Consider the following 55,984-nt stretch of genomic DNA (forward strand, 5'->3'; position numbering starts at 1 on the left):
GCAACCTGGGCAAGTCCTACGACGAGGGGCCGGAGTCGGTGCAGGTGTTGTCGGGCCTGAACCTGGAGCTGCACGCCGGTGAGCGGGTGGCCATCGTCGGCAGTTCGGGCTCGGGCAAGAGTACCTTGCTCAACCTGCTGGGCGGCCTCGACCGGCCGACCCAGGGCAGTGTCTGGCTGGCCGGCGAAGAACTGTCGGCCCTGGGCGAGCGCGCCCGCGGCCTGCTGCGCAACCGCGAGCTGGGGTTCGTCTACCAGTTCCACCACCTGCTGCCTGAGTTCACCGCCATGGAGAACGTGTGCATGCCGCTGCTGATCGGCCGCACCGCCATCCCCGAAGCCCGTGAGCGCGCCGAGGCGCTGCTCAAGCGCGTGGGCCTGGGCCACCGCCTGCACCACAAGCCGGCCGAACTGTCCGGCGGCGAGCGCCAGCGTGTGGCGATCGCCCGCGCGCTGGTCAATCGCCCGGGCCTGGTGATGCTCGACGAGCCGACCGGCAACCTCGACCACCACACCGCCCAAGGCATCCAGGAGCTGATGCAGGAGCTGTCCAGTTCCTCGCGCACGGCGTTCCTGGTGGTGACCCACGACCTCAACCTGGCGCGCCAGATGGACCGTGTGCTGAAGCTCGACGACGGCCACCTGGTCGCGATCTGAGCCAGGCCGCCCCACCTTATTTCATTGGGTATTTTCGTACATGTTCAGACCCTTGCCCTTGTTCATCGGTGCTCGCTACACCCGTGCCAAGCGCCGCAACCATTTCATCTCGTTCATCTCGATGACCTCGATGATCGGCCTGTCCCTGGGCGTGCTGGCGATGATCGTGGTGCTGTCGGTGATGAACGGCTTCCAGCGCGAGATGAGTTCGCGCATTCTCGGCCTGGTGCCGCATGCCGCGATTCTTGGCGTGCAGCCGCTGGATGACTGGCGCGCGACCGCTGATGCGGCGTTGAAGAACCCGGCCGTGATGGCGGCGGCGCCGATCACCGAAATGGAGGGCATGCTCTCCTACAAGGGGGCGATGCAGCCGATCCAGGTCAGCGGCATCGACCCGGCCGAAGAAGGCAAGGTGTCGATCGTCGGCCAGCATATCGTCCAGGGCCGCCTGCAGGACCTGCAGCCGGGTGAATACGGCGTGGTGATCGGCGAGCTGACCGCACGGCGCTTTCGCCTCAATACCGGCGACAAGCTGACCCTGATCGTGCCGGAAATCAGCAAGGAGCCGGGGGGTATCACCCCGCGCATGCAGCGCCTGACCGTGGTTGGCATCTTCAAGGTCGGCGCTGAGCTGGATGGCTCCCAGGCCTACATGCACGTCGCCGATGCCGGCGAAATGCAGCGCTGGGCACCAGGCCAGGTGCAGGGCGTGCGCCTGAAGCTGCACGACCTGTACGCCGCGCCGCAGGTGTCCAAGGCGATTGTCGCGGGGCTGGGCGACGCCTACCGCGCTGACGACTGGTCGCACACCCAGGGCAGCCTGTTCAGTGCCATGAAGATGGAAAAGACCATGATCGGCCTGCTGCTGATGATGATCATCGCCGTGGCCGCCTTCAACATCATCGCCACCCTGGTGATGGTGGTGAACGACAAGGGGCCGGACATCGCCATCCTGCGCACCCTGGGCGCCACGCCGGCTCAGATCATGGGCACGTTCATGGTCCAGGGCAGCCTGATCGGCATCGTCGGCACGCTGATCGGTGGGGTGCTCGGGGTGATCGCCGCGTTCAATGTCAGCCAGATCGTCGGTTGGCTGGAGCGGGTGAGTGGGCAGCACATCTTTACCTCGGATGTGTACTTCATCAGCAGCTTGCCGTCCGAGTTGCAGTGGGGGGATGTGGCGATGATCTGCGTGGCGGGGTTGGTGATGAGCTTCCTGGCGACCATTTACCCGGCGTATCGGGCGTCGCAGGTGCAGCCGGCGATCGGCTTGGCGGTCTGATTCAGGCTTGAGGGCCCTATCGCCGGCAAGCCGGCTCCCACAGGTTATGTGGGAGCCGGCTTGCCGGCGATGGGCTGCAAGGCAGCCCTAACGGGTTGCCCCGAATTCGATCACGAACCGCGTCCACCCACCCTCACACTCCGCGCGAATCTGCCCGCCATGGGCCTGCACGATCGAGCGGGTAATCGCCAGCCCCAACCCCGCATGCTCGCTGCTGCCTTCCCGCCGCGCCGGGTCCACGCGATAGAACCGATCGAACAGCCGAGGCAATGCAGCGTTGTCGATTGGCGCCCCGGTATTGGCCACGCAAATCCGTGAGCCGGGCGAAAGCGACACGCGAATCTGCCCGCCGGCTGGGGTAAAGCGCAAGGCATTGTCGAGCAAGTTGGACAAGGCCCGGCGCAGCATGTGCCGGTCACCGCTAAGCATCGCTTCACCCTCGCGCACCAGCGCCACTTCGCCGTCCTCGGCCAGCGGTGCGTAGTACTCCAGCAGCGCGTCCACTTCCTCATGCAGCGCCAGCGGCGCCTGCCCCGGCACCAGCAGGCCGTGGTCGGCCTTGGCCAGGAACAGCATGTCGTTGATCATCTGCGCCATCCACTGCAGCTCTTCCAGGTTGCCGTGCAGCGCTTCGCGGTATTCCTCGAGGCTGCGCGGGCGGGTGAGGGTGACCTGGGTGTGGGTCAGCAGGTTGGACAGCGGCGTGCGCAGCTCATGGGCGATGTCGGCGGAAAACGCCGAGAGGCGCTGGAAGGCGTCGTCCAGGCGTTGCAGCATGGCATTCACGGTGCTGGCCAGTGCCGCCAGCTCCTCGGGCATCTGTTCCACGGGCAGGCGGGTGGTCAGCGAACGCGCCGAGACGCTATCGGCCACCTGGCCCATCTGGCGCAGCGGCCGCAGCCCGCGGCGTGCGGCCCAGGCGCCGAGCAGCGCAGTGGCCAGTGCCGACAGGCCCACGGTCAGCCAGATCAGGCGCTGCATGCCCTGCAGGAAGTGCTGGTGGTGGGTGATGTCGAGGAACAGGGTCAGCCGGGCGTTTTCGTTCAAGGGCACGGCCAGGCTGCGGTAGTCGATGCCGTCGGCGTGCACGGTCGCCAGGTCCGTGGTGGAGGGCGCTTCGGGCAAGGCGGCGCGGCTGGCGTACCAGGGGGCGCCATCGCGGCCGGTGATGCGCAAGGCCAGGTCGGCCTGGTGGCTGAGCTCCTCGCGCAGGGCTGGAAGGCGGCTTTGCAGGTCGGCCGGGTTGGCCAGGCCGGCGAGCTGGGTGCGAAACAGCGACAGGCGCGATTCGAGCAATTGCTGGTCCAGTTCGATGAAGTGCTGCTGGCTGGCGTGGTTGAACAGCAGGCCCGCGCCCAGCGACACGGCGGCGGTACAGGCTGCGAACAACAGGGCCAGGCGGGTGCCGAGGGAAAGCCTGCGCATCAGTCGGGGCGCTCTTCGAGCACATAGCCCATGCCGCGCACGGTGTGGATCAGCTTGGTCGGGTGCGGGTCGTCGAGTTTCAGGCGCAGGCGGCGGATGGCCACTTCGATGACGTTGGTATCACTGTCGAAATTCATGTCCCATACCTGCGAGGCGATCAGCGACTTGGGCAGCACTTCGCCCTGGCGACGCAGCAGCAACTCGAGCAGGGCGAACTCCTTGGCGGTCAGGTCGATGCGCTGGCCGGCGCGTTCGGCGCGGCGGCGCAGCAGGTCCAGGCGCAGGTCGGCCAGGCTCAGGGTGGTCTCCTGGCTGGGGCTGGCGCCGCGGCGCAGCAGGCTGCGCACCCGGGCCAGCAGTTCGGAGAAGGCGAAGGGCTTGACCAGGTAATCGTCGGCGCCCAGTTCCAGGCCGTGCACGCGGTCTTCCACGGCGTCGCGGGCGGTCAGGAACAGCACCGGGGTATCCAGGCCTGCCTGGCGCACCGCCTGGAGAATCTGCCAGCCGTCGCGCCCGGGCAGCATCACGTCGAGGATCAGCAGGTCGTGGTCGCCGGTCAGTGCCAGGAACTGGCCGGTCTCGCCATCGGCCGCAAGCTCAGTGGCGAAGCCGGCTTCGTTGAGGCCCTGGCTCAGGTACTGGCCGGTGCGGGCCTGGTCTTCGACGATCAGCAGTTTCATGCAGTGTCCGCAGTCTGGGTGATGGCTGAAATGATACGTGACTCTGCCCGGCGTCGCCCAAGCTGACAAAGTTGTAATCTCGCTGTCAGGTCGCTGCCAGTCAGCCCTTTTTAAAGTGGCCTTATCTCGTTGAACGTTCTGGAGTCATCATGAAGCACCTGTTCATCGCCGCCACGCTTGCCTTGGCAAGCCTGCCTGTCTTCGCTGGCGAAGCGAACACCTTCGCCTTCGGTGAGCCGGCCCCGGCGGCCAAGGCCACCCGCACCGTCGAGGTGGTGCTCAAGGATATTGCCTTCGAACCCAAGAGCTTGCAGGTAAAGGCCGGCGAAACCGTGCGCTTCGTGCTGATCAACCAGGGCCAGCTGCCCCATGAGTTCAACCTGGGCGACAAGGCCATGCACGCCGAGCACCAGAAAGAAATGCTCGCCATGCAAGGCAAGCTCTTTACCGCAGGCATGAACCACGAAGGCATGGACCACGGCCAGATGAACCATGGCGCCCATGGCCATGACACCGGCAACACCGTGCTGGTGCAGCCTGGCCAGCGCGCCGAGCTGACCTGGACCTTCCGCAAGTCCGCCCCCATCGAGTTTGCCTGCAACGTGCCGGGGCATTACCAGGCCGGCATGGTCGGGCCATTGACCATCGAGTGACTTGCGCTCCAAGGCGGAGGGTAAAACCGGTAAACTAGGTGCATTTCCGAACCTTCAGGTCAGTTTCCATGCACCCTGCTGCCGAACACTCTCCGCTGGGCAAGTCCAGCGAATACATCGCCACCTACACCCCTTCGCTGCTGTTTCCGATCCCGCGCACGGCCAAGTGGGCCGAACTGGGCGTGACTGCCCAGACCCTGCCGTGGCAGGGCGTGGACTTCTGGAACTGCTTCGAGCTGTCCTGGCTGCTGCCGTCGGGCAAGCCGGTGGTGGCGATTGGCGAATTCGCCATCCCGGCCGACTCGCCGAACATCATCGAATCGAAGTCGTTCAAGCTCTACCTCAACTCGCTGAACCAGACCGTGTTCGCCTCGATCGCCGAGCTGCGCGCGTGCCTGGAAAAGGACCTGTCGGCAGCCGCGGGCAAGCCCGTGGGCGTGCAGGTGCACACCCTGGCCGAGGTCGAGGCGCAAGGCGTGACGGCGCTGCCGGGCCTGTGCATCGATGCGCTGGACGTGGCCATCAGCAATTATGAGCAGCCGCAGCCCGAGTTGCTGCAGTGCAGCCCGGATCGGCAGGTGGAAGAAACCGTGCACAGCCACCTGCTCAAGTCCAACTGCCCGGTGACCGGCCAGCCGGACTGGGGCAGTGTGGTGGTGGAATACAAGGGCAGGGCGCTGGACCATGCCAGCCTGCTGACCTACCTGATCAGCTTCCGCCAGCACGCCGACTTCCACGAGCAATGCGTGGAGCGGATTTACCTGGACCTGAAGAACCTGCTGCAGCCGGAGCACCTGACGGTGTACGCGCGTTATGTGCGCAGGGGTGGGCTGGATATCAACCCGTACCGCAGCACCGGGGCGATCAGCCCGAAGAATCTGCGCCTGGTTCGTCAGTAACGTTCAATGGCAGGGGCCACTTTGTGGCCCATTCGCGGGGCAAGCCCGCTCCCACAAGTTCGGTGGGGGCGGGCTTGCCCCGCGAATGGGCCGCAAAGCGGCCCCTGGTTGTTTCAGATACCCATGCTGTGCAGCGAGTTGGCAATGCTGCGCAGGGTGGCGGTGAGGTCGGGGTGTTCGGCCTCGAAGCGCTCGATCGCCAGGTTCACGCCATCGACCAGGTTGTTGTCCGGGGTGGCTTCCTCGATTTTCAGCTGCGCCTCTATCTGCCTGGCCTCCTCGTGCAGCGCGGCCAGTTCTTCATCGGTAAGCGGTACGTTTCTATCCAGTTGCTCGCGCAAGCTGTTCAGGCGCTCTTGCAATTCGCGGGCAGGCATTGGCTGTTCTCCATCAATGGCTTGGCAAGGCATGGACCTCAGCGAAGCGGCAAAGGTTCGCACCTGTCTCCAAGCGTAATCCACTCGCCGTCGCTTTGCATGATCCGCATCAACGGCCTGGATCAGGGTTTTTCACCCTTGCGCCGGCGCTGGGCGATGTCCACCAGGCAGGTGTCCAGCGCTTCGAGGTGGTCGATCACCGAATGCACGCCCAGGCCGAACAGCTCGAGGGTGGCCTTGCCGCGGGCCAGCTCCTGTTCTTGCGCGCTCATGGCCTGCCAGTGCTGTGAGCCCAGGTCGCAGGAAGGGCTGCAGGCGGCCAGGCCGATGGTCCACAGCCCGGCATTGAGGCCCGACTGCAGCAGGCGCGGTTCGCCGCTGACCAGCACGCAGCCGTCCAGGCGTTGGCTGTCTAGGGTCATCAGGGCCTGCCAGCAGGCATTGGGCGCCGGCCACTGCACGCCATTGACCCGCTGGCCCGGCAGCCAGTCCGGCAAAACGCTGGCAAGGCGCTGGCTCTGGGTGTTGCTCAGGTCATCCAGCCAGATGCACGGCACTTGCTGGCGGCGCAGGCTGGCCAGGGCCTCGAGGGCGCCGGGGGCGGGCAGGGGGCTGCCGCTGGCAGCCTGGACCAGGCAACCGCGCAGGCCGAACAGCACAGCGGTGAAGGCGGATGCATCGTGCATGGCAACGTCCCTGAAATAGTCCGCAGGCTAGGCGCTGATTGTTACGTTGCTGTGACGGCAACAGATGTTCACAAAATATTGAGCAAAAATGTGTAAAGCTGTTTATCAGCCCGCAAGCCTCTATACTGCCGCCTTACCAGCTGCGCGACCCGTTGCGCTTGCGGCCAAGAATTTCGATGGAGAATCATCTATGCGTAGGATCGGTGCCGGTGTGATCGAGCGAGTCACCCAGGCCTGTGTCTGTGCCAGCTTGCTGCTGGCACCCGTGGCGGCCACCCAGGCAGCCACCGAGGAGGATCCCTGGGAGGCGGTCAACCGACCGATCTTCCGCTTCAACGATACCCTCGACACGTATGCCCTCAAGCCATTGGCCAAAGGCTACCAGGCGGTCACCCCGCAGTTCCTCGAGGACGGCATTCACAACATCTTCCGCAACCTGGGCGATGTCACCAACCTGGCCAACAACCTGCTGCAGTTCAAGCCGCATGCCGCGGGCGTGGACACCGCGCGGTTGATCGTCAACACCACCTTCGGCCTGGGCGGTTTCTTCGACGTCGGCACCAAGATGGGCCTGACCCGCAGCGACGAAGACTTCGGCCAGACCTTGGGCTACTGGGGCGTGCCGAGCGGCCCCTACGTGGTGATCCCGCTGCTGGGCCCGAGCACCGTGCGTGACGGCCTGGCCAAGTACCCGGACACCTACACCGAACCCTACCGCTACATCGACCACGTGCCGACCCGCAACTCGATCTTCGCGCTGGACGTGGTCGACACCCGTGCCAGCCTGCTGTCGGCGGAGAAGCTGATCCAGGGCGACAAGTACATCTTCATTCGCAACGCCTACCTGCAGAACCGCGAGTTCAAGGTCAAGGACGGCGAAGTCGAAGACGATTTCTGATTCATGCCCTGACTAAAAAGGCGACCTTCGGGTCGCCTTTTTAGTCACTGTGCTGGCCTTTCTTATAACTGCCGGGAATTTGCCGTTCAAACTGCAGGCGACTCGACCCTCGTATGCTTGAAACCCCTGGCGGATGGGAGTACCGTCTGCGCCTTACGAGGTACCTCTGCCGGTTGCCTGGCCTGCGTAATTGGCCTACAACTCAAGTAGAGCGTTACTACCAAGAATTCCAGCAGTCGGATGTCAGCCTTGCAGACGCCCCTGCATCACCCCAAATCGGCGCCGTTCGCCCACATGCAGAAAATCAGTGCAACGCTGCTGATCATCGATGATGACGACGTGGTCCGTGCGAGCCTCGCCGCCTATCTGGAAGACAGTGGCTTCAGCGTCCTTCAGGCCAGTAACGGCCAGCAGGGGCTCCAGGTCTTCGAAGAACACCAGCCTGACCTTGTGATCTGCGATTTGCGCATGCCGCAGATGGGCGGGCTCGAACTGATCCGCCAGATCAGCGAGCGAGCGCCGCAGTTGCCGGTGATCGTGGTCTCGGGTGCCGGGGTGATGAGCGACGCGGTCGAGGCCTTGCGCCTGGGCGCCGCCGACTACCTGATCAAGCCACTGGAAGACCTGGCCGTGCTCGAGCATTCGGTGCGCCGGGCATTGGACCGTTCGCGCCTGGTGCTGGAAAACCAGCGCTACCGCGACAAGCTCGAAGCGGCCAACCGCGAGCTGGAGGCCAGCCTGCACCTGTTGCAGGAGGACCAGACCGCCGGTCGCCAGGTGCAGATGAACATGCTGCCGGAGAGCCCGCGGTCGCTGGGCGAGTTTGCCTTCGAGCACCAGATCATCCCGTCGCTGTACCTGTCGGGCGATTTTACCGACTACTTCCGCGTGGATGATCGGCGCATTGCCTTCTACCTGGCCGATGTGTCGGGGCATGGCGCATCGTCGGCCTTCGTCACGGTGCTGCTGAAGTTCATGACCACGCGCCTGCTGTTCGAATTCAAGCGCAACAGCAAGCTGCGCGAATTCAAGCCCTCGGAAGTGCTTAGCCACATCAACCGCGGGCTGATCAACTGCAAGCTGGGCAAGCATGTGACCATGGTCGGCGGGGTGATCGACGAAGAGACCGGCCTGCTGACCTACGCCGTGGGTGGCCACTTGCCGCTGCCGGTGCTGTATACCCCGGGCCAGGCGCGCTACCTTGAAGGCCGTGGCCTGCCGGTGGGGTTGTTCGAAGAGGCGACCTACCAGGACCTGGTGATCGAGTTGCCGCCGCAGTTCAGCCTGAGCCTGATGTCCGATGGCATTCTGGACCTTTTGCCGGGTGACACGCTCAAAGATAAAGAGGCCGCCTTGCCGGATATCGTCAAGGCAGCGGGTGGCAGCCTGGATGGGCTGCGCCAACGTTTCGGATTGGCTACGCTTGGGGAGATGCCGGATGATATCGCCCTATTGGTGTTGAGCAGGAACCTTCAATGAGTACCGGTAGAATTCAGTTCGCCGAGCAGAGCGGTACCTTTGTACTGAAATTCGTCGGTGAGGTGCGCCTGACCCTGTGTTCGGCGCTGGATGCGACGATCGAGAAGATCTTCACCGCGCTGAACTTCTCGGCCATCGTCATCGACCTGACCGAGACTGAGAGCATCGACAGCACCACCCTGGGCCTGCTGGCCAAGCTGTCGATCCTGTCGCGGCAGAAGGTGGGGCTGCTGCCCACCGTGGTCACCACCAACCCGGACATTTCGCGCCTGCTGCAGTCCATGGGCTTCGATCAGGTGTTCAACATCGTCGATCGCCCGGTACCGTGCCCGGAATGCCTGACCGACCTGCCGTCCCAGGACCAGAACGAGGATGTGGTGCGTTCCAAGGTGCTGGAGGCGCACAAGATCCTCATGGGCCTGAACGACTCCAACCGTGAAGCCTTCCATGACCTGGTGAACGCCCTGGAGCGCACCTGATCTTCAGCCTGCTGCGGCCTCATCGCCGGCAAGCCGGCTCCCACAGGTAAATGACCAGCCTGCTGGCAGTGCGGATCTTCTGTGGGAGCCGGCTTGCCGGCGATGAGGCCAGCGCAGCCACCCCCGTCACTCCCGCCGAATGAATTCGGTCGCCTCGCCACCCTCGGCACTGAGCTGAAACACCCGCACTGGCCGCCCCTGTTCATCGAAGAACACCTGCCCCAACCCCGCCCCATTGCATAACCGTTCCCCGGCCTTGCTGTGGCTGGGCGTGCGCGGCACCACCTCCATCTCCCGCCGCTTGGTAAACCAGTTGAGCGGCGAGCGCGGCGAATAGAGCCAGCGGTTGAGCCGGTCCAGCACATCCAGCAGGCGCCGGGGAAATTCGTTCTTGATGCCGCTGCTGGTCACCTGCCACAGGTGCGGGCTGCGCTGGCGATGGCGGATCAGCACCTCGTAGACGAACGAATAGTGCACATCGCCCGACAGGATCACGTAATGCCCGGGCGTGCGCGAATGGCGGAAGATGTTCAGCACCACCTGCGCAGCCCCGCGGTGGGCCATCCAGTTCTCGGCATCCACCAGCAGCGGGTAACCCAGCCAGCTGAATACCCGTTGCACCGTCTCGATCAACTTCACGCCGAAGATCGGCGCTGGCGAGACGATGATCGCCGAAGGGTGATCCAGCAGGGCTTGCTGGAGCTCGCACAGCGCTTCCCAGTCGAGCAGGCCGGAAGGCTTGGCCAGGTCGCTTTCACTGCGCCAGCGCCGTGTGCGGGTGTCCAGCACCAGCAGCGGCGGCTCGCTGGGCAGGCTGTACTGCCAGCCCTGGAAGCGCAGCAACTCGTCGATCAGCGCATCCCGGGGCTGGCTGCCCAGCTGCTGGCATTGCCCGACCAGCGCCTGGCAGCCGTCCGGGTCGTTGCCCCAGGCCTGGCACAGCAGGTAGCCGAGCAAGGCATTGCCGATGATGCGGCGCGAGAAGGGGTGGCCGTAGGCGGTTTCTTCCCATTGCGCCGAGAGGTTCCAGTCATCGGTGATGTCGTGGTCGTCGAAGATCATCAGGCAGGGCAGGTGGGCCATCACCCGCGCGACCTGGCCGAGGTTGGCGGCGAACGCCTCGATCAGCGACAGCTCCTGGCTGTAGCGCGCCTGGTGCGGCTCGGCGAGGCCTGCGGGCATGCCCAGGCTGACCAGTTGCCAGGGCACGGGCGACCAGACCAGCAGGTACATGGCCAGCACCTCGGCGAAGGTCACCAGGTGGTTGTCGGCGTTGCTGGAAGAGAAGATCGGCTTGCGCTTGCCGCCGAAGAAGCGCTCGCGCAGGCTTTCGTTGCGCGCCTGGGCGGGCAGCAGGTCGGCGCGGTGGTAGTAGCTGGCCGGGTGGCGATAGAGCGCCTGGCTGCCTGCGACCACCGCGCCTTGCAGCGCTTCGTCGTACAGGCCCAGGCGTTCGATCAGCGAATGGATGGCCCGCAGCATCGGCCCGGCGACGTCGTCGGCATACACCTGGTCGCCGGTCATCAGCAGCACGGCGGGGCGCTGCTGCGGGTCTTGGCAGGCCAACAGCAAGCGGTCGGCGCACAGCAGGCCATCGCTGGCCGGGTGGTGTGGCTTGCGGCAGGAGCCGTGCAACAGCTGGTCGAGGCGGCCGCGCAGCACCAGGTTGGGGCGTTGCTGGCCGGGGTAGAGCAGGTGCGGCGCCCAACTGGCGATGCCGAGGCCGTCGATGAGCAGGTCGTACTCGAGGGCGATGTCGCAGGGCAGGGGCTGGCTGAAGTGGATGTCCAGCAGGTGGATGAAGACGTGCTGGCCTACGGGGATGACTTGGCAATTCACCTTGGCCGCAGCATCCATGATGAGTTCGGGTTGCAAGGGTTGCGTGCCGACCAGCCAGATGGCCAGGCGCTGGGGTTCCAGGCGGCGCAGTATCGGGCCAACGAGCACTTTGGGCAGTGGGGCGCAGGAGGTCATCGACAGCTCGGGGGGCTATGCGGGCCTCTTCGCGGGGCAAGCCCGCTCCCACAGGTACTGTTTTGCACTTGTGGGAGCGGGCTTGCCCGCGAAGAGGCCCTGGAATTCTAATCAAACCAGATGAAACAAAAACGGGCGGAAAATGCTGAACATTTCCCGCCCGCCTGGCAAACCCGAGATGTATCAGGCTTTGTCAGCCATCAACTTCTCCAGCTTCTCCTGGTCCCGCGCGAACTGGCGAATGCCTTCGGCCAGCTTTTCGGTGCCCATGGCATCTTCGTTCATCGCCCAGCGGAACTGGCTTTCGTTCAGCACCTGCTTGGCCTCGCCGGCATTGCCCGGCTTGAGCATGCGTGGCAGCTCGCCCTGGTCGTCGCTGAGCTGTTGCAGCAGCTCCGGGCTGATGGTCAGGCGATCGCAGCCGGCCAGTTGCTCGATCTGGCCGATATTGCGGAAGCTGGCGCCCATGACCACGGTGTCGTAGCCATTGGCCTTGTAGTAGTTGTAGATGCGCGTGACCGACTGCACGCCCGGGTCATCGGCGCCCACGTACTCCTGGCCGGTGCTTTTCTTGTACCAGTCGTAGATACGGCCCACGAACGGCGAAATCAGGAACACCCCGGCATCGGCACAGGCCTGGGCCTGGGCGAAGGAGAACAGCAGGGTCAGGTTGGTCTGGATGCCTTCCTTCTCCAGCTTCTCGGCAGCGCGGATGCCTTCCCAGGTGGAGGCCAGCTTGATCAGCACGCGGTCCTTGGATACGCCAGCGGCGTCGTACAGGGCGATCAGCTGGCGGGCCTTGTTCAGCAGCGCCGGCTCATCGAACGACAGGCGGGCATCCACTTCGGTGGAGATACGCCCCGGGATGGCCTTGAGGATGCCCGAACCCACGGCCACCGCGAACTTGTCGCAGGCCAGGTCGACATTGCCCTTGGCATCGGCCTTGACCTGCTTGAGCAGGTCGGCGTAGCCAGGGATGGCGGCAGCCTTGAGCAGCAGCGACGGGTTGGTGGTGGCATCGACCGGCTTGAGGCGGGTGATGGCGTCCAGGTCCCCGGTGTCGGCGACCACGGTGGTGAACTGCTTGAGTTGTTCCAGCTTGGAAGTCATGGCGTGCTCTGTCCTGTGCGATTGCTCGACATTACCCGAGCCCCGACGGCCGCTCAAGGGGCCTGTGGGGCGGGGGTGAAATGGCGAAGGTGATGATTCGAGTCACCCGCCCGCACGAGGTTCCCCACGCCTGGCAACAGCCTGTAGCGCTGGGGCTGCCATGAGCGCACTTTGTGTTGTGGGAGCCGGCAAGCCGGCTCCCACAAAAAGCAGGGCAAACCTCAACGACCCTGCAGCAGCTGCGCCGCCTGATCAAACACCACCAACGGCTCCGGCGCCTTGTGAATATCCGCCGACAACAACTGCCGGAACCGCCGCGCCCCCTTGAACCCCTGCCCAAGCCCAAGAATATGCCGGGTGATGTGATGCATCGCCCCACCGCTCTGCATATGCGCAACCACGTAAGGCCGCAACTGCGCCATCGCCTCACTGCGGCTGACCACTGCAGCCTCGCTGCCGAACAGCCGCTGATCCACCTCGGCCAGCAGATAAGGGTTGTGGTACGCCTCGCGCCCCAGCATCACGCCATCGAACGTCTCCAGGTGCGCCTGGCACTCGTCCAAGGTCTTGATGCCACCGTTGAGCACGATCTCCAGGTCCGGGAAGTCCGCCTTCAGCTGCGCCGCCACGTCATAGCGCAATGGCGGAATCTCGCGGTTCTCCTTGGGCGACAACCCTTCCAGAATCGCGATCCGCGCGTGCACGGTAAAACTGCGGCAACCCGCTTCACGCACCTGCCCGACGAAGTCGCACAGTTCGGCATAGCTGTCGCGGCCATTGATGCCGATGCGGTGCTTGACCGTCACCGGCGTCGACACCGCATCGCGCATGGCCTTCACGCAATCGGCCACCAGCGCCGGATGCGCCATCAGGCACGCGCCGATCATGTTGTTCTGCACCCGGTCGCTCGGGCAGCCGACGTTGAGGTTGACCTCGTCGTAACCCGCTTCTTCGGCCAGGCGCGCGCACGCAGCCAGGTCGGCCGGCACGCTGCCGCCCAGTTGCAGGGCCAGCGGGTGCTCGGACACGTCGTGGCGTAGGAAACGGTGGGCGTCGTTGTGCAGCAGGGCGCCGGTGGTGACCATTTCGGTGTAGAGCAGGGTGTGCTTGGACAGCAGGCGCAGGAAGAACCGGCAGTGGCGGTCGGTCCAGTCCATCATCGGTGCAACGCTGAAGCGGCGTGACGGCTCAGGCCTTGGGGGGATTGGATTCGAAGGTTGTTCTAAGGGCATTGAGGTCTGGGGCAGCGATCGGAACAAGGAAAAAGGCCGATCGCGGGGTCAGAGACCTCGCTGGATCGGCCTTCGAAGGGTGAACCAGTCTACCAAGAGTAGAAGGGGCTTGCCTGCTTACCACCTGAATAATTCTTGAAGGCCGACGATATGCTTGGGTGCAGCCTCGGCCAGACAGAATTCGTGCAGTCAAGCACGTTGCACCAAGCGCAGCAGAAGGCTTCCTTAAAGCCGCAGCTGCGGTAGAGTTCGCCCTGCCCAGTAAATTGGTCGACTTCAAGGTTTCATCAGGAATTTGTCGGCGATTAAGGTCCGGCTCCCGCTGGCGGATTTCTGAACGATTCCATTTTTTTCCAGCTTGTTGAAGGCGTCGTTAACATGGCCTTGCCATGAAGAGAATGAGAGTTTTGATATGCTTTCATTCCAGGAATGCGTTTTTTTTGCGACATCGTTGATCTTGAAGGATTCAACGTTGCTCCGGCGGCCCGTCGTAAGTACTCGTAAGGTAAGCGCCATGGCCGTTCTGCCAAAGACGCTGAGCTGGCTGAAGGCGGAGATAAAGTTCTCTTGATCTGTCTGGTACTTCGCCAGCTGCAAAACGCCGATTGCGAAGATCTGGTGTGGCAGCTTTTTCTTATGTTCAGTGCTGTAGTTTTGCCTGTTTGCTAAGACGTCTGCAACAAGCAGGCACTGCTTCTCAAAGGCGAGATCTCGTGAGTGCTCGTTTAGGGTGCATAGGTGGCAGCGTTCTTCTCTTCGAGGGTTTGTATTGTGCGGCGTTAGAATGCCGCAGGTCTTGCAAGTGCGTAAAGTGTGGAGTTCGCGGTGCCCATCGGAGGCGGAGGGTAAGAGGTGCACTGTGTTTCTGCTGGAAGGGGACCACGTGAAAATGTTCGGAGATTCTGTGTCGAGAAAATACGACTCCAGTAACAGCCGTGTGCCCTCGCAGTGTTGGACTGGCAGTACATAGCTTTTCCAGCTTTCGCACCAAGCGATATGAGTTCCCTGTGTTGGCGGGGTGACGCTTTCAATTTGCAGGTGTGCCAGGGTTGCTTGGGTTAACGATTTAGAGGCTTCCGAGCGAATGAAATCTGACTGTGTTTCCTGGAGCGATTTGCCAAGGCTTTCATAGCTTGAATTTTTTAGATCATAGGCGTCCAGAATCACGAAGCAACGGCTCGTGGCTCTTGAGTAGGCGCAAAAAAATTCAGCATTCGTAATTTTGCTAGAAGCCATGATAATGACAATAGGGCTCTCCAGCCCTCTGAATTTGCCGATGGATTCAACGGTTACACCCTGAGGGACCAGGCCGAGGGGGAGAGGCGCATTGGGCGTAGTCAAGACAACTATGTGGGTGTCGGGTATCCCCTCTGTGACTAATTGAGCGGCGAGCTTCTTGAGTGCCTGCTCTTGATTGCTGGTAATGATTTCGATCAGAGCGTCTTCATCTGAGTGCCGTGGGTTGTGAACGGCATAAGAAGGCTCTTGAAATATTTTGAGTCTTTCACAGACTCGCTTCGGCATCCGCAAGCTCTCTGTGAGAAGGAATGCCTTCGTATCAAGGATGTTTTCCAGCTTTTCAAGAGAGACAGGTTGCTCGTAGGGAAGGGCCTGTGCCGCGTCACACATGACGATGATTCGGCGTTTGCCGAAGATCTCCGTGAGTGCTTCCCAGAACGCTTCCCGTATGACTTGCCCCTCATCCACGATCAGGGTTGAGTACTCATCAAGGAAGCCGTTGCTGCACGCTTTTTTTAGGCTGGACCATGCATGCCTATCAAACCAATCGTTTGAGGGAATGGCTTTGTCGCCATTGTGCGCGGCAGCCTGCGTGCAGAGTGCATGTAACGTGAGAGTTTTACTGCCTGGGTGAGCCTTGAGTTCACGTGCAATTTTTTTTGCGAGCAACTTATTGAATGTCAGGAAAATCGTTTTTTGACCCTGGGCTGCCAAGCGGCGCGCTGTTTCGACAGCGACGAGGGTTTTTCCCGTACCTGGCCAGCCACTGATGAGGGTCTTGGTGTTGTGCGTGGCGCGTGTTATGCATTCATTCTGTTGGTCGGTTAGCTTCAGCCAAGTTTTATTGTCCTGGTTGATTCTCGAGTGCCAGCACGGCTCGTAGTGTTTGCTTGGGACAAGCTTTTCTATGATCGATTCTATGGTGTGCGGACTAAGTGATTTGACATTCAACAGGTCTTTGAAGTGAAGCATGATGCCGCTAATGCGATCACTTATCTGCCCAATGTCATTGATGTCCAACACCAGCTTTACCACGCTGTGATCGGTATGGTCAATGACAGCAGGGGGCAAGTCACAGATGTTCGCTTCGGAGGCAGGGAAGCAGTAAGCACGGCCTATTTGAATTTTTATTCCGCTTTTCTCTAACCATTTTTGGATCGCAAATATGCCGCGGTTAAGCTGGGTGACTGGATCGAATGGGGTGTTGCTATAGTAGAAACCGGATTCATTGTGGCCGACGATCCCGCCTTTTACTTCAAGTGCCAAGATGCCGAGGACAGGATGCAATATCAGAAAATCAATTTCGCCAATGGGGCTTTGATTTCCTTGTAGTTCATGCACAAACGAGGATAGCCAAGGAATGCTATGGATAACGCTGAATTCATCGCAAAGCTGGTCTTTTAGCAGGCGATAAACAAGCGGCTCGGCGATCTGGCTGTCGTTTGACTTGGGGCCGTGGGGCGGGAACATTAATGCCATGCAGAATTCCGTTTCGTTTTTCTGGTTCGTCAAGTGCTCACGAGTGGCTGATTATACAGATTGGCTGCCTGTAGTGGTGTGTGTGGGCCGTTGCCGTAAAAGCAAAAAGGGGCGGCCTTGCATCGTGGAGAACCATTGCGCAGCGTGGCGGCGGCCCGTAGGCATCCATGTCGAGAAACCTGTCCAGGCTCGCCTTCGCCGAACTCTTCTTTCAAATCACCTGTTCAGATCGCCCGCTGATTCACCCGCGACGAAAGCGCTTCGGCACTCTCCTTACGCTCCGAATACCGATCCACCAAGTAATCCTGCCGATCACGCAGCAACAGCGTGAACTTCACCAACTCCTCCATCACATCCACCACCCGGTCGTAATACGCCGAAGGCTTCATCCGCCCAGCCTCATCGAACTCCAGGTAAGCCTTGGGCACCGACGACTGGTTGGGAATGGTGAACATGCGCATCCAACGCCCGAGCACGCGCAGTTGGTTGACTACATTGAACGACTGCGACCCCCCGCACACCTGCATCACCGCCAAGGTCTTGCCCTGGGTGGGCCGCAGCGCGCCAAGCGCCAGGGGTATCCAGTCGATCTGCACCTTGAATACCGCCGACAGCGCGCCATGGCGCTCCGGCGAGCACCAGACCTGGCCTTCGGACCACTGCACCAGCTCGCGCAGCTCCTGCACCTTGGGGTGCTCGACAGGCACATCGTCAGGCAGGGGCAGGCCGGAGGGGTTGAAAATGCGGGTTTCGGCGCCGAAATGCTTGAGCAGGCGCGCGGCTTCTTCCACCAGCAGGCGGCTGAAGGAGCGCTCGCGGGTCGATCCGTAGAGCAGCAGGATGCGCGGCTTGTGCTCGCTGATGCGCGCCTTGGCGGGAGGAGCATCGAACAGGGAAATGTCGAGGTTGGGCAGTTCTTCTGACATGGGGTCCTCCTGCTCAGAGCGCGCCGATCCGGGCCAGCTCGTGCTTGAGCTGGTCACGGTCGAGGGCGTCGAAAGGCAGTGCAAAGAAGGCTTGGAAGCGTTTTTCGATATGGGCGAGGGTCGCGCCGAACGCGGCGCTTATGGCGGCTTCGTTGCCTGTGACGTCGGACGGGTCCGCCAGCCCCCAGTGGGCTTTCAGCGCCGGGCCGAAATACACCGGGCAGGCTTCGCCGGCGGCCTTGTCGCACACGGTGATGACGATATCGGGCGGGTTGCCTTCGAAGGCATCGTTACCTTTGCTGCTGAGGCCTTTGATGGAGATGCCGGCTTGCTGCAGGGTGCTGAGGCTGCGCGGCAGCACCTGGCCCTTGGGGAAGCTGCCGGAGCTGATCGCCTCGAACCCGGCGGGGGCCATGTGGTTGAACAAGGCTTCGGACAGGATGCTGCGGCAGCTGTTTGCCGTGCACATGAAAAGGACTCGCATGAAAGGCTCCTCGGTTCAGGTCGTGTTTCAGTAGCTCAGGCGCAGGGCCAGGGCGCTAAGGGTGATCAGCAGAACGGGCAGGGTCAGGACAATGCCGACCTTGAAGTAGTACGCCCAGGTGATGCGTACCCCCTTGCGTTCCAGCACATGCAGCCAGAGCAGCGTGGCGAGGCTGCCGATGGGGGTGATCTTGGGCCCCAGGTCGCAGCCGATGACGTTGGCGTAGATCATCGCCTCGCGCACCACCCCGTCCGCGCCGCTCGCCTGGATCGACAGCGCGCCGATCAACACGCTAGGCATGTTGTTCATGACCGACGACAACAGCGCTGAAAGCAGGCCAGTCCCCAGGGCGGCGCCCCACACGCCGTGCTCGGCCAGGCGGTCGAGCAGCTGCGTGAGCAAATCGGTGAGGCCGGCATTTTTCAAGCCGTACACCACCAGGTACATGCCCAGGGAAAAGACCACGACTTGCCAGGGCGCCTCACGCAGCACGCGGCGGGTGGAGATCTTGTGGCCGCGCGCGGCGACCGCGAACAGTAGCGCTGCGCACATGCCAGCCACCGCGCTGATCGGGATACCCAGCGGTTCCAGTGCGAACAGGCCGACCAGCAACAACAGCAGGGTCCACCCGCCCACCACGAATGTGGCGCGGTCGCGGATGACTGCGCTGGGCTGTTGCAGCGCTTCAAGGGCGTAGTGCCTTGGCAGGTCGCGTCGGAAGAACACGAACAGCACCAGCAAGGTCGCGGCCACGCTGGCCAGGTTCACCGGTGCCATCACCGAGGCATACTCGGCGAAGCCGAGCTTGAAGTAGTCGGCCGAGACGATGTTCACCAGGTTGGAGACCACCAGCGGCAGGCTCGCCGTGTCGGCAATGAAGCCCGCGGCCATGACGAATGCCAGCGTCGCCGCCGGCGAAAAGCGCAAAGCGACCAGCATCGACATGACGATGGGCGTAAGAATCAGCGCCGCACCATCGTTGGCGAACAGTGCCGACACCGCAGCGCCCAGCAGCACGCAAAAGGCGAACAAGCGGTAGCCACTGCCTTTTGCCCAGCGCGCCACGTGCAGGGCGGCCCACTCGAAAAAGCCTGCCTCATCCAGCAACAGGCTGATGATGATGACGGCGATGAAGGTGGCCGTGGCATTCCAGACAATGGCCCAGACGGTGGGGATGTCTTGCAGCGAAACCGCGCCGGCAGCCAGTGCGATGAGCGCGCCCAGCGCCGCGCTCCAGCCGACGCCAAGGCCTCTGGGTTGCCAGATGACCAGAACCAGGGTGAAGACGAAGACAGCTACTGCAATCAGCATGGCAGGCTCGCTCGAAGGTCAGCAGCAGGCGGCGTCACGAACGGGCCGGCCGTCCATGTTCTGCAGGCGCGAGGCGTTGTCCTGCAGCCATTGGGCATTGGCCTGCAAGGTCAGCTGCAGCATCTGGTGCACCCAGGCGGGCAGTTCGGGGTTGAGGCGGTAATACACCCACTGGCCCTGGCGGCGGTCGAGCAGCAAGCCGCTGCTGCGCAGTTGCGCCAGGTGGCGGCTGATCTTCGGCTGGCTGTCGTCCAGGGCGCACATCAGCTCGCAGACGCACAGCTCGCCCAGGCGGGTGATGAGCAGCGTGGCACGCACGCGGGTCTCGTCGGACAAGCTTTTGAAGACCTCGGGAGGAGTGAGCATGGCAGGGCCCTTAACATATGGATAATCGAATATACGTATTTCCATATGTAAAAAGCAAGTCGCCTGCGATGAGCGCTGGGGGAGGCATGCTAACCTCAAGCCATTTCACCCTCAGGCACGAATGCCCATGTCCATTGCCGACAACCTGCTTGCCTTCACCTTCGCTGCCACCTTGCTGACCCTGACCCCGGGCCTGGATACCGCGCTGATCCTGCGCACCGCCACCGTGGAGGGCCGCCAGCAAGGGCTGCGTGCCGCGCTGGGCATCAATGCCGGTTGCCTGCTGTGGGGGGCTGCGGTTGCCTTTGGCTTGGGCGCACTGCTTGCGGTGTCGGCGCTGGCCTACGACATCCTCAAGTACTGCGGCGCCGCCTACCTGGCGTGGCTGGGGGTGAACATGCTGGTGCGGCCCAGGCAGTCGCTGGGGGCCGTTGCAGGGGAGGGGCGCGGGCAAGCCAATTGGTTCCTCAAAGGCATGCTGGGCAACCTGCTGAACCCGAAGGTGGGGATTTTCTACGTGTCCTTCCTGCCGCAGTTCATCCCGCAGGGCCAGCCGCTGGTGGCCTGGACATTCGGCCTGGTGGGCATCCACGTGGCCCTGGGGTTGCTCTGGTCGATGGCCCTGATCGGCGCAACACAGTCACTGGCGGGTGTGTTGCGCCGGGGCAGGGTCATCCAGTGGATGGACCGTGCGACAGGCCTGGTCTTCGTCCTGTTTGCCGCACGGCTGGCACTGGGCAGGCGCTAAGGGCTCAGTGCCTGGCGGGTTGTTCCTGGCTGATGTCGGCCGTTTTCTGCACCTGTTCGGCCTTGTCCTGGGGCAGCTTGTCGAACTCGTGCAGGCCGTCCTTGCGGTACGGGTCGCCGATCCAGCGCGGCGCCACCACGAACTGCGGGCTCACCAGGCTTTTGGCCGGCTCGAAGCGGTCGTAGCTAAGGCCTGCCAGGTCCGACAGCGTGTGGATCAGGTGCGAGCTGCTGTACGGCCGGTTGGCCAGGGCCTGCAGGTCACGCGGGTGGGCCGCCTGCCAGCTGGGGGAAGTCCACAGCAGGAACGGGATGGTGTACATCGGCCGGGTCGGCGCGCCTTCGTTGCGGCCCAGGCGGTCATGGTCGCCGGAGCTGTACACGTCCTCGCCATGGTCCGACAGGTACATCAAGAAGCCGTTGGGCGTGGTGGCCGCATAGCGCTTGATCAGGCTCGACACCACGTAGTCGTTGTAGCGCACCGCGTTGTCATAGAAGTTGTAGGTTTCCACCTGGCTGTCGCTCAGCGCCGCAGGGGCGCCTTGGCGGTCGGTGAAGTGCTCGTAGTCCTGCGGGTAGCGGTAGCGGTAGTCCATGTGCGTGCCAAGCAGATGGATGATGATGAACTTGTTCTTGGCCGGGTCCTGCAGGGCCTTTTCGAACGGCGCGAGCACCACATCGTCGTACTGGCTGGCGTTCTGGCTGCGCTGGTTGTTCAGGTACGCCTGCTCGTCCGTCTGCTGGGAGAAGGTGGTGAGCATGGTGTTGCGCTTGGTCATGGTCTGCTGGTTGGTGATCCAGAAGGTCTTGTAGCCTGCCTGTTTCATCAAGTTGATCAGCGACGGGTCGGTGAGGAAGCGGTCAGGGTTCTGCTCGTCGCCGAAGGTCAGGATCTGCTGCATCACCTCGATGGTGTAGGGGCGCGGCGAAACCACGTTCTGGAATACCGTCAGGCCCTTGTCGCTGGCGGCCAGGGCGTCGAGGTTGGGCGTGGTGTCGCGGTTGTAGCCATACAGGTGCATGTGCTCGCGGGTGGTCGATTCGCCCAGCACCAGCACCAGGGTGCGCGGGGCGTCGCCGCTGCTGTCCTGCAGCTGCTGCAAGGGCGGCAGCGCAGCGTTCTGGGCGAGCAGGGCCTGCATGTTGTCGAGCTGCTGGCGGTACTGTTTGTAGCCCACCAGCAGTTGCCACGGCACCGCAGGCTCCATGCGCTGCTGGACCTTCTCCAGGGCGTCGGCGAAGTTGCGTTCCTGCTTGACCATCTGCTTGTAGAACGGGAACACCAGGGTGGCCGCCAGCAACAGCAGCACCACCGGCAGGCGGCTGCGCAGGGGCAGGGTGACCGGCCGCACGCGTTTCCACAGCAGCACGGCGCCCACGGTGTACAGCAGCAGTGCCAGCATCAGCCAGATGTTGAAGTACTGGCTGAAGTATTCCCCGGCTTCGGCGGTGTTCGACTCGAACATCACGAAGATCACGCTCTGCGAGAACTCCTGGCGATAGATGCCGAAGTAGCTCAGCCCTACCAGCGAGGCCGCCCACAGCACCAGGCCGATGACTGCGGCGGTGGCGCGGGTGAAACGCGGCAGCAACAGCACCGGGGCAAGCCACAGGGTGCTGAGGAACAGCGAGTCACGAAAGCCGGCAAAGCCGGTCGTGCCGCTGAACAGCAAGAGCGCCTGGGTGACGCCGGAGAAGTACCAGAAGAACAGCAGGAGCCAGCCCAGGCCGGCCCAGTCCACGCGCTTGGGCGCGGATGGGGATGCAGTGTTTGCCACGTTTGCCTCTTAGAACCATGGCGGCGGCCAAGTGGGCACGCTGCCGAAAGGCGGTGACGCTAATCTGCCGCATGTGAAAATTGCGTCATCCAGGCATGGAAAATCCATCAAGTGGCGCGAATGGCGCTATGCCTGCCGGGTTGAGTCGCGCACCACCAGGCTGGGCATGGGGGCATGGATGCATTCGCGCGCGCCAGTGCCGTTGATGTGTTCGAACAGCAGTTCGATGGCGAGCGCGCTCACCTCTTCAAGGTGCATGTCCAGCGAGGTCAGGGGCGGGGAGCACTCCCGCGCACGCAAGCCGTCATAGCGGGTGACCACTTTCACATCCTCCGGCACTTGCCGCCCGCTGCCCTGCAGCGCCTGCACGGCGCCGGTGGCGAAGGCGTCGACCGGCACGCACAGGCCGTCGATGCCAGGGTGTGCCTGCAGCAGTTGCAGGCAGGCCGCCGCGCCCGCCGCTTCGCCACCGCCTTCATCGGCCCGCACGATCGCCGCCACCTGGCCGTGGCGCGCGCAATAGGCGCGGTAGGCCCGCTCCATGTCCAGGTAGGAATGCCGGGCCTGCGCGCCGATGATCAGGCCGATGTGCCGTGCGCCCTGTCGCTGCAGGTGCTCGAGCAGCAGCGCGCCGGTCTGTTCGCCGTGCATGTCGATGTACGGCAGCGCCTCCCGGACCTCGGGCTGGCGCCCGATGGTCACCACGTTTACCCCGCGCTTGCGCAGGCAGGCGACGTTGGGGTCGTCGGCGACCGGTTCGATGATCACTGCGCCGTCGATGTCCAGCGTGTGCAGCAATGCCTGCGCTTCGTCCATCGGCGGCACCAGCACCAGTGCCACGCCTTGGCGCATGGCCGCCTCGGTCGCGGTGGCGGCGATCTCCATCAAAAAGCCCAGGCGCGAGGAGCCACCGGCAACCGCGAATGGCATGGAAGAAAGCAGGGCGATGGCATTGGCGCGGCCGGTGCGCAGGCGCTGGGCGCGCAGGTTGGGGCTGTAGCCAAGGCGCTCGGCCACGGCCTTGACCATGGCCCGCGTTTGCGGGTCGACCTGCCCACGGTCGTTCAAGGCGTGGGAAACGGTGGTGCGCGAAACGCCTGCAGCGTCGGCGACATCGGCGATGGTGGGGCGGCGAGAAGGGCTGCTGGGCATGGGCGGGGCGGCTCTTTGAACGATGGCCGCAGTTATACGCTGCCACAAAGTCAGCGGCTACTTGCCGGCCCGTGTCGAACAGCCGTTGACACTGCCAAGGGTTGGGGCTAGATTTCAACCAAATCGATTTGGGTAAGTATAAAAATCGATTTGGTCTGGTAAATGCCTGCATTTTCCAGGCGGCTTCACCCAGCGCTTAATAACAATAATTCAATGGGCCGCCCAAGGCGGCTCAGCTTGAGGTGGGATATGCCGAATCGCGTCGATACACCGCTTTGCCCTGTTGACGAGCGCCTGCCCTGGCGCCAGTTGTTGATGTTTGGTGCCCAGCATGTGCTGGTGATGGCGGCATCGCCGATTGCCTCGGTGTTTTTGATGGCCACCGCGCTGGGCTTTTCCAGTGCGTTGACCCTGCAGTTGCTCAGCGCCACCTTCCTGGTCTGCGGCCTGGGCACGCTGGTGCAGTCGCTGGGCCTGCGCGGCTGTGGCGCGCGGCTGCCGTTCATCATGCTGCCGGGCGGCGCGCCGATCATGCTGTTCATCCTGATCGCCCAGCAGAACGGGGTCGCCACCGCGTCCGGTGCGGTGATCCTCACCGGCGCGTTCTACTTCCTGGTATTGCCGCTGTTCCGACGGCTGCTGCGGTTCTTTCCGTCCGTGGTGGTCGGCACCATGTTGCTGCTGGTGGCGGTCAACCTGGTCAAGCTCTCGGGGCAGTTGATCGTCGGCCAGCCTGGCAGCAGCCACTTCGCCGCGCCCGAGCAACTGCTGCTGGCCTTCGCCACCATCGCCATCACCGTGGCCTGCGCCCGGCTGTTGCGGGGCATGCTGGCGCAGCTGTCGATTCTGCTCGGCCTGCTGGGGGGCAGCTTGCTGGCGGTGGCACTGGGCGCTTTCGATTATTCAGGCGGCGGTGACGCCCCGCTGTTCAGCCTCCCTGCCTTCATGCCCTTTGGCGTGCCGCACTTCGACCTGTTCGCCTCCATCCCGCTGATGCTGTTCTGCCTGGTTTCGATGGTCGAGGCCACGGGGCAGACGGTGGCGATCAGCGAGGCGGTGGACAAGCCCCTGGATGTCGACCGCGATGTGGTGCGCACCATTCGCGGCGACGCCTTGACCTCGATCCTGGGCGGCTTCATGGGCACCTCGCTGATCATCACCAGCGGCGAGAACATCGGTGTGATCCGCGCCACCCAGGTGCGCTCACGCTATGTAACGGCCGTTTCCGGGGTGTTGCTGCTGCTGTTCGCCGTGCTGGCGCCGTTGGCGCGGCTGATCGAAGGCGTGCCCGAGGCCGTGGTCGGCGGCACCAGCCTGATCGTCTTCGCCATCGTCGGCACCATGGGCATCGACATGCTGCGCAAAGTGGACATGCGCAGCCACGGCAACCTGTACGTGGTGTCTGTCGCCCTGGCAGTCGGCCTGCTGCCGATTCTCGTGCCGGGCGTCTACAGCCAGTTCCCCAGTGGCGTGGCCGGCCTGCTCGGTAACGGCGTGGCCATGGGCGCGCTCACCGCGGCGGTCATGAACTTCCTCTTCCATTGCACGGGCGCCAAAGCCTCTTCGGCAGATGCCAAGGCCAAGCTGCTCAATCCCTGACGCGTACACTAAGGCTCACTTATGAACTCCATTGTTTCCAAGCATTTGGCGCTTGCGCCTGAACAACTGCTGGCTGCCGGCCAGTTGCTGGCCCCTGACTGGCTGTTGCTGCCCGAAGGGCCGCGCCGTGAGCAGGCCGTGCTGGTGGTCGATGGCCGCTTTGCCGACGTCGGGCCGCTGGCGCTGCTGCAGGCCCGGTACCCAGGCCATGCGCTGCTACGGCTGGAAAACCAGTTGATCATGCCCGGCTTCATCGATACCCATCACCACCTCAGCCAGAGCTTTGGCAAAGGGCTGGTGTTTGGCGAGCCGTCGGAGATCTTCCGCCGGGTGTGGATCCCGCTCGAGGGCTCGCTCGATACCGACCTGCTGTACCTGACCAGCAAGCTGGCGGCATTCGAATCGCTGCGCGGCGGCTTCACCACCGTGTGCGATGCCGGTACCCGTTCCCGGGAAGGGGTCGAGGCCATCGCCCAGGCGGTGCATGAGGTGGGCATGCGCTGCGTGCTGGCAAAAACCTGCAACGACCTCGAAGGTGAACGGGTGCTGGATGCCGCCGGGGTGCTTTCGCGGGCGCAGCAACACCTCGCGCAGTGGGACAATGACCCGCTGATCACGCCGTCCCTGGCGGTGCCGATTCCGGAAATTGCCACCGACAGCACCCTGGGGGCGGTGTATGGCCTGTGCCGTGAAGCGGGGAGGGTGTTCCAGAGCCATGTCAACGAGCACCTGGTCGCGGTCGAGCGCTCGCTCGAACGCTATGGCGTGCGCCCATTGGAGCACCTGCACCGGGCCGGTGCGCTCGGCCCTGGGGCGCTGCTCGCCCACGCAACGCTGCTCACTTCGAACGAAATCTGCCTGCTGCGCGAGAGCGGCGCCACGGTCAGCTACAACCCGGTGGCCAGTGCCTGGAAGGGCAATGCCGTGGCCCAGGCGCACTTGATGCACTGCCTGGGCATCCCCGTGGCGCTCGGCACCGACGGCACCCGCGGCGATGGCTTCCGCCTGCTCGACTACGCCGAGGCGGCGCAACGCTTTGCCCATGGTTTGCCGGTCGGCGACTCGGTGTGTGGCGGTGGCCAGCTGTGGCTCGACATGGCGACCCGCCAGGCCGCCGATGCGCTGGGCCTGGGCCAGGTGACCGGCAGCATCGCCGCCGGCCGGGCGGCGGATTTTTTGCTGGTGGACCTGGCGGTGCCGGAGCTGCTGCCGTCGTGGAACCTCAGCTGGGACCTGGTCCGGCTGGCCAACCGCGAGCAGATCCAGGCCGTCGTGGTGCACGGCAAGCTGCGCCTGTGGCAAGGCTGGCCGACCGATTGGGACGCCCGCGCGCTGATGCGCCAGGTGGACGAGCTGGCCAGAAGCGTCGTGCACCAGGCGCCCATCCATAAAGTGCATCCCCTGCCGACTGTGGCGTGACTCCCGTGGAACGAGCAAAAAATGAATCTACCTTTCGACCCCCTGTACCTCATCGCTGTCGCCGTGGCCTGCGGCGCGCTCGTCCAGGGCGCCACCGGCATGGGCTTCGCGCTGATCGTGGCGCCGGTGATGGGCTTGCTGGCGCCCCAGACGCTGCCGGTGAGCCTGTTGATCCTCATGCTGCCGTTGAACGCAGCCGTCGCCTGGCGCGAACGCCGCGCCATCGACTTCAGGGGCAGTTCGTGGATTACCCTGGGGCGCTTCGCCGGCACCTTTGGCGGGGTGTGGATCCTGCTCTGGCTGCCGCTTTCGCAGCTGAACCTGTTCATCGGCCTGTCGACCATCGCCGCCTGCCTGGTCACCTGGATGGCGCCTTCCTTCGTGCCGGGGCGGCGGGCGCTGATTTCCACGGGGGTCATCACCGGCATCACCGAAACCGCCACCGGCGTCGGTGGCCCGCCGCTTGCCCTGGTGTACCAGCACTCGCCGGTGGCCACCTTGAGAGGGTCGGTGGCGCTGTGCTTTTTGGTGGGGGAGGTGATCTCGCTGGTGGTACTGGCCCTGGGCGGGCATCTGCGCACCGAGCAGCTGTCTCCGGTGCTGGGCCTGTGCTTGCCCTTGGCGCTGGGTGTGATCGCCAGCAACTGGGTGCGCAATTACCTCGATGAAGCGCGCCTGAGGCGCTTCGTGCTGATCTTCGCCTTCGTTTCCGGGGCGCTGTTGCTGGTGCAGTAAGTCACGACCGCCGTATTCCACAACAAGTACAACAAAGGAATTCGCCATGTTGAACGTCAAGCTGCCCACTGGCTGGGCGGGTTTGCTGTGCCTGTGCGCCTGCGCGGTGGATGCCGATGCGGGGCTCGTCGACGAAAGCAAGGCGACGTTGCTGCTGCGCAATTACTACTTCGATCGCGACTACCGCGACACCGGCGCGGTGCAAAGCCAGCGCCAGGAATGGGCCCAGGGCTTCATCTTCAAAGCCACCTCCGGTTACAGCCAGGGTGTACTCGGCGCCGGGCTGGATGTGCTGGGGCTGCTGGGCGTGAAGCTGGACAGCAGCCCGGACCGCACCGGCACCGAATTGCTGCCCTATGACCATGATGACGGCCGCGCCCCGGGTGATTACGGGCGGCTGGGCCTGACCGCGAAGGTGCGCCTGGCGCGTACCGAATTGCGCGTGGGCGAACTCCTGCCAGAGCTGCCGATCCTGCGCTACAACGACGGCCGCCTGCTGCCGCAGACCTTCCAAGGCGCCATGCTCACCTCGAACGCCGTCGACCACCTCACTCTGCAGGCCGGGCGCATCCACGCCTTCAGCCCGCGCAGTGCGGCAGACAGCGAAGCGCTTTATCCATCGATCGCCGGCCGCACCGTGGCAACGGCCACCTCGGACCGTTTCACCTTCCTGGGCGGTGAGTACCGCCTGGGCCAGGCGTCGGTGCTGGGTGCATGGACGGCCGAGCTGCAAGACGTCTACCGGCAGAACTACTACAGCATTGCCCATGCCCAGCCGCTGGGTGGCTGGACGCTCGGCGGCGTGCTCGGCGCCTTCGACACGCGCGAGGCGGGGCAAGCCTTCGCGGGGCAGCTGGACAACCAGGCGGCGTCGCTGCTGCTGTCGGCCGCGCACGGCGGCCACCGCTTCTACCTGGGCTTGCAGCGGATGTACGGGGAGGATGGCTGGGTCACCATCGACCGCACCCTGGGCAGCACCCTGGCCAACGACATGTTCGCCAACACCTTCGTGTACGCCAACGAGCGCTCCTGGCAACTGCGCTACGACTACAACTTTGCCGCGTTGGGCATCCCCGGCTTGATGCTGTTGGCGCGCTATACCCATGGCGACCAGGTGCGCAATGCCGACACGGCGGATGGGCGCGAATGGGAGCGCGATGTGGCGCTCACCTACACCTTCCAGTTTCGCCAGCTGCAGGGGCTGAGCGTTCGCTGGATCAATGCCAAGGTGGGGCGTGATTTCGGCACGAACGACTTCACCGAGAATCGGCTGATCGTCAGCCTGCCCATCGAGCTGTTCTGAGCGGGTCGGTTTCAGGACGCGCCTGGTCGCTCGCATGCATCTGCCTGGCGCTACAAGTGCCATGCTTGTGTGATGCCGTGAGCCCAGTGCGCGCAGACGCACGGCCATCGGCAAGGAGGCGGCCGACACGCAACCGTGGCGTGGCCGGTATGCCGCAGCAGAACACGCCGGATACCTGCCCCGCCTACCCACCCAGGCAGGGTCCGTGATGCCGAGGTCCGCTGAATGCCTGATGAACTGCTTCACCTGCCTGCCATCCAGAGCATCCTGAGCCGCGAGAAGGACGCCCCTGGCGCCCTGTTGCCGATCCTTCACGCCATCCAGGACGCCATCGGCTTCATCCCCGAGGCCGCCGTGCCTCAGGTCGCCCACGCCCTCAACCTCAGCCTTGCCGAGGTGCGCGGGGTGATCAGCTTCTACCACGACTTCCGCACCTCGCCACCGGCCCGGCATACCTTGCGCCTGTGCCGGGCCGAATCGTGCCAGAGCCGCGGCAGCGAAGCGTTGGCCGCGCAACTGCGTGACCAGCTGGCGCTGGACGACCACGGCACCAGCGCCGACGGCGCCATCAGCCTGCGCCCGGTGTACTGCCTGGGCGCCTGCGCCTGTTCGCCGGCCCTGGAGCTGGACGGCCAGGTGCATGCACGGCTCACCCCCGAACGCCTGCGGGCGCTAGTGAACGGTTGCCTGGAGGACGCAGCATGCTGAAGCTGTTCATTGCCTGTGATTCCGTGGCGCGAGCCGTGGGCGCCGACCAGGTCGCCGCGGCCCTGCAGCGCGAGGCCGAGCGCCGGCAGTTGCCCATCGACATCCAGCGCACCAGCTCGCGCGGCCTTTATTGGCTGGAGCCGCTGGTGGAGTGCGACGGCCCGCAAGGGCGCAACGGCTTTGGCCCGGTCACGCCTGAGGCGGTGCCCGCGCTGCTCGATGCCTTGGCCGGCGAGCCGGGCGGCCATTCATTGGCGCTGGGGCCGGTCGAGCAGATCCCTTACCTGAAAAGCCAGCAACGCCTGCTGTTCGCCCGGGCGGGGATCACCCGGCCGCTGTCGCTGGACGACTACCGCGCCCATGGCGGCTTCGCTGGCCTTGAGCGGGCCTTGGCCCTGGGCGCTGCCGAGGTGGTTGCCGCCGTGCTCGATTCCGGCTTGCGTGGGCGCGGCGGCGCGGCGTTCCCGGCCGGGATCAAGTGGCGAACCGTGCGCGACGCCGTGGCCGGGCAGAAGTACGTGGTGTGCAACGCCGACGAAGGCGACTCCGGCACTTTCGCCGACCGCATGCTGATGGAGGGCGACCCGTTCCTGCTGATCGAAGGCATGCTTATCGCAGGTCTCGCCGTGGGGGCCAGCAAAGGCTACCTCTATGTACGCTCGGAATACCCCGACGCCATCCGCGTGCTGGGCCAGGCCATCGCCATCGCCCGCGCTGCCGGCTACCTGGGCGCGGACGTGGCCGGCAGCGGCCAGGCGTTCGACCTGGAAGTGCGCGAGGGCGCCGGTGCTTACATCTGCGGCGAGGAAACCGCGCTGCTCGAGTCCATCGAGGGCAAGCGCGGCATCGTCCGCGCCAAGCCGCCGCTGCCGGCCCTGCAAGGCCTGTTCGGCCAGCCGACCCTGGTGCACAACGTGCTCACCCTGGCGTCGGTGCCGGTCATCCTGGCCAAGGGCGCGGCGTTCTACCGCGACTTCGGCATGGGCCGTTCGCTGGGCACCATGGCCTTCCAGCTGGCCGGCAACATCCGCCATGGCGGCCTGGTCGAGCGTGCCTTCGGCCTGACCCTGCGCGAGCTGGTGGAAGGCTACGGCGGCGGCACCGCCAGCGGCCGGCCGCTGAAGGCCGCCCAGGTCGGTGGCCCGCTTGGCGCCTGGGTCCCGCCCAGCCACTTCGACACGCCACTGGACTACGAGGCCTTCGCCGCCATGGGCGCGATGCTGGGCCACGGCGGGGTGGTGGTGGCCGACGACACCCTGAACATGGCCAGCATGGCGCGCTTCGCCTTGCAGTTCTGCGCCGAGGAATCCTGCGGCAAGTGCACCCCGTGCCGCATCGGCTCGACCCGCGGCATGGAGGTGGTCGACCGGCTGATCGCCAGCAGTGGCTTCACGGAGCGCCACGACCAGGCCCTGTTGCTGCGCGACCTGTGCGACACCCTGCAATACGGCTCGCTGTGCGCCATGGGCGGCATGACCGCCTACCCGGTGGCCAGCGCGCTCAAGTACTTCCCCGCCGATTTCGGCCTGACCACCCCGGAGGCCGCCCAGTGATCAATTACTTCGACCCCGCCAGCGACCTGGGCACCCCCGCCCGCGACAGCGACGTGCAGGTCAGCCTGAACATCGACGGGCGCAGCATCAGCGTGCCCGCCGGCACCTCGGTGATGCGCGCCGCAGCGCTGCTCGGCACCAGCATCCCCAAACTGTGCGCCACCGACAGCCTCGAAGCCTTCGGCTCGTGCCGCCTGTGCATGGTCGAGATCGACGGCATGCGCGGCTACCCGGCCTCGTGCACCACGCCGGTCAGCGAAGGCATGGTGGTGCGCACGCAGACCCCGCGCCTGGCCGACCTGCGCCGCAACGTGATGGAGCTGTACATCTCCGACCACCCGCTGGACTGCCTGACCTGCTCGGCCAACGGCAACTGCGAGCTGCAGACCGTCGCCGGCCAGGTCGGCCTGCGCGAGGTGCGCTACGGCTATGCCGGCGCCAACCACCTGGCCGAGCAAAAGGACACCTCCAACCCGTACTTCGACTACGAGCCCAGCAAGTGCATCGTCTGCAGCCGCTGCGTGCGCGCCTGCGAAGACATCCAGGGCACTTTCGCCCTGACCATCACCGGGCGTGGTTTCGAATCACGGGTGGCCGCCGCGGGCGGCGACAACTTCCTGGCCTCCGAATGCGTCTCCTGCGGCGCCTGCGTGCAGGCTTGCCCGACCGCGACCCTCACTGAAAAAAGCCTGGTGCAGCTCGGCCAGCCCGAGCGGGCGGTGATCACCACCTGCGCCTATTGCGGCGTCGGCTGCTCGTTCCGCGCCGAGATGAAGGGCGACCAGCTGGTGCGCATGGTCCCGGACAAGAACGGCGGCGCCAACCACGGCCACGCCTGCGTCAAGGGCCGCTTCGCCTGGGGCTATGCCACCCACCCGGACCGCATCACCCGGCCGATGATCCGCAAACGCCTGGAAGACCCGTGGCAGGAAGTCGGCTGGGACGAGGCGGTGGCCTACGCCGCCAGCGAGTTCCGGCGCATCCAGCTCAAGTACGGGCGCGATTCGATTGGCGGCATCACCTCCAGCCGCTGCACCAACGAAGAGGCCTACCTGGTGCAGAAACTGGTGCGCACGGCGTTCGGCAACAACAACGTCGACACCTGCGCGCGCGTCTGCCATTCCCCCACCGGCTACGGCCTCAAGCAGACCCTGGGCGAGTCGGCCGGCACCCAGAGCTTCGACTCGGTGATGCAGGCCGATGTGGTGCTGGTGATCGGCGCCAACCCCACCGACGCGCACCCGGTGTTCGGCTCGCAGCTCAAACGCCGCCTGCGCCAGGGCGCGCGGCTGATCGTCATCGACCCGCGGCGCATCGACCTGGTCGACTCGCCCCACGCCCGCGCCGAGCTGCACCTGCAACTGCGCCCAGGCACCAACGTGGCCATGCTCAATGCCCTGGCCCATGTGATCGTCAGCGAGGGCCTGCTGGCCCAGCGCTTCATCGATGCCCGCTGCGAAACCGAGGACTTCGCCCGCTGGCGCGACTTCGTCAGCCTGCCTGAAAACGCCCCGGAATCTCTGGGGCCGGTGTGCGGCGTGCCTGCCGAACAAATCCGCGCCGCCGCCCGGCTGTACGCCACCGGCGGCAACGCGGCCATCTACTATGGCCTGGGCGTGACCGAGCACAGTCAGGGCAGCACCGCGGTGATGGGCATCGCCAACCTGGCCATGGCCACCGGCAACATCGGCCGCGAGGGGGTAGGGGTGAACCCGCTGCGCGGGCAGAACAACGTGCAGGGCTCGTGCGACATGGGTTCGTTCCCCCACGAGTTGCCCGGCTACCGGCACATTTCCAACGAAGGCGTGCGTGCCGAGTTCGAGCAGGCCTGGGGCGTGACCCTGCAGCCCGACCCGGGGCTGCGCATCCCCAACATGTTCGAAGCCGCGCTCGATGGCAGCTTCAAGGCCCTGTATTGCCAGGGCGAGGACATCGCCCAGAGCGACCCCAACACCCAGCACGTCACCGCCGCCCTGCGCGCCATGGAGTGCGTGGTGGTGCAGGACATCTTCCTCAACGAAACGGCCAAGTTCGCCCATGTGTTCCTGCCGGGCAGCTCGTTCCTCGAAAAGGACGGCACCTTCACCAACGCCGAGCGCCGCATTTCGCGGGTGCGCAAGGTGATGGAGCCGCTGGCCGGCAAGGCCGACTGGCAAGCCACGGTGGCCCTGGCCAACGCCCTGGGCTACCCGATGCACTACCGCCACCCGTCCGAGATCATGGACGAGATCGCCCGCCTGACACCGAGCTTTCGCCGCGTCAGCTACGCCGAGATCGACCGCCACGGCAGCCTGCAGTGGCCGTGCAACGATGTAGCGCCCCACGGCACCCCGACCATGCACATCGACCAGTTCGTGCGCGGCAAGGGGCGCTTCATGCTCACCGGCTACGTGCCCACCGACGAGAAGGTCAACAGCCGCTACCCGCTGCTGCTGACCACCGGGCGCATCCTCAGCCAGTACAACGTCGGCGCCCAGACCCGGCGCACCGGCAACGTCGCCTGGCATGATGCCGACCGCCTGGAAATCCACCCCACCGATGCCGAGAGCCGTGGCATCCGCGATGGCGACTGGGTGGGCATCGGCAGTCGCGCCGGGCAGACGGTGCTGCGCGCCAAGGTCAGCGGCCGGGTGGCGCCGGGGGTGGTGTACACCACCTTCCACTTCCCCGAGTCTGGCGCCAACGTGATCACCACCGACAACTCCGACTGGGCCACCAACTGCCCGGAATACAAGGTCACGGCCGTGGAGGTGGTGAAGGTGTTCCAGCCGTCGCAGTGGCAGAAGCGTTACCAGGACTTCAGTGACGAACAAAGGCGCCTGCTCGAGGAGCGGCGCAGCGCGGAGCAAGCCGAGGTGCGCCGATGAGCAGTGACAACCTGGTCAAGATGGCCAACCAGATTGCCCATTATTTCGATTGTGAGCCGAGCCATGAGCTGGCGGTGAAGGGGGTGCGGCAGCATCTGTTGAGCTTCTGGACCCCGGCGATGCGCCAGCAGCTGGGGGAGTGGATAGCGGCCAATGCGGGGCAGGGGCTGGACCCCAAGGTGGTGGAGGCTTTGGCTTAGGCGCTGGCTGCACTGGCCCTATCGCCGGCAAGCCGGCTCCCACAGGTACACCACAGCCATTGAGTCCTGTAGGTGTACCTGTGGGAGCCGGCTTGCCGGCGATAGGGCCGGTACAGACAACATGAAATGTCCGTCATTTAGGCCAGAATAATCCCGGCACAATGCTACGCTCGCGGAAACACTCTGCACGGATACCCCCCCATGGACATGAACTGGCACCAGGCCCTGCAAGAGAGCCTGAGCTGGCTTGCAATCGCCTCGTTCATCACCCTCATCGGTTTCACCGCCGCCGCTACCCTGGCCGTGCGCTACACGCGCTGGGGCCGGCAGTTCTGGCAGCTGGCCGGCCCGTACTTCACCTTCCGGCGCAGTTGGCGGCCGTTGCTCGGGTTTGCCCTGCTGCTGGTGCTGACGCTGTTCTCGGTGCGCATGAACGTGCTGTTCTCGTTCTGGTACAACGGCTTCTACAGCGCCTTGCAGGCCCTCGACCAGGCGGCCTTCTGGTACCTGCTGGGGGTGTTCGCGGTGCTGGCGACCCTCCACGTGCTGCGCGCGCTGTTCACCTTCTACGTGACCCAGGCGTTCAGCATCCAGTGGCGCGTGTGGCTGACCGAACGCCTGACCGGTGACTGGATGCACGGCGATGCCTACTACCGCGGCCAGTTCCTCGCCGAGCCGGTGGACAACCCCGACCAGCGTATCGAGCTGGACGTCAACGCCTACGTCACCAACTCGGTGTCGCTGGCGCTGGGCGCGGTCAGCGCGCTAGTGTCGCTGGTGGCCTTCACCGGCATCCTCTGGGGGCTGTCGGCGCCGTTGACGGTGGCCGGCTACGAGATCCCGCGGGCGATGGTGTTCGCCGTCTATGTGTATGTGCTGATCGCCACGTGGGTTGCCTTCCGCCTCGGCCAGCCGCTGATCCGCCTGAACTTCCTCAACGAAAAACTCACCGCCAACTTCCGTTACGCGCTGATGCGCCTGCGCGAGAACGCCGAGAACATCGCCTTCTACCAGGGCGCGCCGGTGGAGCGGGCGACCTTGCTCGGGTGCTTCGGCGCGCTGATCGTCAATGTCTGGGCGCTGGTGTACCGGAACCTGAAGTTCAGCGGCTTCAACCTGGGGGTCAGCCAGGTGGCCGTGGTGTTCCCGTTCATCCTCCAGGCGCCACGCTTCTTCAGTGGCGCGATCAAGCTGGGCGATGTGATGCAGACCTCCCAGGCGTTCGGCCAGGTGCAGGATTCGCTGTCGTTCTTCCGCGAGTCCTACGACACCTTCGCCCAATACCGCGCCACCCTCGACCGTCTGACCGGTTTTCTCGATGCCAACCGGCAGGCCGCCGCGTTGCCGCGGGTGCTCACCGAGGAGCAGGCGCAGGCCCTGGACATCAGCGGGCTGCAGGTGCTGCGCCCCGATGGCCATGCGCTGATCGCCAACCTCGACCTGCGCCTGCACGCCGGCCAGGCGCTGCTGATCAAGGGCCCCTCGGGCAGTGGCAAGACCACCTTGCTGCGCGCGCTGGCGGGCTTGTGGCCGTATGCCGAGGGTGAAGTGCGGCGGCCCACGGGCACCCAGGCGTTGTTCCTCTCCCAGCGCCCGTACCTGCCCCTGGGCGACCTGCGCACCGCCATCGCCTACCCCGCCGGCGGCACGGCCGAGGACCTGCCGCGCATGCAGCAGGCCCTGCGCCAGGTCAACCTGGCGCACCTGGCCGAGCGGCTGGAGGTGAGCTGCGACTGGTCGCACATCCTCTCGGTGGGCGAGCAGCAGCGCCTGGCGTTCGCCCGGGTGCTGTTCAACCGGCCGCAGGTGGTGTTTCTCGATGAGTCGACATCGGCGATGGATGAAGGGCTGGAGCATGCGCTGTATTCGCTGCTGCGCCGGGAGATGCCGCAGACCTTGCTGGTGAGTGTGGGGCATCGCAGCACGCTGGCGGACTTCCATACCCATCGGCTGGAAGTGGATGGGCAGGGCGGGTGGTCGTTCCTCGAGCAGCGGCCGGAGGTTGAGCTGCAGGTGTAGGTGTATGGGCTGGCCCCATCGCCGGCAAGCCGGCTCCCACAAAGTACCTGTGTACCTGTGTACCTGTGGGAGCCGGCTTGCCGGCGATAGGGCCGGTACACACCCCGCCATTCACGCGTCGTGCATCACGATCAACTCAGCCCCTTCATTGCGCACATTCCCCACCGCCGTGCCCACCGCAAACCACTCGAACGCCTCCACCGGCAAGCACTGCTCGCGCGCCAGCCGCTCGGCTTGCGCGGCCGGCACCTGGGGGTCGATCCACGCCCGCGCATCCGCCGGCGCCAGCACCAGCGGCCGGCGGTCATGGATATCGACCATCCCGGCATCACTGGCGGCGGTGATGATCACGAAGCCATCCCCCTCGTTCGGCCCGAGCCCCACACGCACCTGCGCCAGCGCCGCCATGAACATCGGCGCCTGGCTTTTCAGGCGAATGAAATAGGGTTGCTTGCGCTTGGGGTCGCTGGGGTCGGTTACCCATTCGTACCAGCCATCGGCCATCACCAGGGCCCGCCCCTGGGGCCACAGGGCCTTGAAGAACTTGCCGGTGGTCACCGTCTCCACCCGCGCGTTGATCGGCGCAGGCCGCTTGCCGGTGGCCCAGAACGGCGCCCAGCCCCAGTGGCAAGGGTCGATGCGCAGGCCGTCGGCGGCGTTGTGCAGGATCAGCACGCGGCTGCCGGGGGCGACGTTGTAGCGGCCGATGGGCAGGTTGTCGTAACCGCTGATCACGTCCTGCTCGGCGTCCAGTTCACGCAGGTAATCGGCGAGGCCCTGGTACTGGGCGAAGCGTCCGCACATGGCATGCACCCCACTTGTCGAAATTTCCTACGCCGAGATTGACCGGGTCGCAGGCATATCATTACTGTATATGTATACAGCTATTAATCAAGGCAGTGCCATGGCTTCCATCCTGGGCCCGATCACCTGTGGCAGCGCGGCGCTGCCGCGCTACCTGTTTCGCGTTCCGGCGGGGTTCCCGTCGCCGGCGGCGGACCACATGGAGCAACCCATCTCGCTGGACGAGTTGTTCAACCTGCGCGCGCCGCACATGTACCTGGTCAGGATAGACGGCGACAGCATGCAGGGCGCCGGGATCTTCGACGGCGACCTGGTGTTGGTAGACCGCTCGATCGAGGCGCGCCACGGTCATATCGTGATTGCCGCGGTCAACGGCGAACCCTTGTGCAAGCGGTTGCAACGCATTGGCGCGCAGGTGGTGCTGCGCTCGGAAAACCCGCGGTTTGCGCCACGCTACATCATGGAGGGTGACGAATTGACCATCTGGGGGGTGGTGACCTTCAGCGTGCGCAGCCACGACCCGCATTCATGAGGCCCGCAGCGCGACGCCCAGCAAGGTCGCGCCGGCAAAACCCGCGCCCACCAGGAAGGTGGCCTGAAAGCCCAGCCCATCCCACAGCAGCCCCGCCACCACGCTGGCGGCCAGCAGCGCCAGCCCGGTCAGCAGGTTGAACAGGCCGAACGCCGTACCGCGCAGGTGGGCCGGCGCGCTGTCGGCGATCAGCGCCGCGAAGATGCCCTGGGTAAAGCCCAGGTGCAGCCCCCAGGCCACCACCCCCAGCGCCAGCCCGGCCCAGCCCGGCACCAGTGCCAGCAGCACGTCGGCCGCGACCAGCAAGCCGAGCCCGGTCATCAGCACGCCGCGCCGGCCGACGCGGTCTGACAGCGCGCCGGCGGGGTAGGCCGACAGCGCGTAGGCCAGCGCCATCAACACCAGCACGGCCGGCGCCCACAGCGGCGCCAGGCCCATGTCCTGGGCACGCAGCAGCAGGAACGCCTCGCTGAAGCGGCCCAGGGTGAACACCATCGCCAGGCCGATCAGGCGCCAGTAGGCCGGGCCCAGGCGTGCCAGTTGGTGCCATGCCAGCGGCGAGCGGGCGCTGCTTTTCGCTGCCGAAGCCGGCGGTTCGCGGACGAAGGCGACAAGAATGTACACGGCCAGAAACGCCGGGATCACCGCCACCCAGAACACCGTCTGGAAGTGGCTGGCGGTCAGCCACATCAGCAGGATCGCCAGCAGCGGCCCGAGGAAGGCGCCGACCGTGTCCAGCGCCTGGCGCAGGCCGAAGGCTGCCCCGCGCAGTTCGGCCGGGGTCACGTCGGCCACCAGCGCATCGCGCGGCGCGCCGCGGATACCCTTGCCGACCCGGTCGACGAAACGCGCCCCGATCAACCATTCCAGCCCCGAGGCCATCGGGAACACCGGCTTGGTCAGCGCGCCCAGGCCATAGCCCAGCACCGTGAGCAGCTTGCGCTTGCCGAAGCGGTCGCTGAGGGCGCCGGAAAACACCTTGGTGATCGACGCGGTGGCCTCGGCAATGCCTTCGATGACGCCCACCGCCACCACCGAGGTGCCGAGCACGGTGACCATGTACAGCGGCAGCAGGGCGTGGATCATCTCCGAGGAAATGTCCATGAACATCGACACGAAACCCAGCGCCCAGACGCTGCGGGGGATCTTCGGCAAGGCCTTGCTGGCGGCCGGTGGTGCGGCTTTTTCGACGCTGCGCATGGTGGAGCCTCGGCGCGATCGCTACGTTCGAAACTGTAGGAGCCTGGGCGCAGGATGCAAATCGGATGAGTGGGCAGCGCCTGCGCCCGGTGCTGTGGTTAACTGTATATAAATACAGTATTCGTGAACCCGCCCGATGAAACCTTCTCCTGTCTATGCCCTGGTCGACTGCAACAGTTTCTACGCCAGCTGCGAGCGCGTGTTCCGCCCCGACCTGCTGCGCACGCCCATCGTCGTGCTCAGCAACAACGATGGCTGCATCATTGCCCGCAGCGCCGAGGCCAAGCCGTTGGTGAAGATGGGCCAGCCCTACTACCAGGTGAAGGACCTGCTGCGCCGTCACGGGGTGGTGGCGTTCTCGTCCAACTATGCGCTGTATGGCGACATGAGCCAGCGGGTGATGACCGTGATCGAGGGGATGGTCCCGGCGCTGGAGGTGTATTCCATCGACGAAGCCTTCGCCGATCTTTCCGGTATGCCTGGTGACCTCGAGTACCTGGGCCGTGGCATCCGCGAGCGGGTGTTCAAGCACACCGGCATCCCGGTCGGGGTCGGCATTGCCGGCACCAAGACCCTGGCCAAGCTGGCCAATCACGCGGCCAAGCGCTGGGCGGTGCAGAGCGGCGGGGTGGTCGACCTGCGCGACCCGCTGCGCTGTGAGCGGGTGCTGAAGCGCTGCGACGTGTCCGAGGTGTGGGGCATCGGCAAGCGCCTGACCGCGCACCTGCAGGCCATGGGCATCCGCAGCGCCTGGGAGCTGTCGCGCGCCGACTCTGGGCTGCTGCGCAAGACCTTCAGCGTGGTGGTGGAAAAGACCGCCCGCGAACTGGCCGGCACGCCGTGCCTGCAGCTGCAGGAAATCGACCCGCCCCGCCAGGAAATCTGCTGCAGCCGCATGTTCGGCCAGCGCCTGACCGAGCTGGCGCCGATCAAGGAAGCGGTGGCCACCTACGTGATGCGCGCCGCCGAGAAGCTGCGCGGGCAACGCTCGCTGGCGCGGCGCATGCGCGTGAGCATCCGCACCGGCATGTTCAACCCGGACGAGCCCCGTTATGCCAATGGCGTGGTGGTGCAGTTGCCGTACCCCACCGACGATGTGCGGCTGCTCACCCGCATGGCGCTGGAGGCGCTGGAGCGGGTTTATCGCCAGGGCTTTCGCTACAGCAAAGCCGAGGTGCTGCTGCTGGAGCTGTGCCAGCGCGGCGAGTTCACCGGCGACCTGTTCACGCCAACGCAGACGGCGCAGGCCGAGCGGGTGATGGGTGTGATCGACGGGGTGAACGCACGCTGGGGTAGGGGCACGCTGCGCAGCGCAGCGGTGCCGGCGGTGGGGGAGTGGGCGATGCGGCGGGAGTTGATGAGTGCGGGGTTCACCACGCAGATGGCGGGGTTGTGGCGGGTGAACGGCATCTGACATCGCGGGGGCCGCTGCGCGGCCCATCGCCGGCAAGCCGGCTCCCACAGGTTCAAGGCCGGCTATCGCGCCTGCAGGACTTCGCGGAAAACGTCCGGGCGAGTCGCTGCGATGTGCAGCAGCGATCGGGCGGCTCCAGATGGGGTGCGGCGACCCTGCTCCCATTCCTGAAGGGTTCGCACCGAAACGCCCAGCAGCTCTGCGAACCGAGGCTGAGAAAGCCCGGTCTTGCTTCGTGCCTCGGCGGCCTCGGTCACTTCTACCTGGCGCACGGCGCCGTAGTGGCCAGCTTTTACCTCGCGGATGGACTCCAGCAGCTCTTCGCCAATGTTGCGAGTGGCATCGCGCAGCATCAGTTCTTTTTCAGTCAGGGGCATGGGTAAGCTCCTTCGCAATCTTGCGCAGCACGTGCGCGGGTATGTTCTCGGTGGCGCTCTTGCCGTAAATGAGCAGTGCAACCAAAGCGCCGTTGGCCAGCTGGGCGGTATAGATCACCCGTACTGCTCCACGCTTGCCTTTGCCATCCAGGCTCCAGCGCACTTTGCGGCAACCTCCTGAACCGGGAATTACCGCACCGGCATCAGGGTCATTCGCAAGATAGGACATGAATGCCCCATGTTCTTCCTGGGTCCAATAGTCGGGCCACTGCCTTGAAAAAAGTGGGGCTTCAATGATGGTAAGCATACTGCATCCCTACGTCTTTGACGTAGGGATTTTGCTTGGGGTGTGCGAGATCAAGAAGCGTCAGGTTGTATCGGGTGGTTTCTGGCGGGGTGCGCAGCAGCCCCAACACGCTCAAAGACTCAACCGCAAGGCCAACGCCGCCAACGTCACCAGCAACACCGGCACCGTCAACAACACCCCCACCTTGAAGTAGTACCCCCAACCAATACTCACGCCCTTGCGCGCCAGCACATGCAGCCACAGCAACGTGGCCAGGCTGCCGATCGGGGTGATCTTCGGCCCCAGGTCGCAGCCAATCACGTTGGCGTAGATCATCGCCTCCCTCATCACCCCCTGCGCCTCGCTGGCATGGATCGACAGCGCGCCGATCAGCACGCTGGGCAGGTTGTTCATCACCGACGACAACAGCGCCGCAATCAGCCCGGTCCCCAGCGAGGCGGCCCACAGCCCGTGGCCGGCCAGCCAGTTCAGCGCGCTGGTGAGCGAGTCGGTCAGGCCGGCATTGCGCAAGCCATAGACCACCAGGTACATCCCCAGCGAGAACACCACGATCTGCCACGGCGCCTCGCGCAGCACGCGGCGGGTGGAGATCACGTGACCGCGCGCAGCGACGGCGAACAGCACCGCCGCGCACGCTGCGGCCACTGCACTGACCGGGATGCCCAGCGGTTCGAGCACGAACAGGCTGGCCAGCAACGCCAGCAGCACCACCCAGCCGACACGGAAGGTCGCCCGGTCGCGCACGGCCATGGCCGGCAGCTTCAACTCATCGGTGGCGTAGCGCTGCGGAATGTCCCGGCGAAAATACAGCCACAGCACCAGCAGCGTGGCCGCCACCGCCACCAGGTTGACCGGCACCATCACGGCGGCATAGGCGTTGAAGCCCAGGCCGAAGTAATCCGCCGACACGATATTGACCAGGTTCGACACCACCAGCGGCAGGCTGGCGGTGTCGGCAATGAAGCCGGCGCCCATGACGAAGGCCAGGGTCGCGGCAGGGGAGAAGCGCAGCGCCAGCAGCATCGACATGACGATCGGGGTGAGGATCAGCGCCGCACCGTCATTGGCGAACAGCGCCGACACCGCCGCGCCCAGCAGCACCATGAAGGCGAACAGGCGGCGCCCGTCGCCTCGCGCCCAGCGCGCCACATGCAGTGCGGCCCATTCGAAGAACCCGGCTTCGTCCAGCAGCAGGCTGATGATGATCAGGGCGATGAAGGTGCCGGTGGCGTTCCAGATGATGGCCCACACGGCAGGAATGTCGTGCAGCGAGACCACCCCGAACAGCAGCGCCAGCGCGGCGCCGAGGGTGGCGCTCCAGCCCACGCCCAGGCCTTTGGGTTGCCAGATGACCAGGGTCAGGGTGAACAGGAAGATCAGTGCGGCGGTGAGCATGGACAGCTTGTCTCGACGTGGATGGGAAGGGCGGTCACGACTGTACACGGGCCACCGTCGCTTCGGACAAGTTCCGTTACAAACATGTAAGTTTCGTAAATAAGATTTAAACTCATTTGAGAATCACTATATTCACCATCCCTGTTGGCCCCCAAACGAGGCCGGTGGGCGAAGGCTTCCGGCATCCGCCTGGGGTGTGCCGTTCGCCCATGATCCGCAGGAGATGTGTCAATGCAGTGCAAAACCTCACCCAACAGCGTGGCCCTGGCCTTCGTCGCCCTGGCATCGCCAGCCATGCTGGCCAATGCCGCCGACGCCGAGCCGCAGCGTTCCGGTGAGGTGCTGCAGGCCCCGGCAGGGGAAAAGGCGCTGGTGATCCAGGACACCCTGATCACCGCCGAGCGCGAAGCGCGCCAGGCGCTGGGCTCCTCGATCATCACCGAAGAAGACATCAAGCGCCGCCCGCCGGCCAACGACCTCTCGGACATCATCCGCCGCGAGCCTGGCGTCAACCTGACTGGCAACAGCGCCAGCGGCGCACGCGGCAACAACCGGCAGATCGACCTGCGCGGCATGGGCCCGGAAAACACCCTGATCCTCATCGACGGCAAGCCCTCCAGTGCGCGCAACGCCGTGCGCTACGGCTGGAACGGCGACCGCGACACCCGCGGCGAAACCAACTGGGTGCCGGCCGAGGCGGTCGAGCGCATCGAAATCCTGCGTGGCCCGGCGGCCGCGCGCTATGGCTCCGGGGCCATGGGCGGGGTGGTCAACATCATCACCAAGCGGCCCACGGACGAGCTCAAGGGCAACCTCAACTTCTACACCCAGATGCCCGAAGACAGCGCCGAAGGCGCCAGCCGCCGCGCCAACTTCAACCTCAGCGGCGGCCTTACCGATGACCTCGGGTTCCGCCTGTTCGGTGGCCTGGCCAAGACCGACGCCGACGACCTGGACATCAACGCCGGGCATGCCAACAGCGCGCTGGTGGCCGGCCGCGAGGGCGTGCGCAACAAGGACATCAACGGCCTGCTGAGCTGGAAGCTCAACGACGAGCACCGCCTGGAGGCCAGCGCAGGCTACAGCCGCCAGGGCAACATCTACGCCGGCGACACCATGAACAGCAACGGTGGCGGCAACCTCGAGCTGATCGACAGTTTGTATGGCCACGAAACCAACGTCATGCAGCGCAACACCTACGACCTGACCCACCTGGGCGACTTCACCTGGGGTACCAGCAAGAGCACCCTGGCCTACGAGTACGTGCGCAACTGGCGCCTCAACGAGGGCCTGGCCGGAGGCCCGGAAGGGGCGATCAACGACAGTGGTGCGGCGATGTCGCGGCTGCGCAACACGCGCCTGAGCAGCGAGGTGAACCTGCCGTTCGCCATGGGCAGCACCGAGCACGTGCTGACCTTGGGCGGCGAATACCTGTACGAGTCGCTCAATGACCAGGGCTCGTTCCGCCCGCAAAGTTTCGACCCGAGCGGCGGCAGCGGCAACGCGATCATCGGTTTCGACCGCAGCGACTCGAAGATGACCGCCAAGAGCTACGCGCTGTTCGTCGAGGACAACATCATCCTTGGCGACACCACCGTGACCCCAGGCCTGCGCTTCGACCACCACGAGATGTTCGGCGACAACTTCAGCCCCAGCCTCAACCTGTCGCACAAGCTCACCGAGGCGCTGTCGGTCAAGGGCGGCATCGCCCGCGCCTACAAGGTGCCGAACCTGTACCAGTCCAACCCCAACTACCTGCTCTACAGCCGTGGCCAGGGCTGCAGCGTGCAGCAGGGCAACTCTGGCGGCTGCTACCTGCAGGGCAATGCCGACCTCAAGCCGGAGATCAGCGTCAACAAGGAAATCGGCCTGCTGTACGACCGTGGCAGCTGGCGCACCAGCGCGACGTACTTTCGCAACGACTACCAGAACAAGATCATCGGCGGCACCGACCTGCTCTACACCATCAACAACGGCCGCCGCGTGACCCAGTGGGAAAACGCCGGCAAGGCGCGGGTGGAAGGGATCGAGGGCAACCTGTTCGTCGAGCTCAGCCCGGTGCTGGACTGGAACACCAACCTGACCTGGATGCTCGACAACGACAACCGCGAGACCGGCGAGCCGCTGTCGGTGATCCCCGAGTACACGGTCAACAGCACCCTCGACTGGCGCGCCACCGACAAGCTGTCGTTGCAGCTGGCCGGTACCTACTACGGCAAGCAGAAGTCGCCGACCTACAACTACCGCACCCAGGAAAAGTACGACAGCGAGGCGCAGCAGGACGTCGAGGCCTATGGGCTGGTGGATGTGAGTGCCGGGTACAAGTTCAACGCCAACTATGACGTGCGGGTGGGGGTGAACAACGTGTTCGACAAGCAGATTCTGCGTGGCGGCAATGCCAGCAGCTCGGGGGCCAATACCTATAACCAGCCGGGGCGGGCGCTGTTTGCTGCGCTGAATATCTCCTTCTGAGCTTAGGGGCCGCTGTGCGCCCCATTCGCGGGGCAAGCCCGCTCCCACAGGCCACCCACTGTCCTTGAGGCTGTGCAGGTTCTGTGGGAGCGGGCTTGCCCCGCGAATGGGGCGCACCGATTTTCAAGGAAGCCACATGTCTAGATCCCCCGCCTGGCTGCAAATCCTCTCCCGCAGCGCCGCCGCGCTGCTCGGCGGCTATGCCTTCAGCTACGCCGCCACCGCTTGCCTGGCCCGCCTGTTGCCACTGGCCGACCGCGATGCGGTCATCGTCGCCACCTTGCCCGCCTTCCTCTTCTACACCCTGGCCATCCTCTGGGCCTTCGCCAGCCGTGACGCCCTGCGCGCCTGGGCGCCGCTGGCGGTGGCGGCGCCCTTGGCACTGCTCGGCTTCTGGCCCCAGGCCCTGGAGTGGCTGGCATGAAAAACACCTTCACCCAATTGATGGCCTGGCTGCACACCTGGGCCGGGCTGATCTTCGGCTGGCTGCTGTTCGCCATCTTCGTCACCGGCACCCTGGCGGTCTTCGACAAGGAGCTCAACCACTGGATGCAGCCGGAGATTCCGTCGGCAGCAGTGCCCCAGGCCACCGCCGCGCAACGCGCCATCGACTACCTGCAGGCGAACGAAGCCCAGGCCGGCAACTGGGGCGTCAGCCTGCCGACCGAGCGTGCCCCTGGGCTTCGGGTGTCCACCGGCGAGCGGCGCCATGGCGGCGGGGTGCAACTGGACCCAGGCAGTGGTGAGCCCATCGCGGTGCGCGACAGCGTCGGCGGCAACTTCTTCTTCCGCTTTCACTTCACCCTCGACCTGCCGCGCAACTGGGGCATCTTCGTGGTCGGGGCGCTGGCCCTGGTGATGCTGGCGGCGCTGGTCACCGGCATCGTCATCCACAAGAAGATCTTCAAGGAGTTCTTCACCTTCCGGCCCGGCAAGGGCCAGCGTTCCTGGCTGGACTTTCACAACGCCAGCGCGGTGCTGTTGCTGCCGTTCCACCTGATGATCACCTACACCGGCCTGGTGATCTTCATGCTCATCTACATCCCGGCCGGCGTCGATGCGTTGTTCGCCGGCGACAACCGCGCCTACTTCCAGGCCCAGGGCAACGCCCGCCTGGAGCAGCCACGGGCGCTGAGCAAGCAGCCGGCCGAGCTGGTCGACATCGCGCCGTTGCTGGCCCAGGCCGAGGCGCGGCTGGGGCCGATCGCCGGGTTCAACATCCGCAACCCCAACACTGCAGGAGCACGTATCGAAATCCGCCCCGAACTGGGCAATCGCATCGCACTGTCCAAGGGCCAGGCGATGGTCTTCGACGGAGTCAGCGGCGCGCTGCTCAGCGATGTCAGCGAGTGGCGGGCGGCGCCGTTGACCCAGCGGGTGATGGCCGGCCTGCATTTTGCCCAGTTCGGCGGCTACCCGATGCGCTGGCTGTATTTCGTCTGCGGCGTGATCAGTTGCGTGATGATCGCCAGCGGGCTGGTGCTGTTCTGCGTCAAGCGTGGGCGCTAGTACGCCAGCAGCGAAGCGCCTGGCCACCGCTGGTACAGGCTGGCCGAGGTATGCAATGTCGGCTTCGTTTCCGGGCTGCTGCTGGCGTGCGTGGGCCTGTTGTGGGCCAGCCGCCTGTTGCCGATGGAGCTGGCCGGGCGCGAGGCCTGGGAGGTGCGGGCATTCTTCGGCCTGTGGTTGTTGGCGCTGTTGCACGCGGGCGTGAGGCCGGCGCGCCAGGCTTGGGTCGAACAACTGGGTTTGGCGGCGCTGCTGTGCATGGGCCAGGTGGCATTCGGCGGGCTGGATGACGCGTTGCGCCTGGGTGTGGCGGCAGGCGCGCTGGCCTTGGGCGCCTTGCTGGGCCTGGTGGCGCTGCGCGTTCAGCGGGCGCAGCCGGCAACGCGCAAGGTCGGGGCAGGGCGGCGGCTGGAGGTGGGCGCATGATGCTGTTGATCGCAGGTGCCGGGCTGTTTGCCTACGCCGGCATGCTCGGGCTGTGCCAGGGGCTGCAGCGGCACTACAAACATGTATGGCAGCGCGAGTGCCCGGCCGTGTTTGGCAAGCTCCTGCGCGGCGCGGGTTGGCTGGCGCTGCTGGCCAGCCTGTGGCTGTGCGCCCAGGCCTGGGGCTGGGCGATGGGGCCGGTGGCGTGGTGCGCGCTGCTGTCCCTGGCCGGGCTGCTGCTGGTCGTGCTGTTGCCTTACTGGCCGCGCCTGGCGGTGTGGCTGGCCGGCGCACTGCCGGCTTGGGGGCTGTGGCAGTGGGTCAGTTGACCGGCGCCGGGTTGAGCACGTTGCGCTGCCCCAGCCAGTGTTCGAAACAGGCGAAGGTGTCGATAGCTGCCTGCACGGTGGCGGCCTGCGCCGCCGGGGCGCTCGGGGCCTGGTCGAGGCGCTCGAGGAAGTCGCGCCAGTAGCGCCCGGTAAGGGCGCCGTACACATCCAGAAAACCCGCACCGCTGCTCGGCCCCAGGCCAAGGCGCTCGGCCATCGCCCGCTTGAGCACCTGGCCGCCCAGGGTCGAGCCTTCCAGCACGTACATCACGCCCAGGGCGCTGGCTTCGTCGCGCACCACCGGCAAGGCTTGGCACAAGGGCAGGGTGTCGATGTCGCTGGCGCTCAGTGCGAGGGCCTGCAGGTCCAGTGCCAGTGCGGGGGTCTTGGCGCGCAAGGGTTCCTGGTACGCGCCCAGGCGCGCTTCGAGCGGCGCGTGGAAGCCGTAGTAGGCTTGCATCAGCCGGCTGTAGGCGGCGGTGTCGAAGCCGGCATCGAAGAACGGCAGGCGCGCCTCGAGGGCTTTGTGGCAGGTGAGGGTGCCTTCGCGCAGGGCGAGCAGTAACGGGCTGGGGGTGGCTGGCATTGAACGGGCTCTGGTGGCATTTCGCCTAGTTGGACTGGCGATCGTACCGCAGTGTTCCTGCCAGGCCGCGACTTTATCGCGGCCCAGGCGCTTCAGAATGCCAGTTTGTAGCCGATCAGCAGCAGCATCGCCGCCAGGCACGGGCGCAGCACGCGGTCGGAGATGCGCCCGGTGAGGTGGCTGCCCAGGTAGATGCCGGGCAACGAACCGAGCAGCAGGTAACCCAGCAGCGACCAGTCCATGTTGCCCATGCCGGCGTGGCCGAGGCCCGCCACCAGGGTCAGCGGCACGGCGTGGGCGATTTCGGTGCCCACCAGGCGGCGGGTGACCAGGAACGGGTAGAGCAGGAACAGCGCCACGGTGCCCAGCGCGCCGGCACCGATCGAGGTCAGCGTGACCATCACCCCGAGCACCACGCCGGTCAGCACGGTGAGGATATTCAGGCTGCGGTCGCTCAAGTGATAGTGGTCACCGGCATGGCGGCTGGCGAAGGCCTGCAGGCGCGACTTGAACAGGATCGCCAGCGCGGTGAGGATCAGCACCACCGCCAGGCCCTGCTTGATGATGGCGTTGAGCGCCGAGGTGTCGGTGTGCAGGGTGCTGAGGAACAGCAGGGTGAGTGCCGCAGCCGGCACGCTGCCCAGGCTCAGCAGGCCGGTGATCTTCCAGTCGATGTTCTTGTTGCGGGCATGTACCCAGACGCCACTGGCCTTGGTGATGGCGGCGTAGAGCAGGTCGGTGCCCACGGCGGTGGCGGGGTTGATGCCGAACCAGAGCAGGATTGGCGTCATCAGCGAGCCGCCACCCACGCCGGTCATGCCGACGATGAAACCCACAACCAGTCCGGCAAGGGTGAAACCGAAAGAACCTACATCCATACGCTACTCGACTGCCCAGCTTTGCCCGTGATCGGATGGGTGCCAGCATATAGGGAGTTTTTATAGCCAAATAGACTTGTTCGTTATTAGGTTATAACCAGCGGCAGCTCAGCGGTCGGTCATCACCACCATCACATGGGCGTCGCCGCCGTCGTCGCTTTCCGACAGGTAGATATGCCCCACCTGGCTGTCGAAATACGCCGTTTCCTGCGGGCCGATGCGCACCGCCTCGCCGGTTTCGAACTCGATGCGCACGCGCCCGCTCAGCACCACGGCGAACTCCTGCCCGGGGTGGCGGATAAAGTCATCGAACTGGCCGCGTTCGCGCGCGATGATGCGGGCATAGGCGGGGGTCATGCGCCGCTGCGGGAAGTCCCCGGCAAGCGGGTGGTAGTCGTAGGTGCCGGTGGAGTAGCCCGCCGCCGCTGGCAAGGAGTCGACCACCACGGTCACAGGTACCGGGGCATTCACCGAGCCGCTGGCACGAAACAGCTGGGCGATGTCGATATTCAGCGCCCGCGCTGCGGCGGCGAGTTTCTCGTAGCCCACCGACACCTGCGCCAATTCCATCTTCGACAAGGTCGAGACCGGCACACCACTGAGCGCAGACAACTGCTTGAGCGTCAGCTGGCGGGCCTTGCGCACCTGGCGCAGGCGCCCGCCAACCTCGGCGCGATCGAGCAGGGGCAGGGCAGTGGGGCGGCCTGTGGCGGCAGGGCGGTCATCGGGCATTCGCGGCTCTCGGTGTAGGACAAAGGTCGGGCATCTTACCTTGCAGCCTTGCTTATTTCTAAATTCTCATATATTAGAATTCTCATAAATGATAATTCCCTGGCAGGAGCGTGCATGACCCCGATCTACGACACCTTGATCATTGGTGCCGGCATTGCCGGCGCCTCCCTGGCCTACCGCCTGGCGGGCCAGCGCCAGGTGCTGCTGCTGGAGCGTGAAGCGCAGCCGGGCTACCACTCCACCGGGCGCTCCGCGGCGATGTTCATGGAGGCCTACGGCACCCCGCAGATCCAGGCCCTGACCCGCGCCAGCCGGGCGTTCTACGAAACGCCGCCGGCAGGCTTCTGCGAGCACCCGCTGCTCGAACCACGTGGCTGCCTGTACGTCGCCAGCCATGAGCAGGGCGAATTGCTCCAAGCCACCTACGCGCAGAACCTGGCCAATGGCACCGACGTCAGCCTGCTGGACCGCGAAGCCGCCCTGGCACTGGTGCCGAGCCTGCGCGACGAAGTCATCGTCGGTGCCGTGCACGAGCCAGGCGCCATGGACCTCGATGTGCATGCCCTGCACCAGGGCTTCCTGCGCGGCTACCGCGCCGCCGGCGGTGAGCTGCGCTGCAATGCCGAGCTGCTCGAAGGCCGCTACCTGGATGGCGTGTGGCATGTGACGCTGGCCGACGGCAGCCAGTTGCAGGCGCGCGAGCTGGTCAATGCCGCAGGCGCCTGGGCCGACCGGGTGGCCGCGCAATGCGCGGTGGCGCCGATCGGCCTGCAGCCGTGCCGGCGCAGCGCCTTTACTTTCCCCGGCCCGGCCGAGCAGGACTTCGCCCGCTGGCCGGCGGTGATCGGTGTCGACGAGAGCTTTTACTTCAAGCCCGACGCCGGCCAGTTGCTGGGCTCCCCCGCCAACGCCGACCCGGTCGAGCCGCAGGACGCCGCCCCCGAAGAGCTCGACATCGCCCTGGGCATCTACAACATCGAAGCCATGACCACCCTGGCCATCCGCCGCCCCAGCCACAGCTGGGCGGGCCTGCGTTCGTTCGTGGCCGATGGCGACCTGGTGATCGGCTTCGCCCCGCAGGCGCCGGGCTTCTTCTGGCTGGCGGCGCAGGGCGGCTATGGTATCCAGTCGGCGGCCGGTGCTTCGCGCCTGGCCGCCGACCTGTTGCTCGGGCAGCCGCTGTGCCCGAGCCTGATTGCCCAGGGCGTGGCGCCCGAGCGCCTGTCCCCGGCACGTTTCCAGTCATCCTGAAAGGAGCTTTGCATGAGCAACGACATCCAGCGTTTCCCCAGCAGCCTGCCATTCCCGTTCTCGCGTGCCGTCAAGGCGGGCGGTTTCCTGTTCCTTTCCGGGCAGGTGCCGATGAGCCCGGCGGGCGAGGTGGTACGTGGCGATATCCAGACCCAGACGCGCGCCGCCTGCGAGCGCATCGCCGAGAGCCTGGAGGCCTGCGGCGCGCGCTTCGACCAGGTGGTCAAGGTGACCGTGTGGCTGTCCGACATGGCCCACTTCGCCGGTTTCAACGAGGTCTACAAGGCCTTCTTCGGTGAGGCGCTGCCGGTGCGCTCCACCGTGGCCTCGGCACTGGCGCTGGGCGTGGACGTGGAAATCGAAGTGCAGGCCTACATCGGCCAGGGCTGAGTGCAGCCCCGTCGCGGCCATGCCCGCGACGGGGCCACCCACACACAACAAAAATAACCTGAGGTTCACATGCAAGAACAACTGAAGATCGCCGGGGCCTTCGTCGGCGTGATCGTAGGGGCGGGCTTTGCGTCCGGGCGGGAGTTGCTGTTGTTCTTCGTCGATTTCGGCGTCTGGGGGCTGGCCGGGGCGCTGGTCAGCGCCGCGCTGTTCACCTTCCTGGGCATGGCCTTGGCGGCGCTTGGCAACCGCCAGCGGGCGACGTCGCACAAGGATGTGATCCAGGCCATCTGCGGGCGCCACCTGGGTTTGTTCGTCGACTGGCTGATCACCTTCTTCATGTTCGCCGTGACCGTGGTGATGCTGGCCGGCGGCGGTGCCTTGCTGGAGCAGCAGTTCGGCATCCCGGCGCTGACCGGCAGCGTGCTGGTGACCCTGCTGGTGGTGGGCATCGTGTGCCTGGACGTGCGCAAGGTGATCGTCGCCATCGGCGCCATCACCCCGCTGCTGATCCTGGTGGCCTCGGCCATCGCCCTGTATGCCGTGTTCACCCGCGGGCAGAGTTTCGCCATGCTCGACCAACTGGCCAGCCAGCAGCAGGCCGGTACGCGCCACTGGCTGCTGGGGGCGTTCTTGTATGTGTCGTACAACATCGTCGCCGGCGCGCCGATCCTGGCGATTCTTGGCGGTTCGGCCAAGGGCGAGAAGACCGCGATATGGGGCGGCTTGCTCGGCGGCGCCGCGCTGGGTGGGCTGATGCTGGTGATGAGCGCCGGCTTGCTGTCGCGCCTGGACAGCGTCGCCGACCTGCCGATGCCGATGCTGTCGATCGCCAACGAGGTTTCACCGCTGCTGGGGCTGGTGATGTGCCTGATCATTTTCGGCATGATCGTCAACACGGCGGTGGGCACGCTGTTCTCGTTCCTGTCCCGGCTGCTGCCGGCGGGCACCGCCAAGTTCCGTTGGGGCTCGGTGGTGACCGGGGTGGTGGCGTTCGTCTGCAGCCTGGTGGGCTTCATCAGCCTGGTGGGGCAGGTGTATCCGCTGTTCGGCTACCTGGGGTTCGTGCTGATGGCGGCGGTGTTGCTGGCCTGGCTGCGGCGCGGCAGGCAGGGCAAGGTGGCGGTGGCGTAAGGGCTGCTGCGCAGCCCAATCGCCGGCAAGCCGGCTCCCACAGGGATCGGCGGCGCTGCGGTCACTGTGGGGGTTTGCCAAGCTCGATCAATGCCCAGCCAGCCATGATCCAGATAGCTGCCACTGCGGTACACCAAAATGAAAATTGGAGACGTCGCTTCAAATAGATCGGACAATTTCGACAGTCTTCAGCATTCAACCAGCCTCTACGAACCACCAGCGTCGGACAAATCGCCCCTAATGTTATACCCGCCACTATCATGGCCTTGGTTCGAATTGATACGGTGGTCCAATACCTCAAGTCTTCAATCACTCCGGGACTATTTTTAAACGCTGAACAAAGCGCCTCAAAATGCCGAGATCCTGCAAGGTGATAATGAACTCCAAGGCCAACAGCGCCGATAACAAAGGGCGCGAGGAAGAAGGCGATCTGTAGGCTGCCAGGCCAGGAATTGAATTCAGTCATACAGATTCTCGAAGACGACTTCACCAGCGGCCTCTCCAAATTTCTCCCCCCCTTTGCTCAAAGCAAAAGAAACACTGCCAACAAGTATGACCCCGCAAACGACCTTGCCGTAGATTCCAAATGCGCAGACTAGTCGAGATGCTTCAGCCCCTACCTTAGCGCCCGCTATTCCTCCACCTAAACCACCTGAAAAGCTGCCAGTTTCGGTAAAACGAATTCTTTTACACGCCTCGGTCTCTCCAGCCCTACAGGCTTCCTGCACTTTGAGATAGGAAGAACCCGCCCCGAGTCCAATCGCCACGTACCCGCCATACTTCAAGTAATTAGACGTCTTCGCCACTTCATCAAGGTGCGTGGCATACCCCGGAATCTGCCCTGGCCCACCCGCCTTTTTCCAGTGATGCACCAAGCTTTTGGTGGAGATACCCAGGTCGCGCCGAAGTGTGTCGTAACTGCCTAGATTCAATGTTTTATTCAAAAAACCAGCCCGTAACTGTGCGCTCAAATGCTGGTACAGCTCTTTGCGCTTTGCGAAGAAGTCCGCACTGTTCAAATGGCCGTGCAGTGCAAACTGTTGCTGATGCAAGGCTTCAATTCCTTTCAACGTATCCTTGACCTGCCCCAAGCCGCGTTCCAGCATGTCCTTGCCCACCCCCATCGACTGACTCGCCCCATTCAGCACCCCGGCAATCTCACCGATATGCCGCATCATGAAGTTGGCTTCCTCAACGGAAAGAATGGCTAGCGACTCTCTGGCCTTCTCCGCCACCATCATCAGTTCGGTTTCCTGAGCATTGCAGGCAAAGCCGCTACCGGGACTGCCAAGCACGAAGATCTCACCAGCCTTGAAACCTTCGGCAAATGTGGGATTGAGCCGCTGCAAAAGTGAGATGGGCAGTGGGCTATGCGTTGCTCCCAGGCTCTCCAGCACCTGCTCGAACGACATGCTGCGTTGCACGATGTGAAAGCCCGGCTCGACTAGCGCCGGTGAGGCACTTGCCGGGGTGCTGAATGCGTGGCTCGGTGATGCTGTTGGTGAAGCTGCAGCTTGGGCGGTATGTGCCTGGCTCGCCTGCTGTGTGGTTGAGGTGCTTGCCGCTTCACCAGGCCCTCCCAAGGCTAGGACGCGGTTTTTTCCCGCTGGGCATTTACACGCCACCAACGCCCCATCAACCACCGCCGGGCGGCCTTGGATGACGAAGTTCTGTACCCCTTCAACCAGCGTGCCGACTTCCCCACAGGCAGGGCATTGGGTGGTCTTGTCATACAACCGCAGCGCTTCACGCCCATGCCCTTTGAACCCGCTACCGCTGGCCAGGCATGTGGCCCCTGTGGTGGTGCGGTCCCCGTTCAACGCCTGGTTCCTGCCCTGGATCCTGAAACGTGCCATGCGCTATCTCCTCGAGTGAAAGCCGGGAAGCTAGCACTCGCCAAGCGCAAGAAAGTCGCGCCAAGACACAGCAAGAAAGATCCTACAAATCACGCTGAACTGCCCTACGCAGACAGTCACTCACGCCTCCAAGCCCACTCCCACAGGTGTCATGCGATTTTGGCTACAGCATATTGCCTGTGGGAGCCGGCTTGCCGGCGATGGGTTCACCTCAGATGCGGAAGCTGTCCACCAGTTGCTTCAAGCGCCCGGCCTGCTGCGCCAGCGCATCGCAATGGCGCAGGGTTTCATTCAGGTTCTCCACCCCTTGCTGGTTGAGCGCGTTGATCTGGGTAATGTCCAGGTTCAGGCTCTCGACCACCGCCGTCTGCTCTTCGGTCGCGGTCGCCACCGACTGGTTCATGCCGTCGATCTCGCCAATGCGCTGGGTCACGCTGGCCAGGCGCACGCCGGCCTGGTTGGCCACCTGCACGGTCTGCTCGCTGGACACCTGGCTGGTGTTCATGGTGTGCACCGCTTCGCGTGAGCCCACCTGCAGGCCGGTGATCATGCGGTGGATCTCTTCGGCCGACTCCTGGGTGCGGTGCGCCAGGTTGCGTACCTCGTCGGCGACCACGGCAAAGCCGCGCCCGGCCTCGCCCGCGCGCGCAGCCTCGATGGCGGCGTTGAGCGCCAGCAGGTTGGTCTGCTGGGAAATGCCCTTGATCACGTCGAGGATCTTGCCGATTTCGTCGGTGCTGGCGTTGAGCGTTTCGATCTGCGCGCAGGACTCGCTGATGCGCTGGGACAGGGCGGTCATCGCACTGATCGTTTCCTCCACCACCTCGCGCCCGCCGTGGGCCTGTTCGCTGGCGCCACTGGCATGCTGCGAGGCGTCGGCGGCGTTGCGGGCGATTTCCTGAGTGGCGGCGCCCAGCTGGTTGATCGCCGCGGCAACGCTGTTGGTGCGCATGCTCTGCTCTTCGGAGCCGATGATCGAGGCGTTGGAGGCGTTGACCACTTGCTCCGACAGGTCGTGCACCAGGCGCGTGGCCGAGGACACTTCGCTGATCGAGGTGTGGATGCGCTCGACGAAGCGGTTGAACGAGCTGGCCAGCTCGCCGAACTCGTCCTTGTGCTGCACGTCCAGGCGCCGGGTCAGGTCGCCTTCGCCCTCGGCGATGTCGCGCATGGCCCGGCCCATGGTGGTCAGCGGGCGCATCAGTACGGGGATCAGCAGGCCCAGCAGCACGGCGATGGCGACCACGGCGATGAGCATGGCGATCACCGCCGAGGTGCGGAACTGGCCGATGGCGGCGTAGGCCTTGTCCTTGTCGATCGACAGGCCGATGTACCACTGCGCCGACGGCAGGCCGGCCACCGGGGCGAACGAGATCAGCCGCTCCTGGCCATCGAGCTGCACATCCTGCATCCCCGCGGCCACGCGCAGGCCGCTGCCGGGGTAGATGTCCTTGAGGTTTTTCATCAGCTGGCTTTTGTCGGGGCTGACGATCACCTGGCCTTCGCTGTCGGCCAGGAAGGCATGGCCGATGCCGCCGAAGTCGACCGAATTGATGATCTGCACCAGGGTGTCGAGGGTCAGGTCGCCGCCGACCACGCCGATCAACTCGCCGCTGGCCTTGCTTTTGACCGGGGTGGCGATGGTCACCATCAGGCCGCCGACAGCGCCCTGGTAGGGGGCGGTGAGCACGGTCTGCCCGGCGTTCGCCGCACTGGCGTACCACGGCCGCTGGCGCGGGTCGTAACCGGCGGGCATCTGCGTGTCGGGGCGCTGGGTGAACACGCCGTTGGCCTGGCCCAGGTAGGTGAAGAGGAAGTTGCGCGTGTAGGAAGGTTGCTCGATCAGCCCGGCCAGCGTGTCGCCGGCCCCTTGCGTGGCGATGTCCTGGGCCAGGTTTTCCAGCACCAGGATGCGTCCGCTCATCCAGTTCTGCACGCTGCTGGCGGTCAGGGCGCCAGCCTGCTGGACCGACGCTTCGATGTTCTGGCGCAAGGTGTTGCGTTGCAGGTAATCGTTGTAGAGGGTGAACAGGGCGAATGCCAGCACCACGACGCCGCAGGCGCTGAGCAGGATTTTGTGGCGAAATTTCAGGTTCATGTTTCGAGACCTTAAGCCATGGAGGGGAGGGCGCCGCGCGCTTGTGGCGCGCTGGCGGGGCCTGTCTCCTGAGCTATCGGCGCGGGCGGTAAAACATTGAAATGCCGGCGCATTGTCTTGCGCCGCAGGCGACGGACGGCACCCCTAGCGGTGCGCCAGCTGCTCGATCAGCAGGCGCGCCGCCTGGCCCAGCGGTTGTTGCTTGCGCCACAGGGCGTGGATGGGCAACTGCAATTCGTTGCGCGTGTTGCCGAACGCCAGGCGCACCAGCCGGCTGCTGGCGATCAGCGGCGCGACCCGGGCCAGTGGCAGGTCACCCCAGCCAAGGCCGGCTTCGACCATCTGCAGGGCCAGGTCGAAACTGTCGGTGGACCAGTGCGTGGCACCGATCAGCGCCCGCGGGTCGAGCAGCGGCAGGTCGCGGCTGCGCACCAGGATCTGGCGCACCTCGATCAGATCTTCAAGGTTGCGGATGCGGCCTTCGCGCAGGGCCGGGTGATGGGGCGCCAGGGTCGCCACCAGGGTTTCCGTGCCGACGTGCTGAAAGCCGCGCCGGGCATCGACCTGCAGGCCGGCGAA

51 protein-coding genes and 1 pseudogene (1 of these 52 cut by a window edge) are annotated in these 55,984 nt (G+C 64.9%); 26 read left to right on the forward strand and 26 right to left on the reverse strand.

Annotated features, from left to right (window positions below; genetic code table 11):
• Together lolD and B3E94_RS21250 are read left to right on the forward strand one after the other, a co-directional pair.
• The coding region (gene lolD / locus B3E94_RS21245) for a lipoprotein-releasing ABC transporter ATP-binding protein LolD (RefSeq protein ID WP_286915078.1) at positions 1 to 656 on the forward strand (656 nt) is incomplete at its 5' end.
• Positions 657 to 696: 40 nt separating this feature from the next.
• Positions 697 to 1,938 (forward strand): lipoprotein-releasing ABC transporter permease subunit, encoded by a 1,242-nt coding sequence (locus tag B3E94_RS21250; RefSeq protein WP_286915079.1) that lies wholly within the window; start codon positions 697 to 699, stop codon positions 1,936 to 1,938.
• 87 nt (positions 1,939 to 2,025) lie between these two features.
• On the opposite strand, the gene B3E94_RS21255 is transcribed toward B3E94_RS21250, so the two are convergent.
• Both B3E94_RS21255 and cinR read right to left on the reverse strand, forming a co-directional pair.
• Positions 2,026 to 3,366: a heavy metal sensor histidine kinase gene (locus B3E94_RS21255; protein WP_286915132.1), complete on the reverse strand. Its 1,341-nt coding sequence runs from the start codon at positions 3,364 to 3,366 to the stop codon at positions 2,026 to 2,028.
• Entirely contained in the window at positions 3,363 to 4,043 is a 681-nt protein-coding gene (gene cinR / locus B3E94_RS21260) for a two-component system response regulator CinR (protein ID WP_286915080.1), read from the reverse strand. Before cinR ends, B3E94_RS21255 begins: the two co-directional genes overlap by 4 nt.
• A 149-nt stretch (positions 4,044 to 4,192) precedes the next feature.
• On the opposite strand from cinR, the gene B3E94_RS21265 reads away from it, so the two are divergent.
• On the forward strand, positions 4,193 to 4,696 hold the full coding sequence (locus B3E94_RS21265) for a cupredoxin domain-containing protein (protein WP_286915081.1): 504 nt from the start codon (positions 4,193 to 4,195) through the stop codon (positions 4,694 to 4,696).
• A 68-nt stretch (positions 4,697 to 4,764) separates the two neighbouring features.
• Positions 4,765 to 5,595, forward strand: coding sequence for an NADPH-dependent 7-cyano-7-deazaguanine reductase QueF (queF, locus tag B3E94_RS21270; protein ID WP_176514512.1), 831 nt, complete (start codon positions 4,765 to 4,767; stop codon positions 5,593 to 5,595).
• A gap of 113 nt (positions 5,596 to 5,708) precedes the next feature.
• Here queF and B3E94_RS21275 read toward each other — a convergent pair whose 3' ends face one another.
• Together B3E94_RS21275 and B3E94_RS21280 are read right to left on the reverse strand one after the other, a co-directional pair.
• A complete protein-coding gene (locus B3E94_RS21275) occupies positions 5,709 to 5,972 on the reverse strand; it encodes a DUF4404 family protein (RefSeq protein WP_176514510.1) in 264 nt (87 codons plus the stop codon).
• Positions 5,973 to 6,094: 122 nt separating this feature from the next.
• Complete coding sequence (locus tag B3E94_RS21280; protein ID WP_286915082.1) at positions 6,095 to 6,658, reverse strand: phosphonoacetaldehyde phosphonohydrolase-related protein; 564 nt, start codon at positions 6,656 to 6,658, stop codon at positions 6,095 to 6,097.
• Between the two features lie 190 nt (positions 6,659 to 6,848).
• On the opposite strand from B3E94_RS21280, the gene B3E94_RS21285 reads away from it, so the two are divergent.
• The 3 genes from B3E94_RS21285 (at position 6,849) to rssC (ending at position 9,514) form a co-directional block, all read left to right on the forward strand.
• Positions 6,849 to 7,556: an MlaA family lipoprotein gene (locus tag B3E94_RS21285; RefSeq protein ID WP_286915083.1), complete on the forward strand. Its 708-nt coding sequence runs from the start codon at positions 6,849 to 6,851 to the stop codon at positions 7,554 to 7,556.
• 294 nt (positions 7,557 to 7,850) lie between these two features.
• The gene (rssB, locus tag B3E94_RS21290; protein WP_286915133.1) at positions 7,851 to 9,035 is read left to right on the forward strand and encodes a two-component system response regulator RssB; all 1,185 of its coding nucleotides are present in this window, start codon (positions 7,851 to 7,853) and stop codon (positions 9,033 to 9,035) included.
• Positions 9,032 to 9,514 (forward strand): anti-sigma factor antagonist RssC, encoded by a 483-nt coding sequence (rssC, locus tag B3E94_RS21295; protein ID WP_016394629.1) that lies wholly within the window; start codon positions 9,032 to 9,034, stop codon positions 9,512 to 9,514. The genes rssB and rssC overlap by 4 nt, the downstream gene beginning before the upstream one ends.
• Before the next feature lie 126 nt (positions 9,515 to 9,640).
• On the opposite strand, the gene B3E94_RS21300 is transcribed toward rssC, so the two are convergent.
• The 8 genes from B3E94_RS21300 to B3E94_RS21335 form a co-directional block, all read right to left on the reverse strand.
• Positions 9,641 to 11,488, reverse strand: a complete 1,848-nt coding sequence (locus tag B3E94_RS21300) for an alkaline phosphatase D family protein (RefSeq protein WP_286915086.1) — start codon at positions 11,486 to 11,488, stop codon at positions 9,641 to 9,643.
• 183 nt (positions 11,489 to 11,671) lie between these two features.
• A complete protein-coding gene (tal, locus tag B3E94_RS21305) occupies positions 11,672 to 12,598 on the reverse strand; it encodes a transaldolase (RefSeq protein WP_236235604.1) in 927 nt (308 codons plus the stop codon).
• A 221-nt stretch (positions 12,599 to 12,819) separates the two neighbouring features.
• The gene (dusA, locus tag B3E94_RS21310; RefSeq protein WP_286915087.1) at positions 12,820 to 13,830 is read right to left on the reverse strand and encodes a tRNA dihydrouridine(20/20a) synthase DusA; all 1,011 of its coding nucleotides are present in this window, start codon (positions 13,828 to 13,830) and stop codon (positions 12,820 to 12,822) included.
• A 276-nt stretch (positions 13,831 to 14,106) separates the two neighbouring features.
• Positions 14,107 to 16,548 (reverse strand): AAA family ATPase, encoded by a 2,442-nt coding sequence (locus tag B3E94_RS21315; protein WP_286915088.1) that lies wholly within the window; start codon positions 16,546 to 16,548, stop codon positions 14,107 to 14,109.
• 224 nt (positions 16,549 to 16,772) lie between these two features.
• Positions 16,773 to 17,474: an arsenical resistance protein ArsH gene (gene arsH / locus B3E94_RS21320; RefSeq protein WP_286915090.1), complete on the reverse strand. Its 702-nt coding sequence runs from the start codon at positions 17,472 to 17,474 to the stop codon at positions 16,773 to 16,775.
• Between the two features lie 13 nt (positions 17,475 to 17,487).
• Positions 17,488 to 17,958, reverse strand: a complete 471-nt coding sequence (locus B3E94_RS21325; RefSeq protein WP_286915091.1) for an arsenate reductase ArsC — start codon at positions 17,956 to 17,958, stop codon at positions 17,488 to 17,490.
• 27 nt (positions 17,959 to 17,985) lie between these two features.
• Positions 17,986 to 19,269: an arsenic transporter gene (locus B3E94_RS21330; protein WP_286915092.1), complete on the reverse strand. Its 1,284-nt coding sequence runs from the start codon at positions 19,267 to 19,269 to the stop codon at positions 17,986 to 17,988.
• Positions 19,270 to 19,287: 18 nt separating this feature from the next.
• Entirely contained in the window at positions 19,288 to 19,635 is a 348-nt protein-coding gene (locus B3E94_RS21335; RefSeq protein ID WP_286915093.1) for a metalloregulator ArsR/SmtB family transcription factor, read from the reverse strand.
• Between the two features lie 127 nt (positions 19,636 to 19,762).
• Between B3E94_RS21335 and B3E94_RS21340 the strand changes: the two genes are divergently transcribed.
• Positions 19,763 to 20,383, forward strand: coding sequence for a LysE family translocator (locus tag B3E94_RS21340; RefSeq protein WP_176512140.1), 621 nt, complete (start codon positions 19,763 to 19,765; stop codon positions 20,381 to 20,383).
• Positions 20,384 to 20,387: 4 nt separating this feature from the next.
• Here B3E94_RS21340 and B3E94_RS21345 read toward each other — a convergent pair whose 3' ends face one another.
• Together B3E94_RS21345 and B3E94_RS21350 are read right to left on the reverse strand one after the other, a co-directional pair.
• Positions 20,388 to 22,160 (reverse strand): phosphoethanolamine transferase CptA, encoded by a 1,773-nt coding sequence (locus B3E94_RS21345; RefSeq protein ID WP_286915094.1) that lies wholly within the window; start codon positions 22,158 to 22,160, stop codon positions 20,388 to 20,390.
• Between the two features lie 126 nt (positions 22,161 to 22,286).
• The gene (locus B3E94_RS21350; RefSeq protein WP_286915095.1) at positions 22,287 to 23,312 is read right to left on the reverse strand and encodes a LacI family DNA-binding transcriptional regulator; all 1,026 of its coding nucleotides are present in this window, start codon (positions 23,310 to 23,312) and stop codon (positions 22,287 to 22,289) included.
• A 249-nt stretch (positions 23,313 to 23,561) separates the two neighbouring features.
• Between B3E94_RS21350 and B3E94_RS21355 the strand changes: the two genes are divergently transcribed.
• From B3E94_RS21355 to B3E94_RS21395, 9 genes are all read left to right on the forward strand, one after another.
• Complete coding sequence (locus B3E94_RS21355) at positions 23,562 to 24,911, forward strand: uracil-xanthine permease family protein (protein ID WP_176512137.1); 1,350 nt, start codon at positions 23,562 to 23,564, stop codon at positions 24,909 to 24,911.
• A 21-nt stretch (positions 24,912 to 24,932) separates the two neighbouring features.
• The gene (locus B3E94_RS21360) at positions 24,933 to 26,330 is read left to right on the forward strand and encodes an amidohydrolase family protein (RefSeq protein WP_236238337.1); all 1,398 of its coding nucleotides are present in this window, start codon (positions 24,933 to 24,935) and stop codon (positions 26,328 to 26,330) included.
• Between the two features lie 21 nt (positions 26,331 to 26,351).
• Positions 26,352 to 27,065, forward strand: coding sequence for a sulfite exporter TauE/SafE family protein (locus B3E94_RS21365; RefSeq protein WP_236238336.1), 714 nt, complete (start codon positions 26,352 to 26,354; stop codon positions 27,063 to 27,065).
• Positions 27,066 to 27,111: 46 nt separating this feature from the next.
• The gene (locus B3E94_RS21370) at positions 27,112 to 28,368 is read left to right on the forward strand and encodes an OprD family porin (protein WP_286915097.1); all 1,257 of its coding nucleotides are present in this window, start codon (positions 27,112 to 27,114) and stop codon (positions 28,366 to 28,368) included.
• 225 nt (positions 28,369 to 28,593) lie between these two features.
• Positions 28,594 to 29,076, forward strand: a complete 483-nt coding sequence (locus B3E94_RS21375) for a formate dehydrogenase subunit gamma (protein WP_286915098.1) — start codon at positions 28,594 to 28,596, stop codon at positions 29,074 to 29,076.
• Positions 29,070 to 30,629, forward strand: coding sequence for a formate dehydrogenase beta subunit (locus B3E94_RS21380; protein ID WP_286915099.1), 1,560 nt, complete (start codon positions 29,070 to 29,072; stop codon positions 30,627 to 30,629). The genes B3E94_RS21375 and B3E94_RS21380 overlap by 7 nt, the downstream gene beginning before the upstream one ends.
• Positions 30,626 to 33,496 carry a formate dehydrogenase subunit alpha gene (gene fdhF, locus B3E94_RS21385; protein WP_286915100.1) on the forward strand — a complete coding sequence of 957 codons (2,871 nt, stop codon included), beginning with the start codon at positions 30,626 to 30,628 and terminating at the stop codon, positions 33,494 to 33,496. The genes B3E94_RS21380 and fdhF overlap by 4 nt, the downstream gene beginning before the upstream one ends.
• The gene (locus B3E94_RS21390; RefSeq protein ID WP_286915102.1) at positions 33,493 to 33,696 is read left to right on the forward strand and encodes a formate dehydrogenase subunit delta; all 204 of its coding nucleotides are present in this window, start codon (positions 33,493 to 33,495) and stop codon (positions 33,694 to 33,696) included. The genes fdhF and B3E94_RS21390 overlap by 4 nt, the downstream gene beginning before the upstream one ends.
• 201 nt (positions 33,697 to 33,897) lie before the next feature.
• A complete protein-coding gene (locus B3E94_RS21395; RefSeq protein ID WP_286915103.1) occupies positions 33,898 to 35,715 on the forward strand; it encodes an ABC transporter ATP-binding protein/permease in 1,818 nt (605 codons plus the stop codon).
• A 111-nt stretch (positions 35,716 to 35,826) separates the two neighbouring features.
• Here B3E94_RS21395 and B3E94_RS21400 read toward each other — a convergent pair whose 3' ends face one another.
• On the reverse strand, positions 35,827 to 36,519 hold the full coding sequence (locus B3E94_RS21400) for an SOS response-associated peptidase family protein (RefSeq protein WP_286915104.1): 693 nt from the start codon (positions 36,517 to 36,519) through the stop codon (positions 35,827 to 35,829).
• 100 nt (positions 36,520 to 36,619) lie between these two features.
• Here B3E94_RS21400 and B3E94_RS21405 point away from each other — a divergent pair, with 100 nt between their 5' ends.
• Positions 36,620 to 37,051: a LexA family protein gene (locus B3E94_RS21405; protein ID WP_236238328.1), complete on the forward strand. Its 432-nt coding sequence runs from the start codon at positions 36,620 to 36,622 to the stop codon at positions 37,049 to 37,051.
• On the opposite strand, the gene B3E94_RS21410 is transcribed toward B3E94_RS21405, so the two are convergent.
• Positions 37,046 to 38,251, reverse strand: a complete 1,206-nt coding sequence (locus tag B3E94_RS21410) for an MFS transporter (RefSeq protein ID WP_286915105.1) — start codon at positions 38,249 to 38,251, stop codon at positions 37,046 to 37,048. The two genes, B3E94_RS21405 and B3E94_RS21410, sit on opposite strands and share 6 nt — an antisense overlap.
• Positions 38,252 to 38,387: 136 nt before the next feature.
• Here B3E94_RS21410 and B3E94_RS21415 point away from each other — a divergent pair, with 136 nt between their 5' ends.
• Positions 38,388 to 39,665 carry a Y-family DNA polymerase gene (locus B3E94_RS21415; RefSeq protein ID WP_286915107.1) on the forward strand — a complete coding sequence of 426 codons (1,278 nt, stop codon included), beginning with the start codon at positions 38,388 to 38,390 and terminating at the stop codon, positions 39,663 to 39,665.
• 62 nt (positions 39,666 to 39,727) lie between these two features.
• On the opposite strand, the gene B3E94_RS21420 is transcribed toward B3E94_RS21415, so the two are convergent.
• The 3 genes from B3E94_RS21420 to B3E94_RS21430 all read right to left on the reverse strand — a co-directional run bounded on the left by B3E94_RS21420 (position 39,728) and on the right by B3E94_RS21430 (position 41,744).
• Complete coding sequence (locus B3E94_RS21420) at positions 39,728 to 40,042, reverse strand: helix-turn-helix domain-containing protein (protein WP_286915108.1); 315 nt, start codon at positions 40,040 to 40,042, stop codon at positions 39,728 to 39,730.
• A complete protein-coding gene (locus B3E94_RS21425) occupies positions 40,029 to 40,349 on the reverse strand; it encodes a transcriptional regulator (RefSeq protein WP_286915110.1) in 321 nt (106 codons plus the stop codon). The genes B3E94_RS21420 and B3E94_RS21425 overlap by 14 nt, the downstream gene beginning before the upstream one ends.
• A 111-nt stretch (positions 40,350 to 40,460) precedes the next feature.
• Positions 40,461 to 41,744 carry an arsenic transporter gene (locus B3E94_RS21430; protein WP_286915111.1) on the reverse strand — a complete coding sequence of 428 codons (1,284 nt, stop codon included), beginning with the start codon at positions 41,742 to 41,744 and terminating at the stop codon, positions 40,461 to 40,463.
• A gap of 231 nt (positions 41,745 to 41,975) precedes the next feature.
• On the opposite strand from B3E94_RS21430, the gene B3E94_RS21435 reads away from it, so the two are divergent.
• The 4 genes and pseudogenes from B3E94_RS21435 to B3E94_RS21450 all read left to right on the forward strand — a co-directional run bounded on the left by B3E94_RS21435 (position 41,976) and on the right by B3E94_RS21450 (position 46,480).
• Positions 41,976 to 44,216, forward strand: coding sequence for a TonB-dependent siderophore receptor (locus tag B3E94_RS21435; RefSeq protein WP_286915112.1), 2,241 nt, complete (start codon positions 41,976 to 41,978; stop codon positions 44,214 to 44,216).
• Positions 44,217 to 44,352: 136 nt separating this feature from the next.
• Positions 44,353 to 44,640 carry an iron transporter gene (locus tag B3E94_RS21440; protein WP_286915113.1) on the forward strand — a complete coding sequence of 96 codons (288 nt, stop codon included), beginning with the start codon at positions 44,353 to 44,355 and terminating at the stop codon, positions 44,638 to 44,640.
• Positions 44,637 to 46,151 (forward strand): annotated as a pseudogene (locus tag B3E94_RS21445) (PepSY-associated TM helix domain-containing protein). Before B3E94_RS21440 ends, B3E94_RS21445 begins: the two are co-directional and overlap by 4 nt.
• On the forward strand, positions 46,148 to 46,480 hold the full coding sequence (locus B3E94_RS21450) for a DUF3325 domain-containing protein (RefSeq protein ID WP_286915115.1): 333 nt from the start codon (positions 46,148 to 46,150) through the stop codon (positions 46,478 to 46,480). The pseudogene B3E94_RS21445 and the gene B3E94_RS21450 overlap by 4 nt, the downstream one beginning before the upstream one ends.
• On the opposite strand, the gene B3E94_RS21455 is transcribed toward B3E94_RS21450, so the two are convergent.
• The 3 genes from B3E94_RS21455 to B3E94_RS21465 form a co-directional block, all read right to left on the reverse strand.
• Positions 46,473 to 47,066 (reverse strand): biliverdin-producing heme oxygenase, encoded by a 594-nt coding sequence (locus B3E94_RS21455; RefSeq protein WP_286915116.1) that lies wholly within the window; start codon positions 47,064 to 47,066, stop codon positions 46,473 to 46,475. The genes B3E94_RS21450 and B3E94_RS21455 overlap by 8 nt on opposite strands.
• A 92-nt stretch (positions 47,067 to 47,158) precedes the next feature.
• A complete protein-coding gene (locus B3E94_RS21460) occupies positions 47,159 to 47,944 on the reverse strand; it encodes a sulfite exporter TauE/SafE family protein (RefSeq protein ID WP_176512118.1) in 786 nt (261 codons plus the stop codon).
• A 108-nt stretch (positions 47,945 to 48,052) separates the two neighbouring features.
• Positions 48,053 to 48,676 carry a helix-turn-helix domain-containing protein gene (locus B3E94_RS21465; RefSeq protein ID WP_176512117.1) on the reverse strand — a complete coding sequence of 208 codons (624 nt, stop codon included), beginning with the start codon at positions 48,674 to 48,676 and terminating at the stop codon, positions 48,053 to 48,055.
• Between the two features lie 114 nt (positions 48,677 to 48,790).
• On the opposite strand from B3E94_RS21465, the gene B3E94_RS21470 reads away from it, so the two are divergent.
• The 3 genes from B3E94_RS21470 to B3E94_RS21480 all read left to right on the forward strand — a co-directional run bounded on the left by B3E94_RS21470 (position 48,791) and on the right by B3E94_RS21480 (position 51,451).
• Positions 48,791 to 49,927 (forward strand): NAD(P)/FAD-dependent oxidoreductase, encoded by a 1,137-nt coding sequence (locus tag B3E94_RS21470; protein WP_286915117.1) that lies wholly within the window; start codon positions 48,791 to 48,793, stop codon positions 49,925 to 49,927.
• A gap of 12 nt (positions 49,928 to 49,939) precedes the next feature.
• Entirely contained in the window at positions 49,940 to 50,317 is a 378-nt protein-coding gene (locus tag B3E94_RS21475) for a RidA family protein (RefSeq protein ID WP_286915118.1), read from the forward strand.
• 69 nt (positions 50,318 to 50,386) lie between these two features.
• Positions 50,387 to 51,451 carry a hypothetical protein gene (locus B3E94_RS21480; RefSeq protein ID WP_176512114.1) on the forward strand — a complete coding sequence of 355 codons (1,065 nt, stop codon included), beginning with the start codon at positions 50,387 to 50,389 and terminating at the stop codon, positions 51,449 to 51,451.
• Positions 51,452 to 51,512: 61 nt separating this feature from the next.
• Here the strand turns inward: B3E94_RS21480 and B3E94_RS21485 are convergent, their stop codons facing one another.
• The 4 genes from B3E94_RS21485 to B3E94_RS21500 all read right to left on the reverse strand — a co-directional run.
• Positions 51,513 to 51,917 (reverse strand): hypothetical protein, encoded by a 405-nt coding sequence (locus B3E94_RS21485; protein ID WP_286915119.1) that lies wholly within the window; start codon positions 51,915 to 51,917, stop codon positions 51,513 to 51,515.
• On the reverse strand, positions 51,910 to 53,307 hold the full coding sequence (locus B3E94_RS21490) for a PAAR domain-containing protein (protein ID WP_286915121.1): 1,398 nt from the start codon (positions 53,305 to 53,307) through the stop codon (positions 51,910 to 51,912). The genes B3E94_RS21485 and B3E94_RS21490 overlap by 8 nt, the downstream gene beginning before the upstream one ends.
• Positions 53,308 to 53,518: 211 nt before the next feature.
• The gene (gene mcpA, locus B3E94_RS21495) at positions 53,519 to 55,405 is read right to left on the reverse strand and encodes a methyl-accepting chemotaxis protein McpA (RefSeq protein ID WP_286915122.1); all 1,887 of its coding nucleotides are present in this window, start codon (positions 55,403 to 55,405) and stop codon (positions 53,519 to 53,521) included.
• 144 nt (positions 55,406 to 55,549) lie between these two features.
• Positions 55,550 to 55,984, reverse strand: partial view of a LysR family transcriptional regulator gene (locus tag B3E94_RS21500; RefSeq protein WP_286915123.1) — the end only. The gene runs 444 nt beyond the window's last position; 435 of the gene's 879 nt are visible here — the last part of the coding sequence; the start codon falls outside the window, past its right edge — the gene reads right to left on this strand; it ends in the stop codon at positions 55,550 to 55,552.

Source organism: Pseudomonas sp. UBA6315 (assembly GCF_002438125.1).
Lineage (GTDB): Bacteria > Pseudomonadota > Gammaproteobacteria > Pseudomonadales > Pseudomonadaceae > Aquipseudomonas > Aquipseudomonas faucium.

Coding starts and splice junctions, on each gene's coding strand:
- B3E94_RS21250 (WP_286915079.1), top strand. CDS start 697: ATGTTCAGACCCTTGCCCTTGTTCATCGGTGCTCGCTACACCCGTGCC.
- cinR (WP_286915080.1), bottom strand. CDS start 4,043: ATGAAACTGCTGATCGTCGAAGACCAGGCCCGCACCGGCCAGTACCTG.
- B3E94_RS21265 (WP_286915081.1), top strand. CDS start 4,193: ATGAAGCACCTGTTCATCGCCGCCACGCTTGCCTTGGCAAGCCTGCCT.
- queF (WP_176514512.1), top strand. CDS start 4,765: ATGCACCCTGCTGCCGAACACTCTCCGCTGGGCAAGTCCAGCGAATAC.
- B3E94_RS21275 (WP_176514510.1), bottom strand. CDS start 5,972: ATGCCTGCCCGCGAATTGCAAGAGCGCCTGAACAGCTTGCGCGAGCAA.
- B3E94_RS21280 (WP_286915082.1), bottom strand. CDS start 6,658: ATGCACGATGCATCCGCCTTCACCGCTGTGCTGTTCGGCCTGCGCGGT.
- B3E94_RS21285 (WP_286915083.1), top strand. CDS start 6,849: ATGCGTAGGATCGGTGCCGGTGTGATCGAGCGAGTCACCCAGGCCTGT.
- rssB (WP_286915133.1), top strand. CDS start 7,851: ATGCAGAAAATCAGTGCAACGCTGCTGATCATCGATGATGACGACGTG.
- rssC (WP_016394629.1), top strand. CDS start 9,032: ATGAGTACCGGTAGAATTCAGTTCGCCGAGCAGAGCGGTACCTTTGTA.
- B3E94_RS21300 (WP_286915086.1), bottom strand. CDS start 11,488: ATGACCTCCTGCGCCCCACTGCCCAAAGTGCTCGTTGGCCCGATACTG.
- tal (WP_236235604.1), bottom strand. CDS start 12,598: ATGACTTCCAAGCTGGAACAACTCAAGCAGTTCACCACCGTGGTCGCC.
- dusA (WP_286915087.1), bottom strand. CDS start 13,830: ATGCCCTTAGAACAACCTTCGAATCCAATCCCCCCAAGGCCTGAGCCG.
- B3E94_RS21315 (WP_286915088.1), bottom strand. CDS start 16,548: ATGGCATTAATGTTCCCGCCCCACGGCCCCAAGTCAAACGACAGCCAG.
- arsH (WP_286915090.1), bottom strand. CDS start 17,474: ATGTCAGAAGAACTGCCCAACCTCGACATTTCCCTGTTCGATGCTCCT.
- B3E94_RS21325 (WP_286915091.1), bottom strand. CDS start 17,958: ATGCGAGTCCTTTTCATGTGCACGGCAAACAGCTGCCGCAGCATCCTG.
- B3E94_RS21330 (WP_286915092.1), bottom strand. CDS start 19,269: ATGCTGATTGCAGTAGCTGTCTTCGTCTTCACCCTGGTTCTGGTCATC.
- B3E94_RS21335 (WP_286915093.1), bottom strand. CDS start 19,635: ATGCTCACTCCTCCCGAGGTCTTCAAAAGCTTGTCCGACGAGACCCGC.
- B3E94_RS21340 (WP_176512140.1), top strand. CDS start 19,763: ATGTCCATTGCCGACAACCTGCTTGCCTTCACCTTCGCTGCCACCTTG.
- B3E94_RS21350 (WP_286915095.1), bottom strand. CDS start 23,312: ATGCCCAGCAGCCCTTCTCGCCGCCCCACCATCGCCGATGTCGCCGAC.
- B3E94_RS21355 (WP_176512137.1), top strand. CDS start 23,562: ATGCCGAATCGCGTCGATACACCGCTTTGCCCTGTTGACGAGCGCCTG.
- B3E94_RS21360 (WP_236238337.1), top strand. CDS start 24,933: ATGAACTCCATTGTTTCCAAGCATTTGGCGCTTGCGCCTGAACAACTG.
- B3E94_RS21365 (WP_236238336.1), top strand. CDS start 26,352: ATGAATCTACCTTTCGACCCCCTGTACCTCATCGCTGTCGCCGTGGCC.
- B3E94_RS21370 (WP_286915097.1), top strand. CDS start 27,112: ATGTTGAACGTCAAGCTGCCCACTGGCTGGGCGGGTTTGCTGTGCCTG.
- B3E94_RS21375 (WP_286915098.1), top strand. CDS start 28,594: ATGCCTGATGAACTGCTTCACCTGCCTGCCATCCAGAGCATCCTGAGC.
- B3E94_RS21380 (WP_286915099.1), top strand. CDS start 29,070: ATGCTGAAGCTGTTCATTGCCTGTGATTCCGTGGCGCGAGCCGTGGGC.
- B3E94_RS21390 (WP_286915102.1), top strand. CDS start 33,493: ATGAGCAGTGACAACCTGGTCAAGATGGCCAACCAGATTGCCCATTAT.
- B3E94_RS21395 (WP_286915103.1), top strand. CDS start 33,898: ATGGACATGAACTGGCACCAGGCCCTGCAAGAGAGCCTGAGCTGGCTT.
- B3E94_RS21400 (WP_286915104.1), bottom strand. CDS start 36,519: ATGTGCGGACGCTTCGCCCAGTACCAGGGCCTCGCCGATTACCTGCGT.
- B3E94_RS21405 (WP_236238328.1), top strand. CDS start 36,620: ATGGCTTCCATCCTGGGCCCGATCACCTGTGGCAGCGCGGCGCTGCCG.
- B3E94_RS21410 (WP_286915105.1), bottom strand. CDS start 38,251: ATGCGCAGCGTCGAAAAAGCCGCACCACCGGCCGCCAGCAAGGCCTTG.
- B3E94_RS21415 (WP_286915107.1), top strand. CDS start 38,388: ATGAAACCTTCTCCTGTCTATGCCCTGGTCGACTGCAACAGTTTCTAC.
- B3E94_RS21420 (WP_286915108.1), bottom strand. CDS start 40,042: ATGCCCCTGACTGAAAAAGAACTGATGCTGCGCGATGCCACTCGCAAC.
- B3E94_RS21425 (WP_286915110.1), bottom strand. CDS start 40,349: ATGCTTACCATCATTGAAGCCCCACTTTTTTCAAGGCAGTGGCCCGAC.
- B3E94_RS21430 (WP_286915111.1), bottom strand. CDS start 41,744: ATGCTCACCGCCGCACTGATCTTCCTGTTCACCCTGACCCTGGTCATC.
- B3E94_RS21435 (WP_286915112.1), top strand. CDS start 41,976: ATGCAGTGCAAAACCTCACCCAACAGCGTGGCCCTGGCCTTCGTCGCC.
- B3E94_RS21440 (WP_286915113.1), top strand. CDS start 44,353: ATGTCTAGATCCCCCGCCTGGCTGCAAATCCTCTCCCGCAGCGCCGCC.
- B3E94_RS21450 (WP_286915115.1), top strand. CDS start 46,148: ATGATGCTGTTGATCGCAGGTGCCGGGCTGTTTGCCTACGCCGGCATG.
- B3E94_RS21455 (WP_286915116.1), bottom strand. CDS start 47,066: ATGCCAGCCACCCCCAGCCCGTTACTGCTCGCCCTGCGCGAAGGCACC.
- B3E94_RS21460 (WP_176512118.1), bottom strand. CDS start 47,944: ATGGATGTAGGTTCTTTCGGTTTCACCCTTGCCGGACTGGTTGTGGGT.
- B3E94_RS21465 (WP_176512117.1), bottom strand. CDS start 48,676: ATGCCCGATGACCGCCCTGCCGCCACAGGCCGCCCCACTGCCCTGCCC.
- B3E94_RS21470 (WP_286915117.1), top strand. CDS start 48,791: ATGACCCCGATCTACGACACCTTGATCATTGGTGCCGGCATTGCCGGC.
- B3E94_RS21475 (WP_286915118.1), top strand. CDS start 49,940: ATGAGCAACGACATCCAGCGTTTCCCCAGCAGCCTGCCATTCCCGTTC.
- B3E94_RS21480 (WP_176512114.1), top strand. CDS start 50,387: ATGCAAGAACAACTGAAGATCGCCGGGGCCTTCGTCGGCGTGATCGTA.
- B3E94_RS21485 (WP_286915119.1), bottom strand. CDS start 51,917: ATGACTGAATTCAATTCCTGGCCTGGCAGCCTACAGATCGCCTTCTTC.
- B3E94_RS21490 (WP_286915121.1), bottom strand. CDS start 53,307: ATGGCACGTTTCAGGATCCAGGGCAGGAACCAGGCGTTGAACGGGGAC.
- mcpA (WP_286915122.1), bottom strand. CDS start 55,405: ATGAACCTGAAATTTCGCCACAAAATCCTGCTCAGCGCCTGCGGCGTC.